The organism is Mycolicibacterium parafortuitum (assembly GCF_002086815.1).
GTDB classification, from domain to species: Bacteria; Actinomycetota; Actinomycetes; order Mycobacteriales; family Mycobacteriaceae; genus Mycobacterium; species Mycobacterium parafortuitum.
In genome coordinates, this window is the sequence record NZ_MVID01000011.1 from 56,058 (window position 1) to 113,554 (window position 57,497).

The 57,497-nt window shown below is 67.9% G+C and carries 51 protein-coding genes and 2 tRNA genes (2 of these 53 cut by a window edge); 33 read left to right on the forward strand and 20 right to left on the reverse strand.

Features of this window, described 5'->3' with window-relative positions; genetic code table 11:
• The 10 genes from BST38_RS14045 to BST38_RS14090 form a co-directional block, all read left to right on the forward strand.
• Positions 1-465 carry the 3' portion of a Zn-ribbon domain-containing OB-fold protein gene (locus BST38_RS14045; protein WP_083143942.1) on the forward strand. It extends 711 nt beyond the left edge of the window, so 465 of the gene's 1,176 nt are visible here — the last part of the coding sequence; its start codon lies beyond the left edge, outside the window; it ends in the stop codon at positions 463-465.
• Entirely contained in the window at positions 462-1,625 is a 1,164-nt protein-coding gene (locus BST38_RS14050) for a thiolase C-terminal domain-containing protein (RefSeq protein ID WP_083143943.1), read from the forward strand. The genes BST38_RS14045 and BST38_RS14050 overlap by 4 nt, the downstream gene beginning before the upstream one ends.
• The gene (locus tag BST38_RS14055) at positions 1,615-2,424 is read left to right on the forward strand and encodes an MlaE family ABC transporter permease (protein ID WP_083143944.1); all 810 of its coding nucleotides are present in this window, start codon (positions 1,615-1,617) and stop codon (positions 2,422-2,424) included. Before BST38_RS14050 ends, BST38_RS14055 begins: the two co-directional genes overlap by 11 nt.
• Positions 2,425-2,431: 7 nt before the next feature.
• A complete protein-coding gene (locus tag BST38_RS14060; protein ID WP_083143945.1) occupies positions 2,432-3,289 on the forward strand; it encodes an MlaE family ABC transporter permease in 858 nt (285 codons plus the stop codon).
• A gap of 103 nt (positions 3,290-3,392) precedes the next feature.
• Complete coding sequence (locus BST38_RS14065) at positions 3,393-4,583, forward strand: MCE family protein (protein WP_110781753.1); 1,191 nt, start codon at positions 3,393-3,395, stop codon at positions 4,581-4,583.
• Positions 4,580-5,605 (forward strand): MCE family protein, encoded by a 1,026-nt coding sequence (locus BST38_RS14070; protein WP_083143947.1) that lies wholly within the window; start codon positions 4,580-4,582, stop codon positions 5,603-5,605. The genes BST38_RS14065 and BST38_RS14070 overlap by 4 nt, the downstream gene beginning before the upstream one ends.
• Positions 5,606-6,709 carry an MCE family protein gene (locus tag BST38_RS14075; RefSeq protein WP_083143948.1) on the forward strand — a complete coding sequence of 368 codons (1,104 nt, stop codon included), beginning with the start codon at positions 5,606-5,608 and terminating at the stop codon, positions 6,707-6,709.
• A complete protein-coding gene (locus tag BST38_RS14080; RefSeq protein ID WP_083143949.1) occupies positions 6,693-8,192 on the forward strand; it encodes an MCE family protein in 1,500 nt (499 codons plus the stop codon). Before BST38_RS14075 ends, BST38_RS14080 begins: the two co-directional genes overlap by 17 nt.
• Entirely contained in the window at positions 8,189-9,511 is a 1,323-nt protein-coding gene (locus BST38_RS14085; RefSeq protein WP_083143950.1) for an MCE family protein, read from the forward strand. The genes BST38_RS14080 and BST38_RS14085 overlap by 4 nt, the downstream gene beginning before the upstream one ends.
• Positions 9,511-11,217, forward strand: a complete 1,707-nt coding sequence (locus BST38_RS14090) for an MCE family protein (RefSeq protein WP_083143951.1) — start codon at positions 9,511-9,513, stop codon at positions 11,215-11,217. The genes BST38_RS14085 and BST38_RS14090 overlap by 1 nt, the downstream gene beginning before the upstream one ends.
• Positions 11,218-11,287: 70 nt before the next feature.
• On the opposite strand, the gene BST38_RS14095 is transcribed toward BST38_RS14090, so the two are convergent.
• Positions 11,288-11,806 (reverse strand): Rv2253/PknI dimerization domain-containing protein, encoded by a 519-nt coding sequence (locus BST38_RS14095; RefSeq protein WP_083143952.1) that lies wholly within the window; start codon positions 11,804-11,806, stop codon positions 11,288-11,290.
• Between the two features lie 77 nt (positions 11,807-11,883).
• On the opposite strand from BST38_RS14095, the gene BST38_RS14100 reads away from it, so the two are divergent.
• Positions 11,884-12,309 carry a hypothetical protein gene (locus BST38_RS14100; protein WP_083143953.1) on the forward strand — a complete coding sequence of 142 codons (426 nt, stop codon included), beginning with the start codon at positions 11,884-11,886 and terminating at the stop codon, positions 12,307-12,309.
• A 7-nt stretch (positions 12,310-12,316) separates the two neighbouring features.
• On the opposite strand, the gene BST38_RS14105 is transcribed toward BST38_RS14100, so the two are convergent.
• On the reverse strand, positions 12,317-12,775 hold the full coding sequence (locus BST38_RS14105) for an Rv2576c family protein (RefSeq protein ID WP_083143954.1): 459 nt from the start codon (positions 12,773-12,775) through the stop codon (positions 12,317-12,319).
• Between the two features lie 53 nt (positions 12,776-12,828).
• Positions 12,829-14,109, reverse strand: a complete 1,281-nt coding sequence (locus BST38_RS14110; protein ID WP_083144034.1) for a cytochrome P450 — start codon at positions 14,107-14,109, stop codon at positions 12,829-12,831.
• Between the two features lie 160 nt (positions 14,110-14,269).
• Here BST38_RS14110 and BST38_RS14115 point away from each other — a divergent pair, with 160 nt between their 5' ends.
• Positions 14,270-14,896 (forward strand): TetR/AcrR family transcriptional regulator, encoded by a 627-nt coding sequence (locus BST38_RS14115; protein WP_083143955.1) that lies wholly within the window; start codon positions 14,270-14,272, stop codon positions 14,894-14,896.
• Positions 14,897-14,905: 9 nt separating this feature from the next.
• Here the strand turns inward: BST38_RS14115 and BST38_RS14120 are convergent, their stop codons facing one another.
• The 6 genes from BST38_RS14120 to BST38_RS14145 form a co-directional block, all read right to left on the reverse strand.
• Positions 14,906-15,202: a cytochrome C oxidase subunit IV family protein gene (locus BST38_RS14120; RefSeq protein ID WP_237160800.1), complete on the reverse strand. Its 297-nt coding sequence runs from the start codon at positions 15,200-15,202 to the stop codon at positions 14,906-14,908.
• A gap of 4 nt (positions 15,203-15,206) precedes the next feature.
• Entirely contained in the window at positions 15,207-15,728 is a 522-nt protein-coding gene (locus BST38_RS14125) for a cytochrome c oxidase subunit 3 (protein ID WP_083144036.1), read from the reverse strand.
• Between the two features lie 71 nt (positions 15,729-15,799).
• Positions 15,800-16,558 (reverse strand): hypothetical protein, encoded by a 759-nt coding sequence (locus BST38_RS14130; RefSeq protein WP_237160801.1) that lies wholly within the window; start codon positions 16,556-16,558, stop codon positions 15,800-15,802.
• Complete coding sequence (locus tag BST38_RS14135; RefSeq protein ID WP_083143956.1) at positions 16,555-17,298, reverse strand: hypothetical protein; 744 nt, start codon at positions 17,296-17,298, stop codon at positions 16,555-16,557. The genes BST38_RS14130 and BST38_RS14135 overlap by 4 nt, the downstream gene beginning before the upstream one ends.
• A gap of 91 nt (positions 17,299-17,389) precedes the next feature.
• Complete coding sequence (locus BST38_RS14140; RefSeq protein ID WP_083143957.1) at positions 17,390-18,544, reverse strand: thiolase family protein; 1,155 nt, start codon at positions 18,542-18,544, stop codon at positions 17,390-17,392.
• Between the two features lie 10 nt (positions 18,545-18,554).
• A complete protein-coding gene (locus tag BST38_RS14145; RefSeq protein WP_435404624.1) occupies positions 18,555-18,983 on the reverse strand; it encodes a Zn-ribbon domain-containing OB-fold protein in 429 nt (142 codons plus the stop codon).
• Between the two features lie 95 nt (positions 18,984-19,078).
• Between BST38_RS14145 and BST38_RS14150 the strand changes: the two genes are divergently transcribed.
• Positions 19,079-19,597 (forward strand): VOC family protein, encoded by a 519-nt coding sequence (locus BST38_RS14150; protein WP_083143959.1) that lies wholly within the window; start codon positions 19,079-19,081, stop codon positions 19,595-19,597.
• A 7-nt stretch (positions 19,598-19,604) separates the two neighbouring features.
• Here the strand turns inward: BST38_RS14150 and BST38_RS14155 are convergent, their stop codons facing one another.
• Positions 19,605-20,321: an enoyl-CoA hydratase/isomerase family protein gene (locus tag BST38_RS14155; RefSeq protein ID WP_083143960.1), complete on the reverse strand. Its 717-nt coding sequence runs from the start codon at positions 20,319-20,321 to the stop codon at positions 19,605-19,607.
• Between the two features lie 93 nt (positions 20,322-20,414).
• Here BST38_RS14155 and BST38_RS14160 point away from each other — a divergent pair, with 93 nt between their 5' ends.
• From BST38_RS14160 to BST38_RS14185, 6 genes are all read left to right on the forward strand, one after another.
• Positions 20,415-22,013 carry an AMP-binding protein gene (locus BST38_RS14160; RefSeq protein WP_083143961.1) on the forward strand — a complete coding sequence of 533 codons (1,599 nt, stop codon included), beginning with the start codon at positions 20,415-20,417 and terminating at the stop codon, positions 22,011-22,013.
• A gap of 35 nt (positions 22,014-22,048) precedes the next feature.
• Positions 22,049-23,239: an amidohydrolase family protein gene (locus tag BST38_RS14165; protein WP_083143962.1), complete on the forward strand. Its 1,191-nt coding sequence runs from the start codon at positions 22,049-22,051 to the stop codon at positions 23,237-23,239.
• Positions 23,240-23,285: 46 nt separating this feature from the next.
• The gene (locus tag BST38_RS14170; protein ID WP_083143963.1) at positions 23,286-24,779 is read left to right on the forward strand and encodes a FadD3 family acyl-CoA ligase; all 1,494 of its coding nucleotides are present in this window, start codon (positions 23,286-23,288) and stop codon (positions 24,777-24,779) included.
• A 149-nt stretch (positions 24,780-24,928) separates the two neighbouring features.
• Positions 24,929-25,837: an Rv1363c family protein gene (locus tag BST38_RS14175; protein WP_083143964.1), complete on the forward strand. Its 909-nt coding sequence runs from the start codon at positions 24,929-24,931 to the stop codon at positions 25,835-25,837.
• Positions 25,834-26,472, forward strand: coding sequence for a hypothetical protein (locus BST38_RS14180; protein ID WP_083143965.1), 639 nt, complete (start codon positions 25,834-25,836; stop codon positions 26,470-26,472). The genes BST38_RS14175 and BST38_RS14180 overlap by 4 nt, the downstream gene beginning before the upstream one ends.
• Before the next feature lie 20 nt (positions 26,473-26,492).
• Positions 26,493-27,143: an IspD/TarI family cytidylyltransferase gene (locus tag BST38_RS14185; protein WP_083143966.1), complete on the forward strand. Its 651-nt coding sequence runs from the start codon at positions 26,493-26,495 to the stop codon at positions 27,141-27,143.
• On the opposite strand, the gene BST38_RS14190 is transcribed toward BST38_RS14185, so the two are convergent.
• Together BST38_RS14190 and BST38_RS14195 are read right to left on the reverse strand one after the other, a co-directional pair.
• Positions 27,127-27,843 carry an IspD/TarI family cytidylyltransferase gene (locus tag BST38_RS14190; RefSeq protein ID WP_083143967.1) on the reverse strand — a complete coding sequence of 239 codons (717 nt, stop codon included), beginning with the start codon at positions 27,841-27,843 and terminating at the stop codon, positions 27,127-27,129. The two genes, BST38_RS14185 and BST38_RS14190, sit on opposite strands and share 17 nt — an antisense overlap.
• 29 nt (positions 27,844-27,872) lie before the next feature.
• Positions 27,873-29,126 carry an MFS transporter gene (locus BST38_RS14195; RefSeq protein WP_083143968.1) on the reverse strand — a complete coding sequence of 418 codons (1,254 nt, stop codon included), beginning with the start codon at positions 29,124-29,126 and terminating at the stop codon, positions 27,873-27,875.
• 339 nt (positions 29,127-29,465) lie between these two features.
• Here BST38_RS14195 and BST38_RS14200 point away from each other — a divergent pair, with 339 nt between their 5' ends.
• From BST38_RS14200 to BST38_RS14215, 4 genes are all read left to right on the forward strand, one after another.
• Complete coding sequence (locus BST38_RS14200; RefSeq protein WP_083143969.1) at positions 29,466-30,200, forward strand: MerR family transcriptional regulator; 735 nt, start codon at positions 29,466-29,468, stop codon at positions 30,198-30,200.
• Between the two features lie 820 nt (positions 30,201-31,020).
• Positions 31,021-40,275, forward strand: a complete 9,255-nt coding sequence (locus tag BST38_RS14205) for a type I polyketide synthase (RefSeq protein WP_083143970.1) — start codon at positions 31,021-31,023, stop codon at positions 40,273-40,275.
• Positions 40,276-40,297: 22 nt separating this feature from the next.
• A complete protein-coding gene (gene acpS / locus BST38_RS14210; protein ID WP_179964069.1) occupies positions 40,298-40,690 on the forward strand; it encodes a holo-ACP synthase AcpS in 393 nt (130 codons plus the stop codon).
• Between the two features lie 102 nt (positions 40,691-40,792).
• On the forward strand, positions 40,793-42,142 hold the full coding sequence (locus BST38_RS14215; protein WP_083143972.1) for a dipeptidase: 1,350 nt from the start codon (positions 40,793-40,795) through the stop codon (positions 42,140-42,142).
• Here the strand turns inward: BST38_RS14215 and bcp are convergent.
• Positions 42,119-42,592 (reverse strand): thioredoxin-dependent thiol peroxidase, encoded by a 474-nt coding sequence (gene bcp / locus BST38_RS14220; protein WP_083143973.1) that lies wholly within the window; start codon positions 42,590-42,592, stop codon positions 42,119-42,121. The genes BST38_RS14215 and bcp overlap by 24 nt on opposite strands.
• A 154-nt stretch (positions 42,593-42,746) precedes the next feature.
• Between bcp and BST38_RS14225 the strand changes: the two genes are divergently transcribed.
• The gene (locus BST38_RS14225; RefSeq protein ID WP_083144038.1) at positions 42,747-42,971 is read left to right on the forward strand and encodes a DUF3618 domain-containing protein; all 225 of its coding nucleotides are present in this window, start codon (positions 42,747-42,749) and stop codon (positions 42,969-42,971) included.
• Positions 42,972-43,521: 550 nt separating this feature from the next.
• Complete coding sequence (locus tag BST38_RS14230; RefSeq protein WP_083143974.1) at positions 43,522-43,893, forward strand: hypothetical protein; 372 nt, start codon at positions 43,522-43,524, stop codon at positions 43,891-43,893.
• Between the two features lie 48 nt (positions 43,894-43,941).
• Here BST38_RS14230 and BST38_RS14235 read toward each other — a convergent pair whose 3' ends face one another.
• The gene (locus BST38_RS14235; RefSeq protein WP_083143975.1) at positions 43,942-44,196 is read right to left on the reverse strand and encodes a hypothetical protein; all 255 of its coding nucleotides are present in this window, start codon (positions 44,194-44,196) and stop codon (positions 43,942-43,944) included.
• A gap of 405 nt (positions 44,197-44,601) precedes the next feature.
• Here BST38_RS14235 and BST38_RS14240 point away from each other — a divergent pair, with 405 nt between their 5' ends.
• A complete protein-coding gene (locus tag BST38_RS14240; RefSeq protein ID WP_083143976.1) occupies positions 44,602-47,259 on the forward strand; it encodes a S15 peptidase family protein in 2,658 nt (885 codons plus the stop codon).
• A gap of 71 nt (positions 47,260-47,330) precedes the next feature.
• Here the strand turns inward: BST38_RS14240 and BST38_RS14245 are convergent.
• Positions 47,331-47,406 (reverse strand) — tRNA-Lys (locus BST38_RS14245).
• A gap of 161 nt (positions 47,407-47,567) precedes the next feature.
• On the opposite strand from BST38_RS14245, the gene BST38_RS14250 reads away from it, so the two are divergent.
• Positions 47,568-48,788: a L,D-transpeptidase gene (locus BST38_RS14250; RefSeq protein WP_083143977.1), complete on the forward strand. Its 1,221-nt coding sequence runs from the start codon at positions 47,568-47,570 to the stop codon at positions 48,786-48,788.
• 53 nt (positions 48,789-48,841) lie between these two features.
• Here the strand turns inward: BST38_RS14250 and BST38_RS14255 are convergent.
• Together BST38_RS14255 and orn are read right to left on the reverse strand one after the other, a co-directional pair.
• Positions 48,842-48,914, reverse strand: a tRNA-His gene (locus BST38_RS14255).
• Positions 48,915-48,945: 31 nt separating this feature from the next.
• Positions 48,946-49,581: an oligoribonuclease gene (gene orn / locus BST38_RS14260; protein ID WP_083143978.1), complete on the reverse strand. Its 636-nt coding sequence runs from the start codon at positions 49,579-49,581 to the stop codon at positions 48,946-48,948.
• 81 nt (positions 49,582-49,662) lie between these two features.
• Between orn and BST38_RS14265 the strand changes: the two genes are divergently transcribed.
• Positions 49,663-51,267, forward strand: a complete 1,605-nt coding sequence (locus BST38_RS14265) for a helicase HerA-like domain-containing protein (protein WP_083143979.1) — start codon at positions 49,663-49,665, stop codon at positions 51,265-51,267.
• Positions 51,268-51,355: 88 nt separating this feature from the next.
• Here the strand turns inward: BST38_RS14265 and cmrA are convergent, their stop codons facing one another.
• The gene (cmrA, locus tag BST38_RS14270) at positions 51,356-52,162 is read right to left on the reverse strand and encodes a mycolate reductase (RefSeq protein ID WP_083143980.1); all 807 of its coding nucleotides are present in this window, start codon (positions 52,160-52,162) and stop codon (positions 51,356-51,358) included.
• Positions 52,163-52,187: 25 nt separating this feature from the next.
• Here cmrA and BST38_RS14275 point away from each other — a divergent pair, with 25 nt between their 5' ends.
• The gene (locus tag BST38_RS14275; RefSeq protein ID WP_083143981.1) at positions 52,188-53,501 is read left to right on the forward strand and encodes an MFS transporter; all 1,314 of its coding nucleotides are present in this window, start codon (positions 52,188-52,190) and stop codon (positions 53,499-53,501) included.
• A gap of 4 nt (positions 53,502-53,505) precedes the next feature.
• Here BST38_RS14275 and BST38_RS14280 read toward each other — a convergent pair whose 3' ends face one another.
• Complete coding sequence (locus BST38_RS14280; protein WP_083144040.1) at positions 53,506-54,291, reverse strand: hypothetical protein; 786 nt, start codon at positions 54,289-54,291, stop codon at positions 53,506-53,508.
• A gap of 136 nt (positions 54,292-54,427) precedes the next feature.
• Between BST38_RS14280 and BST38_RS14285 the strand changes: the two genes are divergently transcribed.
• The 3 genes from BST38_RS14285 (at position 54,428) to BST38_RS29355 (ending at position 56,739) form a co-directional block, all read left to right on the forward strand.
• A complete protein-coding gene (locus BST38_RS14285; protein WP_083144039.1) occupies positions 54,428-56,254 on the forward strand; it encodes an alpha/beta hydrolase family protein in 1,827 nt (608 codons plus the stop codon).
• Positions 56,255-56,343: 89 nt separating this feature from the next.
• The gene (locus BST38_RS14290) at positions 56,344-56,547 is read left to right on the forward strand and encodes a hypothetical protein (protein WP_083143982.1); all 204 of its coding nucleotides are present in this window, start codon (positions 56,344-56,346) and stop codon (positions 56,545-56,547) included.
• A 36-nt stretch (positions 56,548-56,583) separates the two neighbouring features.
• On the forward strand, positions 56,584-56,739 hold the full coding sequence (locus tag BST38_RS29355) for a zinc metallopeptidase (RefSeq protein ID WP_147261095.1): 156 nt from the start codon (positions 56,584-56,586) through the stop codon (positions 56,737-56,739).
• A 20-nt stretch (positions 56,740-56,759) separates the two neighbouring features.
• Here the strand turns inward: BST38_RS29355 and BST38_RS14295 are convergent, their stop codons facing one another.
• Positions 56,760-57,374, reverse strand: coding sequence for an SACE_7040 family transcriptional regulator (locus BST38_RS14295; protein ID WP_083143983.1), 615 nt, complete (start codon positions 57,372-57,374; stop codon positions 56,760-56,762).
• Positions 57,375-57,468: 94 nt separating this feature from the next.
• Between BST38_RS14295 and BST38_RS14300 the strand changes: the two genes are divergently transcribed.
• A protein-coding gene (locus tag BST38_RS14300) for a carboxyl transferase domain-containing protein (protein ID WP_083143984.1) crosses the window boundary here: on the forward strand, positions 57,469-57,497 show its beginning. The gene runs 1,522 nt beyond the window's last position; 29 of the gene's 1,551 nt are visible here — the first part of the coding sequence; it begins with the start codon at positions 57,469-57,471; its stop codon lies off the right edge, out of view.

Genomic DNA, 57,497 nt, shown 5'->3' on the forward strand with positions numbered 1-57,497 from the left:
CACCGGCGGGAGCCGCAGCCGCAGTCCCAACTTGACGGTGGCCAGGTGTCCGGCGCGGAGATCCCGATCTCGCTGGCCGCCTACGAGCGGGCGTTCGAGGCGAAAGTGCGTTGGGAGGCGGGGCGATTCGCCGGGTCCGGTGAGCTGGACTTTCCGCCGCGCTACCGGGTCAGCGACGACGGGGCGTTGGCCACCGATTACGAGCTTGTGCCGCTGCCACGCACCGGCACCGTCTACACCGAGACCACGGTGAACATCCCGGTGCCCGGGCTGCGCACGCCGTACTCGTTGGTCATCGTCGAGCTCGACGGTGTCGGGGTGCGTGCGCTGGTGAAGGTCACCGGCGCCACGCCGGGCGCCGTCGACATCGGGGACCGCGGCCGGCTGGCGTTGCGCCGGGTGGCAGTGCGCTCCGGGGTGCCCGACTACGGCTACGCGTTCGAGCCGGACCGGGGTGCGGCGTGAGGCGCGTCGCGATCGTCGGGGCGGGAATGACGCCGTTTGCCGAGCATTTCGCGCTGGGCATCAAAGATCTGCTGCCGATGGCTTTCTCGGAGTGTGCGGCCACCGTCGACAAGGGCCTGGCCAAAAGTGACCTGCAGGCCGCGTGGTTCGGTGCGATGGGCACCGCCGACGGATTCCCGTCCGGAATCCTCGCCGACACGCTGGGTCTGCCCGACCTGCCGGTCACGCGGATTGAGAACTCCTGCGCGACCGGTCATGACGCGATCCGCAACGCGTTGTTCGGGGTTGCTTCCGGCGCGTTCGACGTCGCTCTGGTCGTCGGTGCGGATAAGCTGCGCGACACCACATCCGCGGACATGCTCTGGGAGTGGGAGGCCATGGCACGCGATATGGCCTGGGATTTTCCCCTCGGCTTGGTCGCTCCCGCTGGATTCGCCTTACATGTTCGTCGATATCTCCACGAATCTCCGGCAACTGAAGAACACTTAGCCATGGTGGCGGTCAAGAACCACCGACACGGAGTGAACAACCCCAAAGCGCGGCTGCGCTTCGAGATCACGATGGAGCAGGCACTGAACGCACCAACGGTGGTGACCCCGTTCCGGATGTATGACTGCGCGCCGCAGAGTGACGGTGCCGCAGCGCTTGTGATCGCCGCGGAGGAGGTCGTGGATCGGTTCACCGACCGGCCGGTCTGGATCCGCGGCGTCGGGCTGGGGCTGGATTCGGTGATGCACCAGCACAAGCCGGACATGACTACGTTCCCGGCCACCACGAGGGCGGCGAAGCAGGCGTTTTCGATGGCGGGCCTGACCCCGTCGGACGTCGACGTCGCCGAGGTGCACGACTTCCTGACCGGTATCGAGCTGATGAGCTACGAGGACCTCGGCTTCGCCGAGAGGCTCGGTGGCTACAAACTTCTGGAGGCCGAGGTGACCAGCGTCGGAGGAGCCCTGCCGGTGAACCCCAGTGGCGGGCTCAAAGCCAAGGGGCATCCGCCGGGCGCGACCGGGGTGGCCCAGTGCGTCGAGTTGTTCGTCCAGCTGCGCGGCGAGGCGGTCAACCAGGTCGACGGCGCACGAATCGGACTGGCGCACACTATCGGCGGCCCGACGGCCGTCTCGGCGGTGACGCTGCTGGAGGGTCCCGATGGCGGTTAAAGGACCGGAACGGTGGACGACCGGGATCTCGCTTCCCAACGGTTTGTCGGGTGCGATGCAGGCCGTCGGCGGATTCTTCTCGATGGCGCTCGACGCGGTGCGCTATGTGTTCGTGCGGCCGTTCCAGTGGCGGGAGTTCCTGGAGCAGTGCTGGTTCGTGGCGAAGGTGTCGATGGCCCCGACGCTGCTGGTGGCGATCCCGTTCACCGTGCTGGTGTCGTTCACACTGAACATCCTGCTGCGGGAGCTCGGTGCGGCGGATCTGTCCGGGGCGGGCGCGGCGTTCGGCGCGGTCACCCAGGTCGGCCCGCTGGTGACGGTGCTGATCGTCGCCGGCGCGGGCGCGACGGCGATGTGCGCTGATCTGGGGTCGCGCACCATCCGGGAGGAGATCGACGCGATGGAGGTGCTGGGCATCAACCCGGTCCAGCGCCTCGTGACACCCAGGATGCTCGCCGCGGGGTTGGTCGCGCTGCTGCTCAACAGCCTGGTGGTGATCATCGGCATCCTCGGCGGCTACTTCTTCTCGGTGTTCGTCCAGGACGTGAACCCGGGTGCCTTCGCCGCGGGAATCACGCTGCTGACCGGCGTGCCCGAGGTGATCATCTCGTGCATCAAGGCCGCGCTGTTCGGTCTGATCGCAGGACTGGTGGCGTGCTATCGCGGGCTGACCATCACCGGCGGCGGCGCCAAGGCCGTCGGTAACGCGGTCAACGAAACGGTGGTGTACGCGTTCATGGCGCTGTTCGTGATCAACGTGGTCGTCACGGCCATCGGCATCCGGATGACGACGGGCTAGGAACGATATGGGTACTTCAGCAGTCATCCGGTCGCGGTTCCCGCGGCTCGTCGACCATCTGGGCCGGCCGATCTCACTGCTCGGCCGCCTCGGCGATCACGTGCTGTTCTACGGCCGCGCGATCGCGGGTGTGCCCCATGCGGCGGTGCACTTCCGCAAGGAGATCATCCGGTTGATCGCCGAGATCTCCATGGGTGCGGGCACGTTGGCGATGATCGGCGGCACCGTGGTGATCGTCGGCTTCTTGACCCTGGCCGCGGGCGGCACACTGGCGATCCAGGGTTACAGCTCGCTGGGCAACATCGGTATCGAAGCACTGACCGGATTCCTGGCCGCGTTCATCAACGTGCGCATCGCCGCACCAGTGGTCGCCGGGATCGGGCTGGCCGCGACGTTCGGTGCCGGGGTGACCGCGCAGTTGGGCGCGATGCGGATCAACGAGGAGATCGACGCGCTGGAGTCGATGGGGATCCGGCCGGTCGAATACCTGGTGTCGACACGCATCGTGGCCGGCATGGTCGCCATCACTCCGCTGTACTCGATCGCGGTGATCCTGTCGTTCGTGGCGTCGCAGTTCACCACCGTGGTGTTGTTCGGACAGTCCGGTGGACTCTACGACCACTACTTCGACACGTTCCTGAACCCGATCGACCTCCTGTGGTCGTTCCTGCAGGCCGTACTGATGGCGATCGCGATCCTGTTGGTGCACACCTACTTCGGCTACTTCGCCTCGGGTGGACCCTCGGGCGTGGGTGCCGCGGTCGGTAACGCGGTGCGCACCTCCCTGGTCGTTGTGGTGTCGGTGACACTGCTGGTGTCGCTGTCCATCTACGGTTCCAACGGCAACTTCAACCTGTCGGGCTAGGGGAGACGAGTTGAGTAGAAACCTGGGACCAGGCCCACTCCACCGGTCCGAAACGCAAAGCACCGCAGCACCGCTGGCGGCGTCCTCGGGACGCCACTTCGGGGTGTCGAACGCGGTACGGCCACTGGCCGGGCTCGGCCTGGTGGTGGCGCTGGTGCTCATCCTCGCGCTCGCGATCGGGTTGTTCGCCGGCAAGTTCACCGAAACCGTTCCGGTGACCGTGATCTCCGAGCGCGCCGGTCTGGTGATGAACCCCGACGCCAAGGTCAAGATGCGCGGCGTACAGGTCGGTTCGGTCAAATCGATCGACTACCGGCCGGACGGCACCGCGGCACTGCAGCTGAACATGGATCCCTCGCAGCTGCACCTGATCCCGGAGAACGTCAACGTCGACATCGCGTCGTCAACTGTGTTCGGGGCGAAGTTCGTCCAGCTCGAAGCACCTGAGAACCCGACCGGTCAACTGCGCGCGGGGCAGGTGCTGCGCGGTGAGCACATCACCGTCGAGATCAACACGGTGTTCCAGCAACTCGTGCGGGTGCTCGACGCGGTGGAACCGCAGAAGCTCAACGAGACGCTCGGTGCGCTGTCGCAGGCGTTCAGTGGTCGCGGCGAGAAGTTCGGTCAGACGCTGTCGAATTTCAACCAGTTGCTGGGCAAGCTCGAACCGAGCCTGCCCAACCTGGCCCATGACATCGAGGCCGCCGTCCCCACACTGGAGGCCTACGGCGATGCGGCACCCGATCTCGTCTCGACGATCGACAACTTCACGACGCTGGGCAATTCCATCGTCGACGAGCAGGACAACCTGGACCGGTTCCTGGTGAGCTCGATCGGGCTGGGCGAGATCGGCAACGAGGTGCTCGGTGAGAACCGGGAAGGACTGACCAGCGTCGCCAAGGTGCTCGTGCCGACCACCGAGTTACTCCACGATTACCGAAAGTCCCTGTGGTGCGGCATCGGTGGTCTGGTGCCGTTCGCGACGTCGCCGCCGCAGTTCTCCGGCGTCTTCGTTTCGGCCGGCCTGACACTGGGTGTGGAGCGCTACCGCTACCCGCGCGACCTCCCGAAGGTCGCCGCATCCAGCGGCGGACGCGACTACTGCACCGAGCTCGGCCTGCCCGAGATGCCCCCCGAGTTCGTGCCGCCGTTGATCGTCGGTGACGTCGGCTCGAATCCGGCGCAGTACGGCAACCAGGGCATCCTGCTGAACTCCGAAGGATTGAAGAACTGGCTGTTCGGCCCGCTGGACGGCCCGCCGCGCAACTCCGCACAGATCGGACAGCCCGGATGACGCGCTCGACGACGACGCTGATCAAGTTCACCGTCTTCGGCCTGGTGATGGCCGTGCTCACGGCCTTTCTGTTCCTGGTGTTCAGCGACACCAGAACAGGTGCGGCCAACGAGTATTCGGCCGTGTTCAACGATGCGTCGCGACTGAAGTCCGGCGACACGGTGCGCATCGCGGGCATCCGCGTCGGCACCGTCAAGGGCGTCGAGCTGCAGGCCGACCGCAGTGTGCTCGTCACGTTCGACGCCGACCGCAACACCAGGCTGACCACCGGCACCAACGCTGCGATCCGCTACCTGAACCTGGTCGGGGACCGATACCTGGAGCTCGTCGACACCCCCGACTCCAACCAGATTCTGCCCGCGGGAGCCCAGATCCCGAACGAGCGCACCGCGCCCGCACTGGATCTCGATGTACTGCTGGGCGGGCTGCGGCCCGTGATCCAGGGGCTCAATCCCAAGGACGTCAACGCGCTGACCTCGTCGCTGGTGCAGATCCTGCAGGGGCAGGGCGGAACGCTGGATTCGCTGTTCGCCAAGTCGTCGACGTTCACCACCGCGCTGGCCGACAACAGCCAGATCATCGAGTCCCTGATCGACGAGTTGCGGACCGTGCTGGACACGATCGCCAGGGACGGCGACGAATTCTCCGGTGCGATCGACAAACTGGACCAACTCGTCACCGGCCTGTCCGCCGATCGCGACCCGATCGGCACGGCGATCACCGCGCTGGACAAGGGCACCGCGTCGATCGCGGATCTGCTCAGCCGGGGCCGGGCGCCGCTGGGCAACACCATCGACGAGCTCAGTCGGCTGGCGCCGCTGGTCGACAACGACCTGGACCGGACAGACGCCACGCTGTCCCGCCTGCCGGAGGTCTACCGCAAGCTGGCCCGCGTCGGCTCGTACGGCGCGTGGTTCCCGTACTACATCTGCGGGATCTCGTTCCGCGCCAGCGACCTCGAAGGTCGCACCGTGGTCTTCCCCTGGATCAAGCAAGAAGAGGGAAGGTGTGTGGACGAGTAGATGCTGAAATACCGCGGATCCCAACTCGTCAGGGCCGGCTTCATCGGCGTTGTCCTGATCATCCTCGTCATCGCTGTCGGCCTGCAGCCCGAACGGTTGCTGTCCTGGGCGACGTCGGTGCGCTACCAGGCCCTGTTCACCGAAGCCGGCGGACTGACCGTCGGCAACGATGTCACCGTGTCCGGCATCAAAGTCGGCACCGTGTCCTCGATCGAACTCGACAACGGCGACGCCCTGGTCGGGTTCACCATCGACGGCAAGTACGCCTTGGGCTCGGACACCACCGCCCACATCCGCACCGGGACCCTGCTCGGTGAACGGGTTCTCGCCCTCGACTCCGACGGCAGCGGCACGCTGGACTCGCAGCAGGTCATCCCGACCACCAGAACGTCGTCGCCGTACTCGCTGACCGACGCGGTCGGCGAACTGACGGAGAACACCCGTGACACCGACACCGCCCAGCTCAACCAGTCACTCGACGTGCTGTCGCAGACGCTCGACCAGATCGCCCCGCGGCTCGGGCCGACGTTCGACGGGCTGTCACGGTTGTCGCAGTCGCTGAACAACCGCAACGAGAGCCTGTCCGAACTGCTGCGCACCGCCGGCGAGGTGACCGGGATCTTCGCCGACCGCAGCGAGCAGGTGAACACGCTGATCCTGAACGCCAACGATCTGGTCGCGGTGCTCAACGAGCGCAGGCGCCAGATCACCAGCCTGCTGGCCAACATCTCGACGGTGTCCCAACAGCTTTCGGCGGTGGTCGCCGACAACGAGGCCGAACTCTCGCCCGCGCTGGAGCGGATCAACAACGTCACGCGGATGCTCGAGCGCCACCGCGACGACCTGGCCAAGATGCTGCCGGGGGCGGCGAAGTACTACCTGACCCAGGGCGAGATCGTCTCCAACGGCGCGTATTACAACGCGCTGGTGCCGAACATCCAGCCCGCACAGCTGCTGCAGCCGTTCCTCGACTACGCATTCGGATTCCGCAACGGAGTCGACATCGGTCAACCGCCGGACAACGCGGGCCCACGCGCGCAGCTCCCGTTCCCTGTCAACAGCCTTCCGCAGCCTGGAGACCTCCCTGATGATGGCAACCCGTAAACGGGTGGTGGCCGGCACCGCGGTGCTGCTGGCCATCCTCCTCGTCGCCGGCGCGGTGTTCCTTGCCCGGCAGGTGTTCTTCGGGCCGACGACGATCACCGCGTACTTCCCGACCGCGACCGCGATCTACCCGGGGGACGAGGTGCGGGTGTCGGGTGTCGCGGTGGGCACGATCGACAAGATCGAACCCGAGGGCACGCAGACCAAGATGACGTTGAAGGTCGACCGGGGCGTACCGGTCCCCGCCGACGCGAAGGCCGTCATCGTCGCGCAGAACCTCGTCGCGGCCCGGTATGTGCAACTCACGCCGGCCTATCGGGACGGCAATGGGCCCACCATGGCCGACGGCGCCGTGATCCCCGAGGAACGCACTGCCGTTCCGGTCGAATGGGACGAGGTCAAGACCCAGCTGATGCGGCTGTCCGAGGAACTCGGCCCACAGGCCGGGGTGTCGGGCACCGCGATCTCACGGTTCGTCGACAGCGCCGCGAACGCGATGGACGGCAACGGCGAGAAACTCCGCGAAACGCTGCGGCAGCTCTCCGGTGCCGCCCGCATCTTCGCCGAGGGCAGCGGCAACATCGTCGACATCATCGAGAACCTGCAGATCTTCGTCACCGCGCTGCGCGACAGCAAGGACCAGATCGTGCTGTTCCAGAACCGCTTGGCGACGTTGACCAGCGTCATCAACGACAGCCGGTCGGACCTGGATTCCGCGCTGTCCGAACTGTCGGTGGCGATCGGGGAGGTCCAGCGCTTCGTCGCGGGCAGCCGGGAACAGACCACCGAGCAGATCCGCAGTCTCGGTCAGGTCGCCCAGATTCTCGCCGAGAACCGCACGGCGCTGGAGAACGTGCTGCACATCACCCCGAACGCGATCGCGAACTTCGAGAACATCTTCTACCCGAACGGCGGATCGGTGACCGGTGCGTTCGCGTTGTCGAACTTCTCGAATCCGGTGTGGTTCGTCTGCGGTCTGATCGGTGGCGTCGCGAACACGACCGCCCCGGAGACGGCGAAGCTGTGCGCGCAATACCTCGGTCCGGCACTGCGATTGCTGAACTTCGGCGGGCTGCCGTTCCCGATCAACCCGTACCTGCGCCCCGCGGTCAGCCCGGACCGGCTCATCTACACCGATCCGAAGCTGGCGCCCGGTGGGGCAGGACCGGGCGACCCGCCGGAGCCCCCGCCGACCGTGTCCGCCTACATCGGGTCGGGCGACGTCGCACCGCCACCCGGTTGGAACGCACCTCCCGGTCCGCCCGGGCTCTACCAGCCCGACCCGGACGCCCCCGCCACACCGTCGCCGGCGCTGTTCCCGGGTGCGCCGCTGCCGGGTCCGCCGCGAATCCTGTCGAACATCCCGCCCGCGGGTTCGGCGCCGGCAACCGTCGACGGGCTGCTGTTGCCGCCCACCCCCGCACCCGCCGGCCCCGCGCCGAACGGGCCTCTGCTGCCGGCAGAAGGGACGCCGCCGTCATGATCCGCAGTGTCAAATCGCTTGCCACGCTCGGCTGCGCCGCCGCCGTCACGCTGTCCGGGTGCTCGTTCCAGGGCGTCAACTCGCTGCCGCTGCCCGGTGCGGTCGGCCGCGGCGGGGACGCGGTGACCTACCACATCCAGGTCCCCAATGTGGCCACGCTGGAGTCGAATTCACCGGTGATGATCGACGACGTGGTCGTCGGCAGCGTCGGGAGGATGACGGTGCAGGACTGGCACGCCGACGTCGAGGTGTCGGTCAAGCCGGACGTCGTGATCCCCGCCAACGCGGTGGCCACGGTCGGGCAGACCAGCCTGCTCGGCTCGATGCACCTGTCGCTGAACCCGCCGCTGGGCGATGCCCCGAGCGGACGGTTGCAGCCCGGTGCGACGCTGCCGCTGAACTCGGCGTCGACGTATCCGACGACCGAGCAGACCCTGTCGTCGCTGTCGACCGTGGCCAACGGCGGAGGCCTCGGGCAGATCGGCGACATCATCCACAACATGAGCACCGGTCTCGCCGGACGCGAGGACGAGGCCCGGGAACTGTTGCAGCGCCTCGACAATTTCATCGGTGTGCTCGATGAGCAGCGGGACAACATCATCGCGACGATGACCCAACTGCGACGAGTCGCCGGGACCTTCGCCGGCCAGCAGCAGGTGATCGACCGCGCGCTGAAGGAGCTGCCGCCGGCCATCGACGTGCTGATCCGGGAACGGCCGCAGTTCACCACCGCGTTGCGGAAACTCGGCGAGTTCAGCGACACCGCCACCGGTGTGGTCAACGACGCCGGTGACGACCTGATCAAGGACCTGGAGAAGCTCGGCCCGGTACTCGGTGCACTCGCCGACGTCGGCCCCGACCTGAACCTGGCGCTGCTGTGGGCGACGGCGTTCCCGTACGGGCCGACCTTCGCCGACCGCATCACCCGCGGCGACTACATCAACCTGTACGCGACCTTCGACCTGACCTACCCGCGGTTGAAGAAGACGCTGCTGCTCGGTACCCGCTGGGGTGACGAGAACGCGAAACTGATTCCGGCGCCTGGGGATCCGTACTACCTGAACTACTCGTACGATCCGCTCAAGCTCGGTGTCGCGCCGCCGCCCGCGGAGGCGCTGCCGCCTCCGTCCGAGGCCGCGGCGGGTGCACCGGCGCTCCCGCCGATCACCGAGCCGCTGCTGCCGGTGACGCCGCCGCCTCCCGCGGCGCCGTGGCTGCCGCAGTCGCAACCGATCACCCCGGGCAACATCTTTGCCGGTCCCTATGCCAACGACGCCGTGCCGGCGGCAGTCGCGCCGACACCAGGAGGTGGGGGCTGATGCTGACCCGTTTTGTCCGCAACCAGCTGATCATCTTCACCATCGCGTCGATCGTCGGCGTCGCGGTGATGCTGTTCGCCTACATGCAGGTGCCCACGCTGCTCGGCATCGGGCGTCTCGCGGTGACCCTGGAACTGCCCGAATCCGGTGGGCTGTACCGCTTCAGCAACGTCACCTACCGCGGTGTCCAGGTCGGTAAGGTCACCGAGGTCCGGCTCACCGAGCACGGCGCCGAGGCGACCCTGTCGCTGGACACCTCGCCGGACATCCCGGTGGATCTGCGGGCCGAGGTGCGCAGTGTGTCGGCTGTCGGTGAGCAGTACGTGGATCTGCTGCCGCAGACCGACGAAGGACCGTTCCTGGAGAACGGATCGCGGATCCCGGCGTCACGCACGGTGGTGCCGCAGCAGGTGGGGCCGATGCTCGACCAGCTCAGCGCGATGGTCGACAGCCTGCCCAAGGACCGGATCCCGGATCTTCTCGACGAGACCTTCAAGGCGTTCAACGGTGCGGGTCCGGATTTCGGGTCGCTGCTCGATTCCGCGACCACGCTGGCGACCGACGCCAATGGTGTGTCGGACCAGATGCGCACCCTGATCGACGACAGTCGACCACTGCTGGATTCGCAGGCCGAGACCACCGACGCGATCCGCACCTGGGCGCGCAGCCTCAACGGCATCTCCGCGCAAGTGGTGCAGAACGATCCGCAGATCCGCGCGCTGCTCGAGCGCGGTCCCGGCTTCGCGCAGGAGGTGAGTTCGCTTCTGCAGGAGGTGAAGCCGACGCTGCCGATCCTGCTGGCCAACCTCACCACGGTGGGCCAGACGCTGCTGACCTACAACCCGGCACTGGAGCAGCTGTTGGTGTTGTTCCCCGGAATCATCGCCGCGCAGCAGTCGTTCGGTCTGCCGCAGAACAACCCGACAGGTCTGCCGGCAGGCGACTTCGCGTTGACGATCGGCGATCCCAATCCGTGTTCGGTCGGCTTCCTTCCGCCATCGCAGTGGCGCAACCCGGAGGACGAAACCGTCATCGACACCCCGGACGGCCTGTATTGCAAACTGCCGCAGGACAGTCCGCTGAACGTTCGCGGCGCACGCAACTATCCCTGCATCGAGCATCCCGGGAAGCGCGCTCCCACAGTCGAACTCTGCAACGACCCTCGTGGGTTCGTGCCGCTGGCGATGCGTAACCATCTCACCGGTCCGTACCCGTTCGACCCGAGCCTTGTCGCACAGGGTATTCCGATCGACGACCGGGTCGAGGGTGAGGACCGTATCCACGCGCCGCTGCAGGGCACTCCGCTGCCGCCGGGTGCGGTGCGCGGCGGGACGCCGCCGGTGTCCGAGCCGGGAACACCGGCGTTCCCGGTCGGCCCTCCCGGACCGCCGGTGCCTGGTGTGGCGCCGGCACCGCCGCAACCGTTGTTCGCCCCGCCGGCCCCACCGCCGGCCCCACCGCCGGCCCCGCTGCCGCCCGGTCAGGGCCCGCTGCTGCCCAACCAGGCCGTCCCCGCGCCCCAGGGCGCGACGCCCGTCGCCCCGAGCGCATTCGGTGGCGGCGCATCCGGAGGGCCGAGCATCGCGTCGGCGACCTACGACCCGCAGACCGGGCAGTACCTGACCGCCGACGGCGGATTACACCAGATCAGCACTGTCACAGCGGGTTCAGCGCCGAAGTCGTGGAAGGACCTGTTGCCGATGTGACGGCACGGCGCTGGACGCCGAGACCGCATTCCGACGCTGCTGGAATGCGATCTCGGCGCAGAGTGCCCCTCTAGGAGATCTTGTCCATCCGAACCGGCAGCTCGATCACCTTCGCCAGGTTCACACCGCACGCGCCGCTGTCGCTCTTGGTGATGTTGCGACCATTGAAGGTGGTGATGTCACGAGTCTTCGAGCGCGCGGTCACCGGGTCCCACCCGACCAGAATGAACTTCTGGTAGCCGGTCGCGAAAGTTCCGTTCGGGCAAGGCATCCAGTTCGGGACGACGTGCTCGACGAACCAATATGCGTCCAGCCGGGCGGTTCCCGTCCAGCCGAGGCTGCTCTTGACTTCGCCGAAACACTCGATAGGGCTCACACACTTGGTGTTCACCGTCCATGTCTCCAGAACCGACTGTTCCTTGATCTTCACGCCGTTGGTCCGGGCCCACGCGCCGTCGGAGTACACGCTCCAGGTGCCGGTGATGTCGACGCCCCAATCCTCGGCGTGCGCCGACGGTGCGACGCCGACGCTTCCGAGTACCGCCATGGCTGTCGCTGCGATACCACTGACCACCCGTGTTACGCGCATGGCTCCAGCCTATCGCCGCCGCCAGTTGTGCTCTCCAAAAGCGAGAATTTCGTTCCGCCGCATGGGAAAATGTGCGGATGCGATCCCTCGTCGCAGCGCTTGCTGCTCTGGCCGCCCCGGCAGTCCTGACGGCAGCGCCGGCAACGGCGGCCCCGCCGCCACCGCCTCCCGGCGGGGAGTGCAACTACCCCAATTGCACGCCCGGTATCCAGCCGAATGTGGTGCTGGGCTCCTACTGCTCCAACACCACGTATTACGTGTTCGGCGTGACGGATTGGGGTCGGCTGGTGTTCTGCGGATCGCCGCGGCGGTACGAGCCGCGGTGGTTCCGCTCGCCGGAGATGCACGGCGTCAAGAACGTCGGAGATCTGTGCCCGGCGCTCGACGGCGAGGTGGCCCAGGCGCCGGACGGGTTGTTCCTGACCTGCATCGCCAAGGACAACCGGTCCTACTGGGAGCGTGGCGACGCCTCCGTCGGCGGCGGGAACCCGCCGCCGCAGTAGCCGGCGGCTACCAGGGGCGCTGCGAGCAGAGCGCTCCGCGCAGGCCGGAATCGGTGGCGACGACGACATCGTCGACTCGTAACTCGCACACGAAGCCGGGCGCGGCCAGGTCGGCCGTTTGAGCCGTGGGCAGACCCACCACGACCATCGACCACTGTGCGGGATCGGCCAGCCAGGTCTCGAACACCCACGGCTTGTCGGGTCCGAGATTGGCCTCCTGGTTCGGCGTGTAGAGATACGGATTATGGCTGTACTCGGCCCAGTTCGGCGGATCCTTCTCGCGGTAGTAGATCTCGGCGTTCGCGATGTCCTGGCTGGCGCCCACCGTGTACTTGATGTGGTGCAACGGCGGAGGCGGCGGTGGTGCGGGCTGGGCGGCAGCGCTGCCGGCGCCCAGGACGGCGCTCGTCGAGAGCAGGCCCGCCACCGGGGCAGCCAGAAGCGTAAGCGTCTTGCGGAACACCATTTTTCGAGTTTAGAACGACACTACGGCCACCGGGCGCGAATCGCTTGCGCCGCCTAACGAATCGGAGTGAAGGTGATGTTGACGTCGGTCAGGCCGCGCAGGATGAACGTCGGCTCGTAGTTGTACGTCCGGTTTCCGGGCGGTCCGTGCAGCTCCTCGTCGATGGCGATGTCGCCCATGCGGTCCAGGATGCGTTCGATCGACACCCGGCCCTCCACGCGGGCCAGCGGGCCGCCCGGGCACGAGTGCACGCCGCGGCCGAACGCGATGTGCTCGCGGACGTTCTTGCGGTCCAGGTCGAAATCGTGCGGATTGTCGAACCGGTTCGGATCGCGGTTGACCGCGCCGGGGCAGATCATCAGCGTGGTGCCGGCGGGGACGTCGATGTCGCCGATCTTGGTGTTCTTCTTGGCCAGCCGGAACTGGCTCTTGACCGGTGCGTCCATCCGCAGCGCTTCCTCGACGAAGACCGGGATGCGGGTACGGTCGCGGCGCAGCCGCTCCTGGATCTCCGGATGGTCGCCGAGCACCCGCATCGACGCCGACAGCAGCTTGGTCGTGGTCTCCTGGCCCGCCGCGAACAGGAACGTCGCCGAGCGCACCACCTCGATGACCGGCGGCGTGGAGCCGTCCGGGTACTTCGCCGTCGCCAGCGCGGTGAGCACGTCGTCGCGGGGGTCCTTGCGCCGGTCCTCCAGGTACTTGATGAACTTCTCGTCCAACCACTCCAGGGGGTTGGCGCCGACCAGGTCGCTGTGGTCGAGCGAACCGACGTTGGCGCCCGGGCGCGGCGCACCCAGCACGGTGCGGAACTCCTCGTGATCCTCTTCGGGCACCCCGAGCATATCGGCGATCACCAAGAGCGAGAACGGCTTTGCGTAGGCCGTGAGGAACTCGCAGCGGCCGGCGTCGATGAAGTCGTCGAGCACCTCGTCGGCGAGGCGCCACATGAAGTCCTCGTTCTCCTTAAGCCGGCTCGGCGTCAGCAGCCGGTTGAGCAGCGAACGGGCGTAGGTGTGGTCGGGCGGATCCATCGTGACCATGTGTTCGAACATCGGCATCTGTGACCGATGCTCGGTGATCTGGTCGGTGATGTCGTCACCTTCGGGGGTGAACGGCAGCGGCGGGAACGGCCCGGCGACCGCGATGCACGACGAGTACGTATCCGAGTCCTTCAGCACGACGGCCGCCTCGTCGTAGCCGGTGACGGCCAGCACGCCGTAGTTCGGCTCCCGGGTCACCGGGCACTTGCTGCGCAGGTGGTCGAAGTACGGGTGCGGGTCCGGTACCAGGGACGGATCGGTGAAGTAGTCGATCGTGTCGAAGTCGGTCATGTCCATGGCCTCCCGGGGCTGGCGGGTCGTTCGTGCGGTGTGTTGCGCAAAAGGTTTCCAAATGCTGAGCACCTGCTTAGCATGCGGTAAGAGTTAGGGTCAAGGATCTCGGGTATCCCGCGAGTCAGCGGGAGAGCGCAGAACGGGAATGGGAGTCAGCATGGCAGCGCCGCGGCGGATCGGGGCCCCGGATGCGAAAAATCGCGTCGTGCTGCTCGACGCCGCCGAGCAACTGCTCATCGAGGAGGGCTACGCCGCGGTGACGTCGCGCCGCGTGGCGGACCGGGCCGGCCTCAAACCGCAACTGGTCCACTACTACTTCCGCACGATGGAGGATCTGTTCCTCGCCGTGTTCCACCGCCGGGCAGAGGAAGGGCTGGCGGTGCTGTCCACTGCGCTGCAGTCCCCGCAACCGCTGTGGGCGCTCTGGCGGTTCAGCACGGCACCGGAGGCCACCAGGCTGACGATGGAGTTCATGGGGCTGGCCAACCACCGCAAGGCGCTGCGCGCCGAGATCGTCTACTACGCCGAGCGGTTCCGCCAGGAACAGAATCGCGCCATCGCCGAGGCGTTGCAGCGCTACGGCATGGCGTCGGAGGAGGTTCCGCCGGTGGTCTGGACGGTGTTCGCCACGAGTGTGTCCCAGGCGCTGGTGATGGAGCGTGCACTCGGGATGGACACCGGGCACGCGGAGACCTTCGCGTTCTGCGAGAGCTGGATCCGGCGCCTGGAGGGCGACCCGTTGCCGGAGCCGGGCGACGGCGACGCGTCCGGGGCGGCCACCTAGCAGCGTTCGTCACCACAGGTAGATCGCCAGCACCGCGAGCCACAGAGTGACGAGCCACCCATCGGTGCTGCGCCGCAACCACACCGGGGCGCTGCGTACCTCCATGAACCAGCGGATGATCACGCGGCATTTGACGAAGCCCAGCACGATCACCGCGACGGTGATCGGTACGCTCGGATCGGCCTGACCGCCGGAGTGACCCGGTGCCAACCACCACCCGATCACGGTGATCGCCGAAAGGGCAAGCCAGGCAACGGTGATCGACCGGGTCTCAGACCTGGCCGGCACGGTTTCGGGCGTGGTCACCACATCACCTCATCACGTACAGCAGGCCGAAGATGACGACCCACAGCAGGTCCACCATGTGCCAGTACACGGCGCTGGACTCCACCATCGACATGCGGCGCTTGCGCGGATTGCGCAACTCCCGCACCGTGATCCCCAGGATCAGCAGCCCCAGCGACACGTGGAACAGGTGCACGCCGGTGAGCATGTAATAGAACATGAAGAACTCACCGCTGCCCATCGTGTGGCCCTGGGCCACCTTCGACCACCACTCGACGGCCTTGATCACGATGAACACCACGCCGCACGCGCCGCCGAAGTACGTCAGCCGCAGCGCGGCCGCGATGTCTCCGCCACGCGCGGCGAGCACGCTGCGCGCCACGAACCATGAACTGGTCAGCAGCACAAGGGTGTTGAACGCTCCGATGTCGAGGTTCAGATGCTGCTGGGCGGCGAGGAACTCCGCGGGCGCCATGGCGCGATGCACCATGAAGATCACGAAGTACGAAGCGAAGATGATCAGGTCGCCGAGCACCATGACCCACATCGCGCCGTCACCGGGCAGGTGGATGCGAGCGCCCTTGTGGCCGGGCTTCGGCGGCGTCTGCACGGTCTCGGTCACGGCAGCGGCGCCTGATCGGCCGGTTGCTCCTGATTGGCCTTCTTCAGGAGCGCGATGACGCAACACAGCCAGAAGCCGAAGATCGCCGTCCCGGTCCAGAACGACATCGAACCGTTCCACGCGAACGGGCCCGCGGGGGCCACGAAGACCGGGATCGCCAGGACTTCGGTGACGATCTGCCACACCGTCACATAGGCCAACCACTTCGGGAAAATCTGGTTGCGGTCGTAGAGGATCGCGATCGCGAGCCCGAAATAGGCAGCGGTGAAACAGCCCAGCGATCCGACGTAGGACAGGCAACCGAGGTCGTACAGCAGCGCCAGCACCTCGGGATCGCGGTCCGGACGGAACGTCGCGGTCAGGAAGCAGAACGCCACCAGCAGACAGCCCGGCAGCGCGCCGACGGCCATCCCGCCCATGTACACATAGGCCATCACCGAACCCGACGTCATGCGCTTCATGTGATAGACGACGATCCCGTTGGCCACGCCCGCGCCGCCCACGATCAGGATCAGGATGCCGAACCCGATCTGGATCGTCAGGTTGTGCGCGGCGAAGAACTCCACCTTCTGGGCGGTCGTGACATCGGGCCGGGGCGGGGGCATGGTCCTGGCGAGCGCGAAGAAGATCACGCCGAACGCGGTGTAGAACGCCGGCACGATCGAGAACACGATCCAGATGTCGCGTTTGCTCGCCACCGCCGGTCCCGCAGCGGCAGGCGGCGCACCGGGCTGCGGTGAGGCGACCGTGCTCATCGAGCCACCTGTTCCTGCACCGCCTGCCGGTGAAGCGTGGTGCGCAGCACGACGAACATCACCGCGACGAACACCGCGAACGCGACAAAGCGCAGCCAGAACGAGATCTCACCGTCCCAGGCGAGCGGGCCCGTGCGGAACACCGCGGCCGCTGCCGCCGGTGCCATCGCGATCCCGGTGAGAACCGCGAAATGCCCTACCCAGCGCGGGAATACGGGGTTGGACCCGGTGTCGAGATATACGGCCAGCCCCAGCAGGAGATTCTGTGCGACGAGCATGCCCACCGGTGCGACCAGCGTGATCCACGCCAGATCGTTGAGCAGAAGCAGCAGTTCGGGGTTGCGGTCGGGGCGGAACGCCGCGACGAGATAGAAGATGTCGGCGAGTGCGAACAGGGTGGCGCCGCTGACCGCGGCGGTCAGGTAGCAGTACGCCAGCGCGTGGCTCTGCGTCGCCATCCGCTTCATCTGGACGACGATCACCATGAAGAACGGCAGCAGCATGATCGCGCACAGGTTGTAGGTGATCATGCTGAACCGGATCATCGCGGTGTTGTCGGCATAGAAGCCGGCGACTTCGTCGGCGGACATCTGGGGTGACATCGGCGGCAGGAAGCCGGGAAACGCCACGAACGCGATCAGCAGCACGACGCCGAAGACCGGCGCCGTCCACAGCGCGATCAGTTGGGTCTTGATGTTGGCCGTCCGCGGCAGATCTTCGGCTTCGGCGAGAATCTGCATCCGCTGCCCCCTCACAGAAAAGTAGCCGACCGGCTACTTCTCCCGAGAGTAGCCGATCGGCAACCGAACCTGAAGGGGTGGCGCGGATCTGTCAGAGCGACAGGATCGTCGCCGATGCGGTGCCCGGTGCGCCGTAGACCTGCGCCAACCCGACGCGCGGCGCCCCGGGTACCTGGCGCTCGCCGGCTTCGCCGCGCAGCTGCCGCACCAGCTCGTGGACCTGACGCAGCCCGGACGCGCCGATCGGCTCACCGTTGGCGATCAACCCACCGTCGGTGTTGACCGGGATGCTGCCGCCGATCTCGGTGGCCCCGTCGGCCAGCAGCTTCTCCTGCTCGCCGTCGGCACACAGACCGGTCTCGGCCATGTGGATGACTTCGGCGCCGGCGTCGGTGTCCTGCAGCTGGGCGATGTCGACGTCCTCGGGGCCGATGCCCGCTGCCTCGTATGCCGCCTTGGCCGCGTAGACGGTCGGGGACGGGTCCTCGTCCAGCGGCGCCGACGTCGCGTGCACCTCGTAGGCGCCGTAGGTGCGGGTGCGGATCTCGCTGGCCCGCACGTACACCGGCTTGTCGGTGTACCTGTGGGCGATGTCGGCGCGGCACATGATGACCGCCGCGGCGCCTTCGTCGGGTGCGCAGAACATGTACTGCCGCAGCGGGTAGTTCAGCACCGGCGACGCCATGATCTCCTCGACGGAGATCTCCTTGCGGCGGAACGCATTCGGGTTCTTCTCGCCGTTGCGGAAGTTCTTGTTGGCCACCCGCGCCAACGTCTCCTCGGAGATGTTGTGCTTGTGGATGTAGTGGTTGGCCTTCATGCCGAAGAACTTGGTGGTGACGAACTGGCCGTTCTCCGCGTACCACTGTGGCAGCGCGAGTTTGGCCGGGTCGTCGGTGAACGCGCCCCGGGGGTGCTTGTCCAGTCCGATCGCGATCCCGATGTCGTACTTGCCCAGGCGGATCGTGTCGGCGGTCTGCTGGATCGCCGAGGCCGCGGTGGCGCACGCGTTGAACACGTTGGTGAACGTGATGCCCGTCAGGCCGACCAGTCGGGTCACCGCGTCAGGGTTGGACACCTCGTAGCTGCCGCCGAAACCGAACTGGATGTCCTTCCAGTCCAGGCCGGCATCGGTCAGCGCGAACTGGATGGCCTCGGCGCCCATCTCCATCGCCGTCTTGTCGAACCGGCCGAACGGATGCAGTCCGACGCCGATGATCGCGACGTCGTTGGCTGAACTCGTCATGTTCGGCTCCTCAGTTCTCGACGGGCTGGAAGGCGAAGGTGACGACCTCGGTCCCGTCCTCGTCCTTGGTGAACGGGATCATGGTCAGCTCGACCGACTGGCCGAATTCCAGCTTGGCCGGGTCGTTCTCGGTGAGGCGGCCCTCGACGCGGATGGTGTCGTCCAGTTGGACGAGGCCGACCCCGAACGGTACGAAATCCTTTCCGGTCGGGCCCTTGTACGGCGCACCGGGCGGGAAGCCCTGCGTCGTCCAGGCGACCAGCGTGCCGCGCCGGGGGAGCAGCACGTCGGACATCTCGCCGCCACTGCACTTCGGGCAGCGCTGCTGCACCGGGAAGGTGGTGGCACCGCAGCCGGCGCAGGTGCTGCCGATGAGCTGCGGATCTGAGTTCGGCCAGGTGGAGATTTCGGGCGCCAACGCCCGCTGCGTGCTAGACACGGATTGACCATAATCGGAAATGGCGTTCTCGTCCAGAGAGAACAACATCGGGGAACTCCCGTATCCGGCGCCCGATCGCCTGTTACCGTGCCGGCGTGAAGCCTCCCGGGGTCATTCGTCAGATCGGCTACGTCGTCACCGATTTGGATCGCGCGCTGGACAGCTGGGTGGCCCTGGGTGTCGGGCCGTGGTTCGTGATCCGCAATCTCGGGCAGCGAGTGACCTATCGCGGCCGGCCGTGCGAGATCACGCTGTCACTGGCGCTGGCCAACAGCGGGGACATGCAGGTCGAGGTCATCTGCCAGCACGATGACACCCCGAGCGTGTTCACCGAGTTCCTCGCCGCCCGCGGCCCTGGGTTTCATCAGTTGGCCTATTGGACAGAGGATTTCGAATCCACCATGACCGGTATGGCCGAGACCGGATGGCCGGTGGTGTGGTCGGGTGGTGAGGATGTCGGCACGCGGTTCGCGTACCTGGAACCGTCCGGTGGCCCGGCGTCCGTCATCGAGATCATGGAGCTGACCGACGCCACCGCGGGGATGGCGACGTTCCTGCGCGACGCGGCGGCGTCGTGGGACGGCACGGACCCGATCCGGGAGCTATCCGTCTGACCGGGCGTCACTTGCCCTTGTTCATCACCTTGTCGGCGGCCGCCCAGTGTTCGTCGGCCACCCACAGTTGCGCGAACGCGGCGACCGCTTCCGTCGTGGACGCTCCGCGCATCACTCGCTTGACCTGACCCGCCGGGCGCTTGGCCAGCAACCGGGCGGTCAGGCGCCACTGCTCGTCGAAACTGGCCCGCGGAATCACCTGGTCGATCAGCCCGATGTGCTCCGCGTCGGTGGCCGCCAGGATCCGTCCGGTGCCGGCCAGCAGCAGCGCCCTGCTGTAGCCGACGAGTTCCACCAGGCGCTCGGCCCCGCCCCACGCGGGCATGATCTCCAGCGCCACCTGGTTGAAGCCGATCTTGATGTCGTCGGCGGCCAGCCGGATGTCGGCGGACACCGCGAATTCGGCCCCGCCGCCCAGGGCGTGGCCGTTGAGCGCGGCCACCGTCGGGCCTGGGAACCCGGCGATGCGGTCACAGATCGAGCGCATCCGGAACGACATCGCACCCGCCTGTTCGACGGTGCGCAGGGCGCTCAGTTCCTTGAGGTCGCCGCCGGAGACGAACGCCTTGTCGCCCGCACCGGTCAACGCCAGCGCCGACGCTCCCCGGGCGCCGTCGAGAGCCTCGTCGAGTTGGTCCATCGTCTCGAGTGAGATCGCGTTGCGTGCGTGCGGCCGGTCGATCGTGATGATCGCCAGGCCGTCGTCGATCTCCAGCTCGACCATCCGGGCATTCTCCCTCTACGGTATTGGCATTCTCGCAGGCGGAGAATAGCATCGCCTCGCATCTCCTTGCCGACGGGAAGGTGGCTCCGCGCCATGCGAAGGATCCCTGCAGAGCTCATCGAACGATACGAGCGCGAGGGCTATTGGACCCGCGAGACCCTTGGGGACATGTTGGCCGATGGGCTCAAGAAGAGTCCGGACGCCGGCTTCTACGTGCACTCGGCCGTGCGACCGTATTCGGGCACCTTCGGCGCGGTCGAGCACGACGCGCGGCGGTTGGCCGCCGGCCTGCGGGAGCGCGGCGTCGGGGCCGGTGACGTCGTCGCCCTGCAGCTGCCGAACTGGCGGGAGGCGGCGGTGACGTTCTGGGCCTCGGCGTTCCTCGGTGCCGTCGTGGTGCCGATCGTGCACTTCTACGGCCGCAAGGAACTCGCGCACATTCTGGCGACCGCGACACCGCGGGTGTTCGTGACCACCGAGGAGTTCGGACGGCTGCGCTATCAGCCCGACCTGTGCGCCGAGGTGCCGATCGTCGCCCTGGTCGGCGGAGAACACGAGTCCTCGGGTCACGTGCACGCGTTCGAGGATCTGCTCGCGGTCGAACCGATGCAGGGCACGGTCGCCGCCGACCCCGCCGCACCGGCGCTGATCGCGTTCACCTCGGGCACCACCCGGGATCCGAAGGGTGTTATCCACAGCCACCAGACACTGAGCTTCGAGACCCGCCAACTGCTGGAGAACTACCCGCCGGACCGCGGTCGGCAACTGACCGCGACCCCGGTGGGGCACTTCATCGGAATGCTCGGGGCATTCCTGATCCCGGTGCTCGAGGGTGCGCCGATCGATCTGTGCGATGTGTGGGATCCCGGGCGCGTGCTGGCGCTCATCGAGCGCGACGGGGTGTCGGTCGGCGGTGGGCCGCCGTACTTCGTGACCAGCCTGCTCGACCATCCCGACTGCAGGCCCGAACACCTGAGCCACTTCAAGACCGTCGGGCTGGGCGGATCCACGGTGCCGGCGGCGGTCACCCGTAGGTTGACCGACCTCGGCATGTTCGTGTTCCGGTCCTACGGCAGTACCGAGCATCCGTCGATCACCGGCTCGCGGCCCGACGCGCCAGAGGACAAGCGGTTGTTCACCGACGGTGACGCGCGTCCCGGTGTCGAGATCAAACTCGGTCCTGACGGCGAGATCTATAGCCGCGGACCGGATCTGTGCCTGGGCTACATCGACGACGAGCTCACCGCGCGGGCGTTCGACGACGACGGCTGGTACCGCACCGGCGACATCGGCGTGCTCGACGAGGACGGCTACCTGACGATCACCGACCGCAAGGCCGACGTGATCATCCGCGGCGGCGAGAACATCAGCGCCCTGGAGGTCGAGGAGGTGCTGTTGGCGATGCCCGCGGTCGCCGAGGCCGTCGTCGTCGCGGCGCCCGACGCACGGTTGGGGGAGCGCACCGCGGCGGTGCTGCGGATCCGCGACGGGCGCGAGATGCCGACGCTCGACGACGTGCGCGCCCACTTCAGAAGCGTCGGTGTCGCCACCCAGAAGTGGCCTGAGGAGTTGCACCGCGTGCCGACCGGAGAGGACTTCCCGCGGACCGCCAGCGGCAAGGTGCAGAAGTACGTGATCCGGCAACAAGTGGCCGAAAGCGCGCAACGGGACGTTGCGGCCCAACAAAAATGAGAATACGATTCTCGCGATAGGAAAAGGAGTCTTTCATGGGACAACTGTCGCACCGGGTTGAGATCCCGTTCCCGCTGTTCGATGCGGACAACCACCTCTATGAGCCGCCAGAGGCGATGACCAAGTACCTGCCCAAGGAGTACAAGGACATCGTCCAGTACGTCGAGATCAACGGGCGCACCAAGATCGCGCTGAACGGCCAGATCAGCAACTACATTCCGAACCCGACGTTCTCGGTGGTCGCCAAGCCGGGTGCCTGGGAGGAGTACTTCAAGTACGGCAACCCGGACGGTAAGAGCAAGCGCGAACTGTTCGGTGAGCCGATGAAGGCCATCCCGGCGTTCTTCGAGCCCGAGCCGCGCATCAAGGTGATGGACGAGCTCGGCGTCGACCGCAGCCTGATGTTCCCGACGCTGGCCAGCCTGATCGAGGAGCGGCTCTCCGACGATCCGGTCGCCATCCACGTGATCATCCACTCGCTGAACCAGTGGCTGGACGAGGTGTGGGGCTTCAACTACCAGAACCGCATCTTCACCACCCCGGTCATCACGCTGCCGATCGTCGAGAAGGCGATCGAGGAGCTTGAGTGGTGCGTCAAGCGCGGTGCCCGCGCGATCCTGATCCGGCCGGCTCCGGTGCCCGGTTTCCGCGGTCCGCGCTCGTTCGCGCTGCCCGAGTTCGACCCGTTCTGGGAGCGGGTCGTCCACCACGACATCTTCGTCGGTATGCACTCCTCCGACAGCGGCTACTCGCGCTACACCTCGGAGTGGGACGGCAAGGCGCAGGAGATGCTGCCCTTTCAGACCAATGCGATGTCGATCCTCAACGAATGGCGTCCGATCCAGGACGCGGTGGCGTCGTGGGTGATCCACGGTGCGCTGTTCCGGCACCCGAAGCTCAAGGTCGGCATCGTCGAGGCCGGCTCGAAGTGGATGTTCCCGCTGCTGGATTCGATGGCCGAGGTGTACAAGAAGGCTCCGGAGGCGTTCTTGGGCAACCCGATCGAGGAGATCAAGAACCGCATCTACGTCAGCCCGTTCTACGAGGAGGGCATCGACGACCTGATCAACCTGATCGGTGTGGACCAGGTGCTCTACGGCTCGGACTGGCCGCACCCGGAGGGCCTCGCGGAACCGACGCACTACGTCACCGCGCTCGAGCACCTCTCGGTCGAGGACCAGGCCAAGATCATGGGTGGAAACTTGGGACGTCTCGTCACGACGTGATGTACCAGGGCCGCGCGTTGCGACGATCAAGGGCGCCCCGCGCCCGATGAGAAGCAACGCAATCGAACGCTGGTCGACCCTCCCTGAGTTGGTCGCCAGCGCAGCGGACCGGTTCGGCGACGCGGAAGCGGTCGTCGACGGTCCGCTGCGCTTGTCCTTCGCCGAAGTGGGCGAGCGGATCAGTTGCGCCGCAGGAGCGTTCGCTGATCTCGGTATCGAGAAGGGGGACCGGGCCGCGATCTGGGCCCCCAACAGCGCCGAGTGGATCATCGCCGCGTTCGGGCTGCTGACCGCCGGTGGCGTGCTCGTCCCCGTCAACACCCGGTTCAAGGCCGACGAGGCGGCCGACATCATCAGCCGCAGCGGCGCGAAGGCTGTTCTGGTGCAGCAGGGTTTCCTCGGGGTCGACTACACGTTGCCTTCTTCGTGGTCTGGGCGGCGACCGCCCGTCATCGATCTGAAATCCGACTTCCTCTCCAGCGGAAGGCCTTTCAGCAGACCCGTCGACGGTGACGACATCTCCGACATCATCTTCACCTCCGGCACCACCGGGCGGCCCAAGGGTGTGATGATGAACCACCGCCAGAACCTGCGTCTCTACCAGGAGTGGTGCGACCTCGCCGATCTGCGCGAGGGCGACCGCTATCTGATGGTCAACCCGTACTTCCACACCTTCGGCTACAAGGCCGGGCTGATCGCGTCGTTCATCCGGGGCGCCACGATGCTGCCGGTTCCGGTGTTCGACGTCGACCGGGTGGTGGAACTCATTGCCGCCGAGCGCATCACAATGCTGCCCGGGCCGCCCACGCTCTATCACTCGTTGCTGTCCGTGCCGGACAAGTCCATGTTGTCGACGTTGCGCGCCGGGGTCACCGGGGCCGCCGACATCCCCGTCGAGTTGATCCGGCGGGTACACGAGGAGCTTCCGTTCCGGACGCTCGCGACGGGTTACGGGCTGACCGAGGCCGGGACGGTGACGCTGTCGCGCCCGGGGGATTCATTCGAGGACATCGCGACCACCGCGGGCGTCGCGTGCGACGGTGTCGAGATGCGCATCGCCGAGGACGGCGAGGTGCTGGTGCGCGGCTACACCGTGATGCAGGGCTATCTGGACGACCCTGCGGCCACCGCGGAGGCCATCGACGGCGAGGGCTGGTTGCACACCGGCGACCTCGGCACCGTCGACGACGCCGGGCGACTCCGCATCGTCGGTCGCAAGAAGGACATGTTCATCGTCGGCGGCTTCAACGCCTACCCGGCCGAGATCGAGGGTTTCCTGCTTGAGCATCCCGACGTGGCGCAGGCCGCCGTGATCGGAGTGCCCGACGAGCGGCTGGGTCAGGTGGGCAAGGCGTTCGTCGTGCCGAAGGTGGGGTCGGACGGACCCGCTGCCGGGCTGGACAAGGACGGTCTGATCGCCTGGTGCCGAGACCGAATGGCGGGTTTCAAGGTTCCGCGGTATGTAGAGTTCCTCGACGAGTTGCCGTTGAACGCCACCGGCAAGGTGATGAAGGACCGTCTGGAGGCCAGCCCGCGCTGAGCGCCCGCACAGCGTACGGGCAGTGTTTTCGCAGGCCGGCCTTTTGTCCGGACCTGCGGACCGGAGGTATCGTTAATGCGATACTCAAAAATGAAGAATGGCATTCTCATAGTGGTTTTCCGCGATGACCAGCAGACAAGGAGGTCGGTGTGCCGTCATTCAGGCGACGTGACACGGTGATCGACGCCGATCGCGGCGAAGAGTCGACCGTGGAACCTGAGCAGGCGGGCGACGCCGACCAGATCCGGGCATTGGCCGAGGAGGCCGAAGCCGAAGCTGCGGAGGCCGAAGCGATGGCCGCGGCTGCCCGGGCGCGCGCCCGCGCGGCACGTTTGCGCCGCCAGGCGCTCGACGCCGACGGTAAGCCGATCGACGCGCAGGAGACTGCCGCCACCGAGGACATCCAAGGCGCCGCCGCGGACACCCAGGACGCCGACGAGGTAGCCGACGGTGAGACCGTCGACATCGACGAGGCAGAGGCGACCACCGAAGCCCCCGAAGGCACCGAAGCCCCCGAAGGCACGGAAGCCGAGCCCGGCAAGGGTAAGCGGCGCCTGCCGCGACCGCGGTGGCAGTCGGTCGCGGTGGCGGTGATCCTCGCGATCGCCGTGCTGGGCACCGCCGCACTGCTGGCCGTCAGCGGCTACATGCGGCTGGAGCACCGCGACGCGGAGGCGCTCCACCAGCAGAACGCCGAGTACGCCGCGGCGGCCCGGCAGAGCGTCGTGACGTTGATGTCACTGGACTTCAACAACGCCGAAGGGGACGTCCAGCGCATCATCGACAACTCGACCGGCCAGTTCAAGGACGACTTCGAGGCCCAGGCGGCCGACTTCGTGAAGGTCGCCCAGGACTCCAAGGTCGTCACCGAGGTCACGGTGAACTCGACCGCCGTGGAGTCGATGACCGACGACACCGCCGAAGTACTCGTCGCGGCGTCATCGCGGGTCACCAACACCGCCGGGGCCAACCAGGAACCGCGAACCTGGCGGCTCCGAGTGAGCCTGGTGCGTGAGGACGACCAGATCAAGATGTCGAAAGTCGAGTTCGTGCCGTGAGCGACAAAGAGCCCACCACTGTCGAGGACACCACCGGCGATGGTGACGAGGCCACGGAAGCGGTATCCGAGGCCGCCGAAGTCACCGAATCCGAAGCGGTCGAGACGTCCGACGACGCGCCGGACACGAAGCCTGCGCGACGCAGCGCGCGCGTGCTCGTCGCGTCCGTCGTGGTCGCGCTGCTGATGCTCGGTGGATCCGCCGGGCTTGCTGCCTGGCTGTACTACAACGAGTACCGGCCGGACAAGGAAACCGATCCGGCCGCCGCGCAGGTCGCGCTCGAAGCGGCCAAGACCGGCACCATCGCGCTGCTGTCGTACTCGCCGGAGTCGCTCGACCAGGACTTCGCCAACGCGAAGTCGAAACTGACCGGGGACTTCCTGTCGTACTACACCCAGTTCACCGAACAGATCGTGGCGCCCGCGGCGAAGGAGAAGTCGGTCAAGACCGCCGCGTCGGTGGTCGGGTCCGGGGTCTCGCAGATCAGCGCCGACAGTGCTGAGGTGCTGGTGTTCATCAACCAGACCACCACGAGCAAGGAGAACCCCGACGGCGCGTTCGCCGCGAGCAGCGTCAAGGTGGGGCTGACGAAGGTCGACGGCAACTGGCTGATCGCATCGTTCGACCCGGTCTAGCGCAGATATCCTCGGACGCCGTGACGTTAACGGCGCTGGTCCCTGTCCCGGTCGAGCTGCAACGGCGGCCCGATGCGGTGTTCGCGCCGATCGCCGGACAGTCGGTACTCGCGCGGATCGTGCACACCCTCGCGTCGGTGGCCGATGTCGTGGTGGCGGTGGTTGAGCCGCTCGCACCGAAGGCGGCAGAAGCATTGGCGGGCATTCCGGCGGTGCGCGTCGTGACCGCCGCTTCACCGGGGCGGCGCGGGCAATGCATCGCCGCCGGACTGCAGGACATCGGCGACGGATCGGTGCTGCTGCACGACATCGCCTGGCCGCTGATCTCCGCGGACACCCTGGGGCGCGTCACCGCCGCGCTGCGGGACGGCGCCGGCGCCGTGCTGCCGGCGTGCGCGGTCACCGACAGCATCAAGGACGTGGACACCTCGGGGGCGGTCGCCGCGACCCTGGACCGGTCCGCGCTGCGGACGGTCCAGTACCCGCGCGGGTTCGACGCCGCGGTGCTGGCGCGACTGCTCGACACCGCGGGCGCAGACGATTTCGACGAACTCGGCGCGGTGCTGACCTCGGGGTCGGCGGTGACGGTGGTCGACGGTGACACCACCACATCGAGATTCGAATTGCCCGACGACGCAGACTATCTCGCCGCTGTCATCGCGAGCGGGTGAGCGGCTCCCGGTCGCTGAGCAGCCGTTCGGCGACGGCGACGTCACGCGCATAGGTGACCTTGAAGTTGGTCGCGTGCCCGGCGAACGTCCGCACCTGCACCGCGGTGTACCGCTCGATGCATGACGAGGTGTCGGTGCCCTCGAAGCCGTCGCGTTCGGCGCCGCGGTAGGCAGTCAACAGGTCGCGGGCGCGGAACGCCTGCGGGGTCTGCACCCGGACCAGCGCGGCCGGTTCGGGGACCGGGGACAGGCCGTCGTCGCCCGCACCGGCGAGGTTCGCGGCTGGCAGCGCGGGCAGCGCGCCGCCGTACCGGCGGGCCAGCGTGATGGCTTCGGTGAACATCGCGGGCGCGGCCAGCGGGCGGGCGGCGTCATGGATGGCCACCACGTCGACCGCGCCGGACTCGATGTCGTCGGACAGGTACCGCAACAGATTGGTCTCCGACGCATGCCGGGTGTCGCCGCCCTCGACGAATTCGACCGGTACATCGCCGAGTTCGCGGCGCACGGTGTCGCAGGCGAGGTCATGCTCGCCGCGGCGGAACACCAGGATCGTGCGGGTCACGTCGGGTATCCGGGCCAGCGTGTCCAGCGACCAGGTCACCATGCTGCGTCCGGCCAGCGGCAGATAGGCCTTGTTGCCGTCGGCGCCCACCCGGGTGCCCAGACCTGCGGCCAACACCACCCCGACCGCATGCATGCGCACGACCTTATCGCGGTCGCGCGGAGTCAGGTCTTGATGTCCTCCAGCAGGAACCTGTCGTCCTTCTCCAGCTGTCTGCGGGCTTTCCGCCGGGTGACGAGGATGCCGAGGACTGCCAGCGCCCACACCGCGTACTGCAGTGTCCACGCCTGCCGGAACGAGTCGAACGAGATGCCGCCCTGGGCCTCCATGACCATGCCCATCGCCTGCATCAGGATCAGCGACACAAGGAAGCCGCCCATGTTGACCATGCCCTGCGCGGTGCCCAGCGTGGCGCGGGTGTTGAACGTCCTGGCGAAATCGAAGCCGACCATCGACCCGGGCCCGCCGACCGAGATGACGGCGACGAGCACCACGAGCAGCCACAGCGGCGCCGGGCCGGACAGGCTCAGTACCACCGTCCACACCAGCGCATTGCTGCCGATGATGCCGAGCACGATCCAGGAGCGACGGTGTGGATAGCGCCCGGTGAAGACGCCGATCAGGATCCCGGATGCGATCGCGGTGGCGACCGACAGGCTCAGCAACGCTCCGGCCGCGCCTGCAGACAGGCCCTGGGCCACGGTGAGATAGGGCAGGCCCCACATCAGCGCGAAGATCGTGATGGAGAACTGGGTGCCCATATGGGTGAAGAAGCCCAGCCGCGTTCCTGGCCGCAACCACACCGTCTTGACGCTGGTCAGGGTTTCGCGAACCGACATCGCCTCGGCGGTCGCCGCGGATCCGTCCGGGGTGTTCTTCACGATCAGCAGGATCAGCACGAGCGACAGCGCGCCGAAGGCCGCGGCCGACGCGTAGGCCACCGACCAGCCCGCGGCGGACAGGATCGCGAGGAACGGCACGGCCGACAGCACCTGCCCGAGCTGCCCGACGATGCCGGTCAGCTGGGTGACGACGGGGATCTGCCGCGGCGCGAACCAGTGGGGGACCAGCCGCAGCACCGAGATGAAGGTGACGGCGTCGCCGAGGCCGACCACCGCGCGCGCCGCAACCGCGGCGGGCAGGGATTCGGTGAACGCCAACGCCAGCTGACCCGAGGCCATCAGCGTCGCTCCCGACACGATCAGCACCCGCGATCCGTACCGGTCGAGTAGCAGGCCCGCGGGCACCTGCGCGCAGGCGTAGACCACCACCTGCAGCACGACGAACATCGACAGCACGGTCGGTCCGGCGGAGAAACGTTCCGCGGCGGCCAGCCCGGAGACGCCGAGGGTGGTCCGGTCGAAGACGGCGACGATGTAGGCGAGTAGCCCGGTGGCCCAAACAATCCAGGGACGCACGTGTGGGCACCTTCTGTCGCATGACTTTGTCTTAATGTCCAGCCGACGGCCGGCAGGTTCTTCCATCGTCGCCGAGGAGGTGTACCCGGCGCCAATCGATTTCCTCACACACCGTGACGTCCGGCCGCCGTGCTGAGTGCCGGCGGTGTTGGCTGAAACCGCTCCGGGGCGAGCAAAAATTGACTCAAGATCAAGCATCGTTGCTGATGAGGGCGTCAATTTGCCCGACGGTTTCTTGCCGATGCGGGTGACCTGTGTCTTCGCTCGCGGTCGCTACAGTGGCGGAATGCAGCACCCCGGCGTGGCCCGATCGTCCCGACGCGGACGCGGAGCCGTGTGATGACGGAGTACCGGCTCGACGATCTTGCGCACGTGTCCGGAGTCAGCGCCAGGAACATCCGTGCGTATCGGGAGCGGGGTCTGCTCGATCCGCCGCGGCGGGCCGGGCGCACCGCGCTGTACGACGACCACCATCTGTCGCAGCTGCACGCGATCAGCCGACTCCTGGGCAAGGGCTACAGCTCGGCCCACATCGCGGAGTTCTTCGCGGCGGTGCGGCGGGGGTCTGACCTGGCCGACGAGCTCGGCCTGCGGCGTGACGTGCTCGCCCCGGCGGGGCGGACGTCTCGCCGCGGTCTGCCGCTCGACCTGGATGCGGGCAGGCCTGAAGTCTGCACCCTGGTCGAGTACGGCGTCGCCGAGGTGGTGGACGCGCGGCCGGTGATTCTCGATGACGCCGTCGCCGAGATCCTGCAGCGGTCCACGGACCCTCTGGGGTATGCGCGAACGCTGGCCCGCTTCCTGCCCTCGGCCGCCGGTCCGGTCGAGGCGCTGGCAGAGACGCTGGCCACGTGCCTCGATCAGCTGTACCGGGATCGCGTCGGGGACCGCGTTCCGCGGCCGCACGAACTGGCCGAGCTTCGCGGGATCGCTGAGGATTACCGGGCGCTCGCCGAGGCGGCCACGGCCGTCGGGTTACGGCTGGCGATGCGGCGTCATTTGGGCGCTTCCGGGGTGGGGCACGCCGCGGCGGCGCTGTTCGACGAACCGTGGCGGTCCTGTCGCGGAGCCTGAACGCCACAGTCGCCGCAACGCCCGCGGTGGCGGCCTCACACGCCGGCTCCGGCACGGGCTCCGGTCAGGAAGGGCGCCGGACACCCACCGCGCGGTGGGCCCGCAGGCGCGGGGCTTCCCGTCCGGGCGGTCGCCCTGCTGCGGAATGTGGTTCCTTGCCGCACAACCGCGCTCGCGGCGCTGGGCTCCCTCTGAGGGTGGGCGCCGCGGGCGGGGTAGGCCCGTTCAGCCCTCCGGCATCGCGCTCGAATCACCCGCTATCTGAGGCGCGGCGTCTCGGACAGTGGGATGGATCGGGCGGGGACTTACTCTCCAGTAGGAATTCTCAGCAAACTCGTATCCGGCAAGCGAAGCGGTGACAGGACAAGTTTTGCGATCGTGTCACGTCTGTCGACACGCCGGTGAAACAAACAGAGAACCGAGTTTCTCAGATAACGATTGTATAACAATACTGCCTTGAACTGCGCTTCTATCCTACTCAACCGTAACCACCCGCATGCAGGACGTTTGTCCCGGATAGTTCACCGCCGCCCGGAAACGCGCGTTACGCAACCTTGTGTTACCCACGCGTAGAACTCGCCAGTAACCATTTTGGGCGCAAAACTAGGGCAGTCTCTTATGACACTCTTAGTACGGCTGAATGACCGCCCGCGGCTCACGGACCGCGATGGACGCGCCTGGAGAGGGCCCGCGGGCGAGACCAGCCGGATTCGACGCCGAATCGCAAGGGCCCCAGCGGGTGCACAGGCAAGCACCCGACGAGCCGAAACAAGCCCCGCGACGAGCGACGTAGCGCGCAACACCGAGGAGAACACACGACGTGACGATCAACGACCAGCACCGTGCGACCACCAATTCCAACGGCCGGGCCGATCAGGGCTACGAACCGCTGACGGGAACGCACGCACTCGTCGATCGGCTGCATTCCGGTGAGCCCTACGCCGTCGCATTCGGCGGCCAGGGTGGCCCGTGGCTGGAGAACCTCGAAGAGCTGGTGAACTCCGCCGGCATCGAATCGGAGATCAGCCAGCTGGTCGCCGAGGCCGAACTCCTGCTGGAGCCGCTGGCCCGCGAGCTCGTCGTGGTGCGGCCGATCGGCTTCGAGCCGATGCGCTGGATCCGTGCGCTCGCCGCCGACGAGCCGCTGCCGTCCGCCAAGGACCTCACCACCGCCGCGATCTCCGGTCCCGGCATCCTGCTGACCCAGATGGCCGCCCAGCGGGCCATCAAGCGCCAGGGTCTCGACCTCGACGCGCACCCGCCGGTCGCCGTCGCGGGCCACTCCCAGGGCGTGACCGCCGTCGAGTCGCTCAAGGCCGGCGGCGCCCGTGACGTCGAGCTGCTGGCCATCGGTCAGCTGATCGGTGCGGCCGGGTCGCTGGTGTCACGCCGCTGCGGCATGGTCGGGCGCGGCGACAAGTCGCCGATGGTGTCGGTGCTCAACGTCGACCCCGCGCGCATCGCCGAACTGCTCGAGGAGTTCGCCCAGGACGTCCGGACGGTGCTGCCGCCGGCGTTGTCGATCCGCAACGGCCGGCGGTCCGTCGTGATCACCGGTACCCCGGAGCAGCTGGCCCGCTTCGAGCTCTACTGCGAGAAGATCACCGAGAAGGAAGAGGCCGAGCGCAAGAACAAGACGCGCGGCGGCGCGATCTTCCGCCCGGTCTTCAACCAGCTCAACGTGGAGGTCGGGTTCCACACCCCGCGTCTGGCTGCCGGCGTCGATCTCGTCAACGAATGGGCCGCGCGCACCGGGCTGGACCGCGAGCTCACCCAGCGGTTGACCGAGACGATCTTCGTCAACCCGGTCGACTGGGTCGCGGAGGTCGAGGAACTCGCCGCGACCGGCGCCAAGTGGATCATCGACCTCGGGCCCAGCGACACCGTCACCCGGTTGACCGCCCCGGTCATCCGCGGCCTCGGTATCGGCATCGTGCCCGCCGCCACCCGGTCCGGCCAGCGCAGCCTGTTCACCGTCGGCGCCGAGCCCGCCGTCGCGTCGGCCTGGTCGAGCTATGCGCCGAAGGCCGTCGCGCTGCCCGACGGTTCGGTCAAGGCCTCGACCAAGTTCACCCGGCTCACCGGCCGTTCGCCGATCCTGCTGGCCGGTATGACCCCCACCACGGTGGACGCGAAGATCGTCGCCGCCGCGGCCAACGCCGGCCACTGGGCCGAGCTCGCGGGCGGCGGCCAGGTCACCGAAGAGATCTTCGACGCCCGGATCGCCGAACTCACCCAGCTGCTCGAGCCGGGCCGCGCCATCCAGTTCAACTCGTTGTTCCTGGACCCGTACCTGTGGAAGCTGCAGGTCGGCGGCAAGCGCCTGGTGCAGAAGGCCCGCCAGTCCGGCGCACCCATCGACGGTGTCGTCGTCACCGCGGGCATCCCCGATCTCGAAGAGGCCGTCGAGCTGATCAAGGAGCTCAACGACGTCGGCATCAGCAACGTCGTGTTCAAGCCCGGCACGGTCGACCAGATCAAGTCGGTCATCAAGATCGCCGTCGAGGTGCCCGACCGCGACGTCATCGTCCACATCGAGGGCGGCCGCGCCGGCGGTCACCACTCGTGGGAGGACCTCGACGACCTGCTCATCAGCACCTACGGCGAGCTGCGCAAGTACTCGAACGTGACCATTTGCGTCGGCGGCGGCATCGGCACCCCGGAGCGGGCCGCCGAGTACCTGTCCGGTGAATGGGCCAAGGCCTACGGCTTCCCGGCGATGCCGGTCGACGGCATCCTGGTCGGCACCGCCGCGATGGCGACCAAGGAAGCCACCACCTCGCCTGCGGTCAAGCAGATGCTCGTCGAGACCACCGGCACCGACACCTGGGTCGGCGCGGGCAAGGCCATCAACGGCATGGCCAGCGGCCGCAGCCAGCTCGGGGCCGACATCCACGAGATCGACAACACCGCGTCGCGGTGCGGGCGCCTGCTCGACGAGGTCGCCGGTGACGCCGAGGCCGTGGCCGAGCGACGCGACGAGATCATCGCGGCGATGGCCGACACCGCCAAGCCGTACTTCGGCGACGTCGGTGACATGTCCTACCTGCAGTGGCTGCAGCGCTACGTCGAACTCGCCATCGGCGACGGGGACAGCACCGCCGACACCGCAGCCCCCGGCAGCCCGTGGCTGGCCGACACCTGGCGTGAGCGTTTCGAGGAGATGCTCACCCGCGCCGAGGCCCGCCTCAACGAGAAGGACTCCGGCCCGATCGAGTCGTTGTTCGTCGGCGACGGCGAGGTGCTGCTCGACCAGCCCACCGAGGCGATCGCCGCGCTGCTGGCCCGTTACCCCGACGCCGGCGCCGTCAAGCTGCACCCGGCCGACGTGCCGTTCTTCGTGACGCTGTGCAAGAAGCCCGGCAAACCGGTCAACTTCGTGCCGGTCATCGACAAGGACGTGCGCCGCTGGTGGCGCAGCGACTCGCTGTGGCAGGCCCACGACGCCCGCTACACCGCCGATCAGGTCTGCATCATTCCCGGCACCCAGGCCGTCGCCGGCATCACCCGCATGGACGAACCGGTCGGCGAACTGCTCGACCGCTTCGAGCAGGAGATCGTCGACCGTGTGCTGGCCGCCGGCGCCGAGCCGACGCCGGTGGTGTCGCGCCGCCAGGCCCGCGCCGACGTCAGCGGACCGCTGGCCGTGGTGCTCGATTCACCCGACGTGCTGTGGGCCGGCCGTACCGCGATCAACCCGGTGCACCGCATCGGCGCACCCGGTGAGTGGCAGGTCAACGACGTGCCCGGCAAGCCGAGCGCGACGCACCCGAACACCGGGGCGCGGCTGGAGCTGTCCGGGGACGGAAGCATCACGCTGAGCGTGCCGCTGTCCGACATCTGGATCGACATCCGCTTCACGCTGCCGTCGTCCACCGTCGACGGCGGCGCCCCGATCGTCACCGTCGAGGACGCCGCGAAGGCGATGCGTTCGGTGCTGGCGATCGCCGCCGGTGTCGACGGGCCCGACGCGCTGCCCCCGGTGCGCGACAACAGCGCGACGGTGACCGTCGAATGGGACCCGCAGAAGGTCGCCGACCACACCGGTGTCACCGCCACGTTCGGCGCCCCGCTGGCGCCGGGCCTGACCCTGGTGCCCGACGCGCTGGTCGGCCTGTGCTGGCCCGCGGTGTTCTCGGCGATCGGGTCGGCGGTCACCGACGACGGGTTCCCCGTCGTCGAGGGCCTGCTGAGCCTGGTTCACCTGGATCACGCCGCGCACCTGCTGGCCACGCTGCCCGCGGAGAAGTCCGAATTGACCGTCACCGCAACGGCTCTGCCCGCCACCGACACCGAGGTCGGCCGGGTCGTCCCGGTCGAGGTGAGCATTGCCGACGCCGACGGCACCGTCCTCGCGACCCTCGGGGAGCGGTTCGCGATCCGCGGCCGCACCGGTGCCGCCGAGCTGGCCGACCCGCTGCGGGCCGGCGGAGCCATCACCGACAACGCCACGGATACGCCGCGCCGCCGTCGCCGCGACGTCGTCGTCACCGCCCCGGTGGACATGAGTGCGTTCGCTGTGGTCTCCGGTGACCACAACCCGATCCACACCGACCGCACCGCGGCGCTTCTGGCCGGCCTGAAAACGCCCATCGTGCACGGCATGTGGCTGTCGGCCGCGGCGCAGCACGCCGTCACCGCCACCGACGGCCGGGCCACCCCGCCCGCGCGGCTGGTCGGCTGGACCTCCCGGTTCCTCGGGATGGTGCTGCCCGGTGACGAGATCGAATTCCGGGTCGACCGCGTCGGCATCGACCGCGGCGCCGAGATCGTCGAGGTCGCTGCCAAGGTCGGCGGCGAGCTGGTGATGGCCGCGACCGCGCAGCTGGCCGCGCCGAAGACCGTGTACGCGTTCCCGGGCCAGGGCATCCAGTCCAAGGGCATGGGCATGGAGGTGCGTGCCCGCTCGAAGGCCGCCCGCAAGGTGTGGGACACCGCGGACAAGTTCACCCGCGAGACGCTGGGCTTCTCGGTGCTGCACGTCGTGCGGGACAACCCGACCAGCCTGATCGCCTCGGGTGTGCACTACCACCACCCCGAGGGTGTGCTGTACCTGACGCAGTTCACCCAGGTCGCGATGGCGACGGTCGCCGCGGCGCAGGTCGCCGAGATGCGCGAGCAGGGTGCGTTCGTCGAGGGCGCGATCGCCTGCGGTCACTCCGTCGGCGAGTACACCGCGCTGGCGTGTGTGTCCAACGTGTACCCGCTCGAAGCGCTCCTTGAGGTGGTGTTCCACCGCGGTTCGAAGATGCACGACATCGTGCCGCGCGATGCGCAGGGCCGGTCGAACTACCGGCTGGCCGCGATCCGCCCGTCGCAGATCGATCTCGACGACGACGACGTCAAGGCCTTCGTCGCCGAGATCGAGGCTCGTACCGGAGAATTTCTTGAGATCGTGAACTTCAACCTGCGCGGTTCGCAGTACGCGATCGCCGGTACGGTCGCCGGGCTGGAAGCCTTGGAGGAAGAGGTCGAGCGGCGCCGCGAGATCTCCGGCGGCAAGCGCTCGTTCATCCTGGTGCCCGGCATCGACGTGCCGTTCCACTCCAGCGTGCTGCGGGTCGGTGTCGCCGACTTCCGGCGTGCGCTCGAACGGGTGATGCCCACCGATGCCGATCCGGAGCTGCTGATCGGCCGCTACATCCCGAACCTGGTGCCGCGGCCGTTCACCCTGGACCGCGACTTCATCGAGGAGATCCGGGAACTCGTTCCGGCCGAGCCGCTCGACGAGGTGCTCGCCGACTACGACACGTGGCGCAACGAGAAGCCGCGTGAGCTGATGCGCAAGATCGTCATCGAGCTGTTGGCCTGGCAGTTCGCCAGCCCGGTGCGGTGGATCGAGACGCAGGACCTGCTGTTCATCGAGGAGGCCGCGGGCGGTCTCGGTGTCGAGCGGTTCGTCGAGATCGGCGTCAAGAACGCGCCGACGGTCGCGGGCCTGGCCACCAACACGCTCAAGCTGCCGGAGTACTCGCACAACACCACCGAGGTGCTCAACGCCGAGCGTGACGCCGCGGTGCTGTTCGCCACCGACACCGATCCGGAACCGGACGACGAGCCGGCACCGGTCGCCGACGCGGCCCCGGCCGAGGCCGCGCCCGCCGCGGCGGAAGCGGCTCCCGCCCCGGCCGCCGCGCCGGCTGCGCCCAGCGGCGGACCCCGCCCGGACGACATCACGTTCGACGCGGCCGACGCCACGATGGCGCTCATCGCGCTGTCGGCGAAGATCCGCGTGGACCAGATCGAGGCGCTCGACTCCATCGAGTCGATCACCGACGGCGCGTCGTCGCGGCGCAACCAGATGCTGGTCGACCTCGGGTCGGAGCTGAACCTCGGCGCCATCGACGGTGCGGCCGAAGCTGACCTGGCCGGCCTGAAGGGACAGGTCACCAAGCTGGCCCGCACCTACAAGCCGTTCGGACCGGTGCTGTCCGACGCGATCAACGACCAGCTGCGCACGGTCCTCGGGCCGTCCGGCAAGCGTCCGGCCTACATCGCCGAACGGGTCAAGAAGACCTGGGAGCTCGGCGACGGCTGGGTCAAGCACGTCACCGCCGAGGTCGCGCTGGGCACCCGCGAAGGATCCAGCGTCCGCGGCGGAGCGCTCGGCGGTCTGCACGACGGAGCCCTGGCCGATGCGGCCGCGGTGGACAAGGTGATCGACGCGGCCGTGACCGCGGTCGGGGGCCGACTCGGGATTCCGGTGTCGCTGCCGTCAGCCGCCGGCGGTGGCGGCGGGGTCGTCGACTCGGCCGCGCTCGGCGAGTTCGCCGAGCAGGTCACCGGACGCAACGGCGTGCTCGCCAACGCGGCGCGCACGATCCTGGATCAGCTGGGATACGGCGCGGTGGCCTCCGCGCCCGAGCCGTCCGCCGACGCGGAACTGATCGACCTGGTCACCGCCGAGCTCGGCTCGGACTGGCCGCGTCTGGTGGCTCCGGCGTTCGACGGCCGCAAGGCGGTGCTGTTCGACGACCGGTGGGCCAGTGCGCGTGAGGATCTCGCCAAGATCTGGCTGACCGGCGAGGACGAGATCGAGGCCGACTGGGCCCGGCTGTCGGAGCGGTTCGAGGGGACCGGCCACGTCGTCGGCACCCAGGCCACCTACTGGCAGGGCAAGGCACTGGCCGCGGGCCTGAACATCCACGCGTCGCTGTACGCCCGCATCGCCGCGGGGGCGGAGAACCCCGGCAAGGGCCGCTACAGCGAAGAGGTCGCCGTCGTGACCGGCGCCTCGAAGGGATCGATAGCCGCATCGGTCGTCGCGCAACTGCTCGACGGTGGCGCCACGGTGGTGGCCACCACGTCCCGGCTCGACGACGCTCGACTGGCCTTCTACCGCAAGCTCTACCGCGACAACGCCCGCTTCGGCGCCAAGCTGTGGGTGCTGCCCGCGAACATGGCGGCCTACAGCGACATCGACGCACTCGTCGAGTGGGTCGGCACGGAACAGACCGAGAGCCTCGGGCCCAAGTCCATCCACCTCAAGGATGCGCTGACCCCGACGCTGCTGTTCCCGTTCGCCGCACCGCGCGTCGGTGGCGACCTGTCCGAGGCCGGAGCGCGCGCCGAGATGGAGATGAAGGTCCTGCTGTGGGCCGTCCAGCGGCTGATCGCCGGGCTGTCCCACATCGGTGCCGACCGCGACATCGCGGCCCGCCTGCACGTCGTGCTGCCCGGTTCACCGAACCGCGGCATGTTCGGCGGCGACGGCGCCTACGGCGAGTCCAAGGCTGCCCTGGATGCGGTCGTGTCGCGCTGGAAGGCCGAGACGTCGTGGGCGCAGCGAGTCAGCCTGGCGCACGCGCTGATCGGCTGGACCCGCGGCACCGGGCTGATGGGCCACAACGACGTCATCGTCGACGGCGTCGAGGCTGCCGGTGTGCAGACCTACTCCACCGACGAGATGGCGAGCATGCTGCTGGCCCTGTGTGACGTCGACACCAAGGTCGCCGCCGCCCAGGAGCCGGTGCAGGCCGACCTGACCGGTGGACTGGCCGACGTGGAGCTGGATATGGCCGAACTGGCCGCCAAGGCCAGGGAAGCCGCGACCGAGGCGCCCGCCGAGGCCGAGGACGAGGAGGCCGGCGATCACCTGATCGCGGCGCTGCCGTCCCCGCCGCGGCCCACCGTCCCGGCACCCGCGCCGGAGTGGGCCGACCTCGACGTCGACCCGGCCGACCTGGTGGTCATCGTCGGTGGCGCCGAACTCGGCCCGTACGGCTCGTCGCGCACCCGGTTCGAGATGGAGGTCGACAACGAGCTGTCGGCGGCCGGTGTCCTCGAGCTGGCCTGGACCACCGGTCTGATCAAGTGGGAGGACGATCCGCAACCGGGTTGGTACGACACCGAATCCGGCGATCTCGTCGACGAGGCGGACCTGGTCGAGCGCTACCACGACGCGGTCGTGGAACGGGTCGGCATCCGTGAGTTCGTCGGGGACGGCGCGATCGATCCCGATCACTCGGCACCGCTGCTGGTGTCGGTGTTCCTGGACAAGGACTTCTCGTTCGTGGTGTCGTCGGAGGCCGACGCGCGCGCGTTCGTGCAGTTCGACCCGGAGCACACGGTGATCAGCCCGGTGCCCGACAGCTCCGACTGGACGGTCACCCGCAAGGCGGGCACCGAGATTCGGGTGCCCCGCAAGGCGAAGCTGTCCCGCACCGTCGGCGCGCAGATCCCGACCGGGTTCGACCCGCAGGTCTGGGGTGTGACCCCGGACATGGCGAATTCCATTGACCGCGTTGCGTTGTGGAATCTCGTCGCGACGGTGGACGCGTTCCTGTCCGCAGGCTTCTCGCCGACCGAACTGATGCGCTGGGTGCACCCGAGCCTGGTCGCCAGCACGCAGGGCACCGGCATGGGTGGTCTGACCTCGATGCAGACGATGTTCCACGGCAACCTGCTGGACAAGAACAAGCCGAACGACATCCTGCAGGAGACGCTGCCGAACGTCGTTGCCGCGCATGTGATCCAGAGCTACGTGGGCAGCTACGGATCGATGATCCACCCGGTCGGCGCGTGCGCCACCGCGGCGGTGTCGCTGGAGGAGGGTGTCGACAAGATCCGGTTGGGCAAGGCCGAGCTCGTCGTCACCGGCGGCTACGACGACCTGACGCTGGAGGCCGTGATCGGCTTCGGAGACATGGCCGCCACCGCCGACACCGAGGTGATGCGCGCCAAGGGCATCAGCGATTCCCGGTTCTCCCGCGCCAACGACCGGCGCAGGCTGGGCTTCGTCGAGGCCCAGGGCGGCGGCACGATCCTGCTGGCCCGCGGCGATCTCGCGGTGCGGATGGGTCTGCCGGTGCTGGCCGTGGTCGCGTACGCGCAGTCCTATGCCGACGGCGTGCACACCTCGATCCCGGCTCCGGGGCTCGGCGCGCTCGGCGCCGGTCGCGGCGGCAGGGAGTCGGCGCTGGCCAAGTCGCTCAACAAGCTGGGCGTCGGGGCCGACGACATCGCGGTGATCTCCAAGCACGACACGTCGACGCTGGCCAACGATCCCAACGAGCAGGAGCTGCACGAGCGGCTCGCCGACTCGCTGGGTCGTTCCCCGGGTGCGCCGCTGTTCATCGTCAGCCAGAAGAGCCTGACCGGGCACGCCAAGGGCGGCGCGGCGGTCTTCCAGACGATGGGTATGTGCCAGATCCTGCGCGACGGCGTGATCCCGCCGAACCGCAGCCTGGACTGCGTCGACGAGGAGCTGGCGACGTCCGCGCACTTCGTGTGGCCGCGTGAGACTCTGCGGATGGGCGAGAAGTACCCGCTGAAGGCGGGTCTGATCACCAGCCTCGGGTTCGGTCACGTGTCGGGTCTGATCGCGCTGGTGCATCCGCAGGCGTTCCTGGCCACCCTGACCCCGGAGCAGCAGGCGGACTACGCCGCGCGTGCCCAGGAGCGGGAGCTGGCCGGAAAGCGCAGGCTCGCATCGGCGATCGCCGGTGGGCGCCCGATGTACGAGCGGCCCGAGGGGCGGCGCTTCGACCACGAGGCGCCCGAGAAGGTCCAGGAGGCCGGCATGCTGCTCGACGCGGCATCGCGGCTCGCCGAGGACGGCGTGTATCGGCGATGAACCGTGAGATAGCGTGCTGCCCGTGGGCATCGTTGGGATAGGCATCGACCTCGTCTCCATTCCGGAGTTCGCCGAGCAGGTGGATCGCCCGGGCACGGTGTTCGCCGAGACGTTCACGCCGGGGGAGCGGCGCGACGCCGCCGACAAGAGTTCGTCGGCGGCGCGCCACCTCGCGGCGCGGTGGGCGGCCAAGGAGGCGGTGATCAAGGCCTGGTCGGGGTCGCGGTTCTCCAAGCGGCCGGTACTTCCTGAGGCGATCCACCGCGACATCGAGGTGATCACCGACATGTGGGGCCGCCCCCGGGTCCGGCTGTCCGGGGCGGTGGCCGAACACCTCAAAGAGGTGACGATCCACCTGTCGCTGACCCACGAGGCCGACACCGCCGCGGCGGTCGCCGTCCTCGAAGAGCGCTAACGCCTTTTCCCGCGAGCGTGCGTGTCTGCGGCGGACACGCCGATCAAATCCCGGACTTTGCGCACGCTCGCCGGGCCCGGACAGGCGACTAACGTGGTCGCCATGAGCGATCTCGTGCAACGCGTCCGCGACGTCCTGCCGTCGGTGCGCGCCGACCTCGAAGACCTGGTGCGCATCCAGTCCGTGTGGGCGGATCCCGACCGCCGTCCCGAGGTGCACCGGTGCGCCGAAGCGGTGTCGAAGTTGTTGTCCGAGGCCGGATTCGACGACGTCACGATCGTCGCCGAGGGCGGCGCCCCAGCCGTCATCGCCCGGCATCCCGCGCCGGAGGGTGCGCCGACGGTGCTGCTGTACGCCCACCACGACGTGCAGCCCGAAGGCGACCCCACCCAGTGGCGCAGCGCCCCGTTCGAGCCGACCGAACGTGACGGCCGGCTGTACGGTCGCGGCACCGCCGATGACAAGGCCGGTATCGCAACGCATCTCGCCGCGTTCCGGGCGCACGGCGGCAATCCGCCGGTCGGGGTGACCGTCTTCGTCGAGGGGGAGGAGGAGTCCGGCTCGCCGTCGCTGAGCGGGCTGCTCGCCAAGCACCGCGACGCGCTGGCCGCCGATGTCATCGTGATCGCCGACTCCGACAACTGGAGCACCGCGATCCCGTCGCTGACGGTGTCGCTGCGTGGTCTGGCCGACTGTGTGGTCGAGGTCGCCACGCTCGACCACGGCCTGCACTCGGGGATGTGGGGCGGGGTGGTGCCCGACGCGCTGTCGGTTCTGGTGCGCCTGCTCGCCTCGCTGCACGACGACGACGGCGACGTCGCCGTCGAGGGCCTGCACGTCGCCGACGCTCCCGAGGTCGACTACACGCCCGAGCGGGTGCGGGCCGACACCGGCGTCCTCGACGGGGTGCACGAGATCGGCTCCGGCTCAGCGACACAACGGCTTTGGGCCAAGCCGGCGATCACCGTCATCGGCATCGACACCACCCCCATCGCGAAGGCGTCCAACACGCTGATCCCGCGCGCCCGCGCCAAGATCAGCATGCGGGTGGCCCCCGGCGGCGACGCCGCCGAGCACCTCGCGGCGCTGACCCGGCACCTGGAGAGCCATGCGCCGTGGGGTGCGCAGGTGACCGTCACCCCCGGAGATCTCGGCGAACCGTACGCCATCGACGCCGACGGCCCCGTCTACGACGCCGCGCGCAGCGCGTTTCGGCAGGCGTGGGGCCACGACGCCGTCGACACCGGTGTCGGCGGATCGATCCCGTTCATCGCCGAGTTCGCGGGGACCTTCCCCGATGCCAAGATCCTGGTGACCGGGGTCGAGGACCCCGACACCCAGGCGCACAGCATCAACGAGAGCCTGCACCTGGGCGTGCTGGAACGCGCGGCGACCGCCGAGGCGCTGCTGCTCGCCCGGCTCGGTGAACTACACGGACAGGTCGCGCCGTAGTTTGGCGACATGGCCGGTGGCGCGGACGTTGTACTGCGCCACCTCGATGTTGCCGTTCTCGTCGACGAGGAACGTGGAACGGATGACGCCCTGAACGGTCTTGCCGTACATCGTCTTCTCGCCGAAGGCGCCCCACGCTTCGAGGACCTTCTTGTCCGGATCGGACAGCAGCGGGAACGTCAGCCCCTCGGCGTCGCGGAATTTCGCGAGCTTCGCCGGCTTGTCCGGCGAGATCCCGACGACGTCGAGACCGGCGTCGTTGAGCTCGGCGAGGCTGTCCCGGAAGTCGCAGGCCTGCTTGGTGCAGCCCGGCGTCGACGCGGCCGGATAGAAGTACACGATGACCTTGCGACCCTTGTAGTCGGACAGCTTGACCGTGTTGCCGTCGGCGTCGGGGAGGCTGAACGCGGGAGCTTTGTCGCCGACCTCGAGACGTGGGGTTTGCGGCATCGGTGTGTCATCCCTCCAAGCAGGTCCCGGAACGGGTGCGGTGGTTCGGTCGACCGGGGCGCTGCGTGGCGGCCCGGCTCAACTAGGGTAGTTCGACAGAGCTGTAGGCAGGGGCGCGGCCGGCGCGCTGGTGCTGGAGGCATTGGAGGAACACGTGGCGGACCGGGATCCCGACACCATCAAGGCTGAGATCGATCAGGCGCGCGAGCAGCTGGCGATCACGGTCGACTCCCTCGCCGAGCGGGCCAATCCGCGTCGGGTGGCCGACGACGTCAAAGCCGGGGTGATCCGCTTCGTGTCGAAGCCGCCGGTGGCGATCTCCCTGGCCGGGGCCGGCGTGCTGTTGCTCGTGCTGACGATCCGCCGTATCCGGCAGTGAACGGTTGATCAGCGCCTGAAGCTGGACCAGAACCAGTCGGTGATCGAGAATCCGGGGGGGTTGGCCACACGGCCGATCCGGCTGCAGTTCAGTACCGCCACGGGCGTTTGCACAACGCGGCGGTGAACGGCGTCCTCTCCGCCGGCACGTGTGGCCATCGGATCGACCGGGCTCGACATCAGCAAATTCCTCGATTCCTGCTCTTAAGCCTCTCGCGGCGATCGCTCACGGCGTTCAGCTAACGGAACCATAACACCACTCGCAGGCTTTCAGCAGCACAATCCCCATAGGGCGATGTGAACCGCGATGCGCCGTTACTCCTTGTACCCGACGCGCGTCCTGCGTATTGTTACCGGCGTGTGACATCTAGCACAGAAATTGGGCCCCGCGTCCAGGCCGGCGAAGTTTGACGGTGGCGCCGATTTCCTGTGCCAGGCGGGCGTTGCCGGCTGCGAGTCCCGCGGGGCCGGGAAGGGTATCGCCGGATCGGGCGGCCGAGTCCTCTACGCTGACGCTGATACAAGACGAGCTACAGAGAAGGAGACGCCACATGGCGTGGTTTCTCGCCCTGCAGGGCCCCGCGCAGCCGAGCCACCAGGCTTCGGTCTACGAACTGCAGGACACGACTGACGTCGACACGCTGGCGCAAGAACTCGTCAGCGCGGTGACGCTCGACCGGGTCGTCCCGATCCCGGCGATGCTGCCGCAGAACACCAAGAAGCGGCAGAAGGTCACGCTGTACATCCGGCCGGCCGCATGGGGGCTGTGGACGTTCTACGAGTTGTCCGAGGACGACAAGCGTCAGCTGATGATGGAGAACCCCTTGGTGCAGGCGTTGCAGCAGCATCAACAGCAGCAGCACGGCGCCGCGGGCCAGATCAACCCGTTGCTGGGCCAGCCCGGCGCGGGACCCCGCCGCTAGGCCATCGCAGGCCGTCCCGTGCCCAGCGGGCACGGGACGGGTGGATCGCTACTGCGTGTCGGAGTTGAACAGGTACCAGAGACCGTCTTCGCCCTCGCGGCAAAGGAAGTACGGATACTGGGCGTCCTCTTCGGGGTTGGACAGCGCGATATGAGGGCCGTCGGCCAAACAGGCGTCCTGGGTCTGGAAGGTCACCGGTGCGCCGTTGGCGTCGACGACCCTGACTTCCTCCGCGTTCGCGACGCCGGCTCCGGCGATCGCGCCGGCGGCACAAGCGGCGGCGACAAGCAGCTTCTTCATCATTGTTCCCCTGGGTATGTAGGTGGCAGCGCCCTCTCTGATGAGTCGATATGCCTGGTGCGCTGGGCAACAATGTAGGCCTCTGATCGGCCACCACCGCTGGTTTCCGCAAATATTGACGACTGGTCTCTAGATATCTTCGCAGCTCATTACGTTTTGAAACGGATATAGGGATTGCCGCGGCTGCCGAACTTCGGCGCTGCCGACGGGTTCAGGCGCCGGAGGTCGGGGGGTGGATTCTCCTCGTCATCTGCATGAAAGACATTGATCGGCAATCGATTTCGGCGTTCTCGTGCCGTGGCGCATGGGGCGGGATGCTATGGCAAGGTATCTCGCGATTTGCCCATCCGCAGCGCCGGGCCGGGGCTATAGTTTGCTGCGTTGTCGACCGTCTGAGCAGGGGTAACGATGAACGCAGCTAGGTATATCGGCCGGGTGGGGGGCCTCGCGGTCGCTTTCGGGGTCGGCACTGCCGTCCTCGGTGGCTACGGTGTGGCCGTCGCCAAGCCTGCGGCAGACGGTGCGGATTCCACGGTGTCGGCCCCGAGTTCCCGCGGCGCCGAGACGACTTCCGTCGATTCCGGTGACAAGACGTCGACGGGTGCGAAACCCACGTCCGGCTCCCGTGATGACACCGACGCTGCCGATGACGGTGCCGAAGACGCCGTAGACGACGACGCAGCCATCGAGGACCCAGCCGACGAGGACCCAGCCGACGAGGACCCCGCCATCGAGGACCCAGCCGACGAATCCGCCGCCGCCGATACATCCCGCAAGCCCGCCAAGGCGCGCGACGCCGCGCCGGGGCGAGAGTCCTCGTCCACCGACACCGATACCGACACCGCCGAGACGACGACGCCGTCGGCCGGGGACACCGCCGCCGAGCCCGCCGGCTCGACCGACGAGGTCGCCGACGTCGCGCCGGCAGACCGCACTGCCCAGGCCCTGAAGTGGCTGTCCAGCCCGGCAGCCGTCGCGGGACGCACGGCGTCCCCGACCGCGACGCAGACCGCCACCACCGCGGTGTCGAACCCCTGGGCGGCGCTCATCGACAGCATCTTCAAGCCGTTCGCCGGGGGAGGCCCGGCCGGGCTGCCCGCGGATTCACCGCTGTCCTGGGCCGCCGCCGCGGCGGCGCGGCGAGAGGCGCTTTTCGCCGGCCCCATCGTCGTCGACTCGACCACCATGGCGTTCGACGACGGTGTGATCTACGGGTCGATCAACGCGACCGCCACCAACGGACGTCAGCTGTTCTATACAGTCCTCGGCTCGTCGCCGGAGGGCGGTAAGACCACGCTCCTCAGCGCCGCCGGCGGGTTCACGTTCCTACCGGATCTGGCCGTGGTGAATGCCGGCGGTACCGACACCTTCAGAGTGATGGTCAGCCAGGAAAGCGCGCTGATGGTCCTTCTCAGTCGGATTCCGCTACTCGGCGACCTCGTCGACCCGATCGTGCTCAAGCTGCAGCAGACCCCGATCCTCGGTGCGGTCCTGCAACCGATCATCGGTTACCGCGTGATCACGTCGGTCACGGTCGACACGGGCGAACTGATCCCGGAGAACGTGCCCTTCGCGTTCACGACGAAGGTGGCGTCGTTCGACGGCACGAAGATCAGCGTCAACTTCTTCCCGGCCGCCGGGCTGCAGAACGGGCAGGACGCCGAGACCATCTTCAACGGTCCGGGGCTGGGCAGCGCCGGTTACACCGACCCGACCGCGTTGATCTCGCTGGCGAATCTGATACCCGGGATCAAGACGCTGCGCGACGGCGGCTACAACGTGGTGACCTGGGATCCCCGCGGCGAGTACGACTCCGGCGGGACCCTGCAGCTCGACAGCCCGTTCTTCGAGGGGCGTGACGTCCAGGCGTTGATCTCCTGGGCCTCCACCCTGCCGGGAGTCAAGACGACCGCGCCGGGCGATCCGGTGATGGGCATGGTCGGCGGCTCCTACGGCGGCGGAATCCAGCTGGTGACCGCAGGCATCGACAAGCGGGTCGAGGCCATCGTCCCGGTGATCGCATGGAACTCGCTGACCATGGCGCTCTATCCCGAGAAGGCGTTCAAGTCCGGCTGGGCGACCCTGCTCGGGCTGGACCTGCTGATTGCCGGCGCGAAGATCAACGCGCAGATCTATCCGGCGATCATCCTCGGCGATCTGCTCGGGTTCATCACCGAGGTCCAGCAGGCCATCATCGAGAGCAGTGGCCCGACAGTGCTGGTCAACAACATCACCGCGCCGACGCTGTTGATCCAGGGCACCGTCGACGGATTGTTCACGCTCCGACAGGCATTCACCAATGCCGCGATGCTCGGCGCGAATGGTGTTCCGGTGGACATGATCTGGGCCTGCGGTGGACACGGCATCTGCCTGAACCCGCCGAACGACAACCAGGCGACGCATCTGGTGAACGCGACGATGGACTGGCTCGACCGGTACGTGCGCGGCAACGAACTGGTGCCGACGGGACCCCGCTTCGAGTGGTACGACCAGAACGGTGACTACCACGCCTCAGAGGTGATGCCGACGGAGTCAGGGTTCTACGGCGAGCCGTTCGTCGCGCAGAGTGGCGGCGGATTCCTGCCGATCATTCCGATCGGCGGATCCGGCCCCCAGACCCAGCCGCCCACACCGTGGTTGCTGTCGCCGGCAACGGCGTCCAAAGCGTCGCTGGCGCTGAACATGAAGATCGCCCCGCCCGAGGGTGCTCAGTTCGTCGGTGCTCCACAGGTCACGCTGACCTACGAGGGGCTGGGCACCGCCACGCACATCTACGGTCAGATCGTCGACGACGCCTCCGGCCTGGTGCTGGGCAACCTGGTCACCGCGATCCCGGTGACGCTCGACGGCAGGAGCCGGAGCGTGACGTTCGATCTGGAGCAGATCGCCTACACGGCGGGCGCCGGGGACACGCTCACGTTGCAACTGACCGGGTTCGCCACCCCGTATCTGGATCTGACCCAGATCGGCTTCATCGACGTCCAGGGCGTGACGCTGTCGTTGCCGACGGTGTCGACCGCCGAACCGGTGGCCCGCGAACTGGCCGTTGAGGTGGTCGCGGCGTAGCCGGGTGTAGACGATTGCCGGGGAAACCTCCCCGAAGCCAGCAAAGGCCCTGTGGATACAGGGCCTTTGTGTGGTGCGCCGTCAGGGTTTCGAACCCCGGACCCGCTGATTAAGAGTCAGCTGCTCTACCAACTGAGCTAACGGCGCGCGTGTGAGACAATAACAGGCCCGCGGCGTAAGACGGAAATCCGCACGTCCGCGCGTTTTCGGAGCCGACATCGCAGTCGTGCCCCAACCCCGAAACTGACCGTAGAATTGGCGGCACTGGTTCGCGGGCAAACAGCCATGATGTGAGGTGGAGCGGAAGTATGTGGCAGGTCAACACGGCGAGCCGTGCGCGTGCGAGACGGTCCTGGTGGGTGGCCGTTGCGTTGGTTCCCGCGCTTGTGCTGGGCCTCAGCGCCTGCGCGGGGGGAACCGAAACCCCCAAACCTCAGGTGATCACGGACAAGGGCACCCCGTTCGGTGACCTGCTGGTCCCGAAACTGTCGTCGTCGGTCAAGGACGGTGCCGTCGGCGTGAGCGCCGGCGCGCCCGTGACGGTCAGCGCCGAAGACGGTGTTCTGGGCGCGGTGACGATGGTCAACGAGAACGGCAAGACGGTGGAGGGCAAGCTCTCCGAGGACGGCCTGACGTGGGAGACCGCCGAACCCCTCGGCTACAACAAGCGCTACACGCTCACCGCGCAGGCGCTGGGGCTCGGCGGGGTCGCGAGCCGGCAGATGACGTTCGAGACGCACAGCCCGGAAAACCTCACGATGCCTTACGTTTTGCCGAACGAGGGCGAGGTCGTCGGGGTGGGGCAGCCGGTCGCCATCCGGTTCGACGAGAACATCCCGAACCGGCTGGCCGCGCAACGCGCAATCACCGTCAAGACCGAGCCGCCCGTTGAGGGCGCGTTCTACTGGCTGAACAACCGTGAAGTCCGTTGGCGCCCAGCCAAGTACTGGAAGCCCGGCACCAAAGTCGAGGTCGAGGTCAACACCTACGGCGTCGACCTGGGCGACGGTCTTTTCGGTCAGGACAACGTGTCGACGAACTTCACCATCGGCGACGAGGTGATCAGCACCGTCGACGACGACACCAAGACGCTGACGGTGCGCCGCAACGGCGAGGTCGTCAAGACCATGCCGGTGTCGATGGGCAAGAACAGCACGCCCACCAACAACGGCGTCTACATCGTCGGTGACCGCAGGTCGCACATGATCATGGATTCGTCGACCTACGGCGTTCCGACCAACTCGCCCAACGGCTATCGCACCGAGGTCGACTGGGCCACCCAGATCTCCTACAGCGGCATCTACGTGCACGCGGCGCCCTGGTCGGTCGGCAGCCAGGGCGAGGCCAACGTCAGCCACGGCTGCATCAACGTCAGCACGAGCAACGGCCAGTGGTTCTACGACAACTCCAAGCGCGGCGACATCGTCGAGATCGTCAACACCGTCGGCTCGCCGTTGCCGGGCACCGACGGGCTGGGGGACTGGAACATCCCGTGGGAGCAGTGGAAGGCCGGCAACGCCAACGTGTGACGCCCGGACAGCAGAAACGCCGCCTACCGAAGTAGGCGGCGTTTCCCTTTCGGGGTGGCTGACGGGACTCGAACCCGCGACAGCCAGGATCACAACCTGGTGCTCTACCAACTGAACTACAGCCACCATCGCCGCTTCGGAAAGCGGCTTGGTCATATTAGCCGGTGGACCCCTCTGGAGCCGAATCGTCCTGCTTCGGGGAGCCCAGCTCGGCCGCGACGGCCGCGATGTCGCTGGTCGAGGGCCCGGGCGGCGCGACGAACGCGGTCTGGCGGTAGTAGCGCAGCTCGCGGATCGACTCGTGGATGTCGGCCAGCGCGCGGTGCGCGAGCCCCTTCTCCGGCTGCCCGAAGTAGATCCGCGGATACCAGCGGCGGCACAACTCCTTGATCGAGCTGACGTCGATCATCCGGTAGTGCAGGAAGTCGTCGAGCTTGGGCATGTCGCGGGCGATGAAGCCGCGGTCGGTCGCGATCGAGTTCCCCGCCAGCGGCGCCGTCTTGGCCTGCTTGACGTGCTCCCGGATGTAGGTCAGCACCATGTCCTCGGCGGTCGCGACGTCGACGGTGGACGCGCGCACCTCGTCGACGAGGCCCGACTTCGCGTGCATCTTGGCGACCACGTCGACCATCGAGGACAGCGCGGCGTCGTCGGCGTGGATGACCACGTCGAGGCCGTCGCCGAGGATGTTCAGCTCCGAATCGGTCACCAGTACCGCGATCTCGATGAGCAGGTCGGATTTCAGGTCCAGGCCCGTCATCTCGCAGTCGATCCACACCAGTTCGTCTCGCACAGCGCTCAACCCTAAGCCCACCGGCGCACATCGGCCCGCACACCCGCCTGACGCCGGTCCCGCCGCAGTAGGGTTCGACCCATGAGCACGCAGCCCTCCGGCACCCCCGCGCAGCAGATCGCCGCAGGTTATGCGGCCGAAGGCGCAGCGGTCGAGCTCGGCACCGTCGTCGTCGACGGCGTCTGCGACCCCGCCGCGCGGGTCCGGATTCCGCTGGCCACGCTGAACCGGCACGGGCTGGTGGCCGGTGCGACCGGGACGGGCAAGACGAAGTCGCTGCAGGTGCTCGCCGAACAGCTGTCGGCGGCCGGGGTGCCGGTGGTGATGGCCGACGTCAAGGGCGACCTGTCGGGCCTGTCCCGGCCCGGTGAACCCGGCGCCAAGGTGGCCGAGCGCGCCGCCGACACCGGCGACGACTGGGCCCCGGCGGCCTACCCCGTGGAGTTCCTGTCGCTGGGCACCTCGGGCATCGGGGTGCCGGTGCGCGCGACCATCACCAGCTTCGGGCCGATCCTGCTGTCAAAGGTGCTCGGGCTGAACCAGACTCAGGAATCGACGCTCGGGCTGATCTTCCACTGGGCCGATCAGCAGGGGCTACCGCTGCTGGACCTCAAGGACCTGCGCTCGGTCATCCAGTACCTGACCAGCGACGAGGGCAAGCCGCAGCTCAAGGCGCTCGGTGCGGTGTCGACGACGACGGCCGGGGTGATCCTGCGGGCACTGGTGAACCTGGAGGCCGAAGGCGCGGACACCTTCTTCGGCGAGCCGGAGCTCGAACCCGACGACCTGATGCGCGTCGACGCGTCCGGGCGTGGCGTCATCACGCTGCTGGAACTGGGCAGCCAGGCGGCCCGGCCGGTGCTGTTCTCGACGTTCCTGATGTGGGTGCTCGCCGATCTGTTCACCACGCTGCCCGAGGTCGGCGACGTCGACAAACCCAAGTTGGTTTTCGTGTTCGACGAGGCGCATCTGCTCTTCACCGACGCGTCGAAGGCGTTCCTCGACCAGGTCGAGCAGACCGTCAAACTCATCCGCTCCAAGGGTGTCGGTGTGCTGTTCTGCACCCAGCTGCCCGCAGACATCCCCAAAGAGGTCCTCAGCCAGCTCGGCGCGCGGATCCAGCACGCGCTGCGCGCGTTCACCCCCGACGATCAGAAGGCGCTGACCAAGACCGTCCGCACCTACCCGAAAACCGACGTGTACGACCTCGAATCGGCGCTGACGTCCCTGGGCACCGGCGAGGCGGTCGTGACCGTGCTCTCGGAGAGGGGTGCGCCGACGCCGGTGGCCTGGACCCGGATCCGCGCCCCGCGGTCGCTGATGGACACCATCGGGTCCGACGCGATCGCCGCGGCGGCCGAAGCCAGCCCGCTGCAGGCCGAGTACGGCCAGACGATCGACCGGGACTCGGCCTACGAACGGCTCGCGGCGCGACTGGCGCCGCCACCGCCGGTGGCCCAGCCGCCCGTCGCCCCTGCCCCGGCCGAACAACCCCCGGTGTACGTCCCGCCGCCGATCGACATCCCGCCGATGCCCGCACCCGCGTCGACTCCCGAACCCGGCTTCCTCGACCAGGTGATGGCCAACCCGGCGTTCAAGAGCGCGATGCGGTCGGCGGGAACGGTGATCGGGCGCGAGATCACGCGCAGCATCTTCGGCACGGGCCGGCGCAAGCGCCGCCGCTGACCTCGCGAGCGCTGACCGCCGAGATTGCTTCTGGGCAGCTCGCTACTCGAACTTCCGCTGCCGGAACGCAATTTCGGCGAGAGAGGGGTCAGTCGCCGCCGAGCTTCTTGTAGACCGCGCCGACGATCGGCGCGACGATCGCGCGCGGCGCATAGCCGCTGGCCGCCGACATCGCCTTCGACGTCACGCCGGGCACGACGCGCATCTTGTTGCGCTCCAACCCATCCAGCGACACCTTGGCGGTGTACTCGGTGTCGATCCACAGGAAGTCCGGGATCAATCTCTCGACGAGGGACTGCTCGTCGGGGTCGGGCAACTCGGTGCGCACCGGTCCCGGGGCGAGCACCGTGACGTGCACCCCGGACGATTTCACCTCGCCGCGCAGCGATTCGCTGAACGTGTTGGCGAAGGCCTTCGTCGCGGCGTAGGTCGCGTTGTTCGGAATCGGGGAGTTGCCCGCGGCGGACCCGGAGATCAGGATGCCGCCCGCGCCCCGCTCGACCATGCCGGGCAGCACGGCCAGTACCAGGTCGTGCACGCCGAGCACGTTGAGCTGCACCTGTTTCCGCTCCTCGGCCGGATCCAGCGAGGCGACCGCACCGAACGTCGCGGTGCCGGCGTTCGCGCACAGGATCGAGATATGGCGGGTGGCCAACTCTTCGCAGAACACGTCGCGCGCAGCCGGGTCGGCCAGGTCGACGGCGCGCACCTCCACGGTCACGCCGAAGTCGGCGCGCAGCCGCTCGGCGAGTGCGTTGAGCACCTCTTCGCGGCGGGCCGTGATGATCAGGTGGTGGCCACGGCGGGCGAGCTCGACGGCCAGCGCCTCACCGATGTTCTGCGAAGCGCCGGTGACGACGGCGCGAGCGTCCGCGCTGGGAGCGGGTACTGGCATGGGCCGGACTATATCGTGAGCGACCATGAGCCAGCTGCCGCCCACGACCGGTCCGCCCACCGATGCGGCACCGCGTTCGCGCGTGCTGGCCTGGGCGATGTGGGATTTCGGGGCGACGGCGATCAACGCGATCGTCATCACGTTCGTCTTCACCGTCTACCTGACCACCACCGTCGGCGACGACCTGCCGGGGGACACCAGCCCGGCGAGCTGGCTGGGCCGCGCGCTGGCGCTGGCGGGTCTGGTGGTGGCGCTGCTGGCCCCGGTCACCGGGGTGCTGGTCGACGCACCCTCGCGTCGCCGCCGCGCCCTCGCCGTGCTGACCGGGCTCGTGGTGCTGTTCACGGCCGCACTCAGCCTGATCCGCGACGACCATCGCTACCTGTGGCCGGGTCTGGTGGTGCTGGCGTGCACGGCCGCGTGCAGCGAGCTGGCCACGGTGCCCTACAACGCGATGCTGCGCGAACTGTCCACCCCGCAGACGTCGGGCCGCATCTCCGGCATCGGATTGGCGTTGGGCTACTTCGGTAGCGTGCTCGCGCTGCTGGTGGTCTATCTGGGTTTCATCTCCGGCGACGGCGACACCCGCGGACTGCTCGGGATACCCGTCGCCGACGGCCAGAACGTGCGCGCGGCGATGCTGCTGGTCGCCGCGTGGTTCGCGTTGTTCGCGCTTCCTCTGCTGATCTGGGCGCCGAGGAACGACTCGGCGCCCCCGCCGCGGGTCGGCTTCTTCGGTGCGTACCGGCGGCTGTGGACCGACGTCCGCGCCGAGTGGCGCCGCGACCGCAACCTCGTCTACTACCTGGGCGCCAGTGCCGTGTTCCGGGACGGGCTGACCGGGATCTTCACGTTCGGCGCCGTGCTCGGCGTCAACGTCTACGGGGTCTCGGAGGCCGACGTGCTGCTGTTCGGCGTCGCGGCGTGCGTCGTCGCGGCGCTCGGGGCGGTCGTGGGTGGGCGCTTCGACGACCGGGTGGGCTCCAAGACGGTGATCGTCGCGTCGCTGTCGGCGTTGATCGCGGTGGGTCTGACCCTGATGGCGGTGTCGGGACCGTTGGCGTTCTGGGTGTGTGGGCTGCTGCTGTGCCTGTTCATCGGCCCGACGCTGTCCTCGGCGCGCACCTTGATGATGCGGATGGCCGAACGCGGCAAGGAAGGCGTCACGTTCGGGCTGTACACCACGGCGGGTCGCGCCGCGACTTTCCTGGCGCCGTGGCTGTTTTCGTTGTTCATCGACGTATTCGACAGCTACCGCGCCGGGATGGGTGGCCTGGTGCTCGTCGTCGTGCTCGGGCTGGTGCTGTTCCTTCCGGTGCGCGCCCCGCACCGCATCTAGGGAACTACCCGGTCGACGTGCAGATGGTCAGGCCGACACCGGTGCTCAGGTCCATCTGCACACCGTTGACCGAGATCGAGCACGTCACCTCTCGGCCGACGTTGATGATGCTGATGCTGGCCGACGTCTCGCCCGGCTGCGGCAGCGCCACCTCCTTGCTCCACGGCAGCATCACGTTGAACTCGGTCTGCAGCAGCCCGCCGGTGTCGACGTAGGTCAGGTTGATGGCCCGGCCCTGGCCGTCGACGGTGTAGACGACGGAGTCGGTGGCCCCCCGCGTCGTGGGCGGTTTGAGCGGTGTCGTCGGGCCGGTCGGAAGCGTGGGCAGCGGCGCCACCGGGGTGGACGGCCTCGTGGTGGTGCGCGGCGCGCGGGTCGTGGGCGTCGGAGACGGGGTGCTCAGCGACGGCTCCGGTACCGACGGCAGCGGGGCCACCACCGTCTGCTGCCGCGAGCTGTTGACGATCACGAGCGCGATCACCAGACCGATGACCAGGACCACGGCGACGCCTGCGACGACCCACAGCCAGCGGGGTGACTTCGGGTCCTGCTGCGGCGGCTCGGCGCCGTAGCCCTGCGGGTTGGGGGGCGGGTACTGACCCGTCGCGTACGGGTCGTAGCCGTACGGCGGGTACGCGGGAAGGCGCTCGGTGGGTTGCGGAGCCTGCGCCGGCTGCTGATACGGCGGTCCGTACGGCGTCTGACTGGCGTAGGCAGGATCGGAGTATCCGGAGTACCCGGAGTTGCGGTCACCCCATTGATCGCTGCCGCGGTCAGGTGAATCTTTCATGCCCACCTCATGGCTGCGAGGGTACCTGTGCGGCCGCTCAGAGCCGTCGAGCACCGGCCGACCCGGCGGCGCCGGGGCCGACCGTGCACAATCGGGAACCGTGGCAGAACAGGTCCGCCGGATTTACGGCGCGTCGATGTCACCTGACGCCACCGCGTTCGCCCACCTCGTCGACGACGGCGGGTATCCCCGGGCGGTCCAGCGGTTCCTGCGCGGGTGGCGCGCGAGCTCGTCGCGCGACGTCGAGCTGCCCGTCGACGGCCCCGTCACCCGCGTACTGCACTCCGCCGACGGGCACTGGCTGGCCTGCCAGGTCGCGCCCGAAGGCAGTACCCGTAGCCAGATCTGGGTTGTCACAACGGATCCCGATGACCGCGCGGCCCGCCGGATCGACTATTGGCCGTCCGGGGTGGAGGGCACCGCGGAGCTGATCGGGTGGGACGGCACGCTCGTCGCGGCGATTCTGACCGGTGAGGACGGTGTCGGCAGCTCCTGCCTGATCGATCCCTCGGGTGGGCCGACCACCGTGCTGGACCGCCGCTCGGGTGGGCGCCTGGTCGACGCGTGGGCCGGTGCCTCGCTGGTGCGGGTCGGTCCGCGCGGCTACCGCGACCTGATCATGCTGCGTGGACTGGTCGAGACCGGGCTGCTGCCCTATGACCCAGGTTCCACCACCGACACCGGTGTGATCCTCGACGACCACCACCCCAGACGGCTGCGCACCGGCCCCGACGGGGAGCACTTCGCGCTGTACCAGCCCGCCAAGACCTACGACGTCAACAGCACCGAGGGCTACGTGCGGGCACTGATCCGCAGCGAGAACGGCGCCGAACACGCGCGGCTGCTCGAGGTGAGGGTGACCGCGGAGGGCGTCACCTACCAGGTGGTGGCCGAACGGCCGGGTTGCGAACTCGACGAGTTCACCGTCAGCGACGACCTGTCGACGGTGGCTCTGCTGTGGAACCTGCACGGCGCCAGCGAATTACAGATTCTCGAATACGCCGACGGGACGCTCTACGATCCGATCCCGCTGCCGGGCATGGTGGCCAGTGAGCTCAGCATCAGCGCCGGCGGGTCGATGCTGGCGCTGACCGTCGAAGGTCCGTCGAACCCGCCGACGGTGGAACTGGTCGATCCCCGCAGCCGGGAGTGGCAACTCGTCGACCGCGAACCCTCCAGCGGCCCGGTGTCGGCCGATCCGACCTTGGAGACCATCACCGCCCGCGACGGCATGACCTTCAGCGGATGGCTGTTCACGCCGCCCGACGGCGTCGAGACGATCGGCGCGATGCTGTTCCTGCACGGCGGACCCGAAGGGCAGGGCAGACCCGGGTACAACGAGTTCTTCCCGGCGCTGCTCCAGGAGGGAATCTGTGTCTTCCTGCCGAACGTGCGCGGCTCGGGGGGATTCGGCCGGTCCTTCATGCACGCCGACGACCGCGAGCGCCGGTTCGCCGCGATCGACGACGTCGCCGATGCGGTGCGGTTCCTGGTCGACGGTGGTCACGCGCCCGAGGGCAAGGTGGCGTGCTGCGGCTGGTCCTACGGTGGCTACCTGACCCAGGCCGCATTGGCGTTCCACCCCGACCACTTCGCCGCGGGCATCAGCATCTGTGGCATGAGCGACCTGAACACCTGGTACCGCAACACCGAACAATGGATCGCCGCGGCGGCCTATCCCAAGTACGGGCATCCGGTCAGCGACCAGGATCTGCTCGAACGGCTGTCCCCGCTGCCGCGCGCCGAGGCGATCACCGCGCCACTGCTGCTCGTGCACGGCCTCAACGACACCAACGTGCCGCCGAGCGAGTCGCAGCAGATGTGCGAAGCGCTGAGCGCGCTCGGACGCAAGGTCGAACTGCTGACCTTCGACGACGACGGCCACGAGATCGACAAACGGGAGAACCGCGCGGTGTTGCGGCGCGCGATGTGCGATTGGCTCACCGCGGCATTCGCTCGATGACCTGTCCGAGCTGAGGTTTACCGGAATTTTCCGCGGGGTAAAACCTTGCTGCGCGCCACTTCCGGGCGCGCAGACCAAGGAGGCACACAATGCGAGGAATTCTCGGGGTCATTGTGCTCGTCTGGTTGTTGATCGGCGTGTTCGCCGCGTATCAACGCGATTACTTCAGCGGTAGCGAAACGAATTGCGCCACAGCCGGAAGCATCGCATTGACCGTCGTGGCCGGGCCGCTGAACTATGCGGGCGTCAACCCGAAAGTCACCGAATGCAACGTCCCGCAACCCAGTCAGTAGAACGCTGATTGGCCGACCGGAAAGAAATGGACTGACATGATCGTCTTCGGAGCGATTCTGCTGCTTCTGGGATACCTGTTCAGCATGCCGATCCTGTTCTACATCGGCATCGTGCTGCTCGTCATCGGTGCGGTGTTCTGGATCCTGGGATCCGTTGGCCGCCCGGTCGCGGGTCGCAGAGCCTGGTATTAGCAGGCGGACTCACTCGACGCCTAGCTGTTTGCGGCCGAGGTCAGCGCCGCGACCGTCATCTCCCGTAAGACGGTGCGCGAGCTGGCCTCGGCCGTTTTCGTCGCTCCCGGCTTCATGCTGTGGGCTGTCGAGTTGAGCAGACCGAACGTTCCGTGGGCCATCACGCGAGCAGCGGTCTCGGTCAACAGGGGATCGCGCCGCTGCAACACGTCCACCCAGATCTCGACGTACTGCCGCTGTTTACGCCGCACCTGACGCTTCGCCACGGGCGGCAGGTTGCCCAGGTCGCGGTCCTGGATGCGGATCAGGTCGGACTCGTCGAGGGCGAAGTCCAGATGGAAGTCGATCAGGTTCTGCAGCGCCGAGTCCGCGTCGGCGGCGGCGTCGACCACTTCGGTCGCACCGGCCAGCAGTCGGGTGCTGATCCCCACCAGCAGCTCCGACAGCAGGGCCTCCTTGTTCGGGAAGTGCCGGTAGATCGCCGGGCCGCTGACCCCGGCAGCGGCGCCGATGTCCTCGAGCCGCACCGCCAGATAGCCGTGTTCGGCGAACAGCCGCTCGGCCGCGGCGACCAGCTGACCACGGCGATCGGACTTCGCCCTGCTGCGTGGCGAGGCCGCATCCGTGGAAGCCATGTGACGAACCTCCCGCCGATGGTAGACACCAACAGTTAATGATGATTAACATACCACTCGGTTAGTCGCCATTAACTATAAGGTGGGTTCAGCGATGGCAGCGCGGGCATCTCATCGCGACGA

What these genes read in the sequence shown, in the direction of transcription:
- cmrA (WP_083143980.1), bottom strand. Translation starts at nt 52,162, where the DNA reads ATGCCAGTACCCGCTCCCAGCGCGGACGCTCGCGCCGTCGTCACCGGC.
- BST38_RS14215 (WP_083143972.1), top strand. Translation starts at nt 40,793, where the DNA reads ATGAGCGATCTCGTGCAACGCGTCCGCGACGTCCTGCCGTCGGTGCGC.
- BST38_RS14275 (WP_083143981.1), top strand. Translation starts at nt 52,188, where the DNA reads ATGAGCCAGCTGCCGCCCACGACCGGTCCGCCCACCGATGCGGCACCG.
- BST38_RS29355 (WP_147261095.1), top strand. Translation starts at nt 56,584, where the DNA reads ATGATCGTCTTCGGAGCGATTCTGCTGCTTCTGGGATACCTGTTCAGC.
- BST38_RS14115 (WP_083143955.1), top strand. Translation starts at nt 14,270, where the DNA reads ATGGCAGCGCCGCGGCGGATCGGGGCCCCGGATGCGAAAAATCGCGTC.
- BST38_RS14285 (WP_083144039.1), top strand. Translation starts at nt 54,428, where the DNA reads ATGTCACCTGACGCCACCGCGTTCGCCCACCTCGTCGACGACGGCGGG.
- BST38_RS14125 (WP_083144036.1), bottom strand. Translation starts at nt 15,728, where the DNA reads ATGTGGGTCATGGTGCTCGGCGACCTGATCATCTTCGCTTCGTACTTC.
- BST38_RS14060 (WP_083143945.1), top strand. Translation starts at nt 2,432, where the DNA reads ATGGGTACTTCAGCAGTCATCCGGTCGCGGTTCCCGCGGCTCGTCGAC.
- BST38_RS14055 (WP_083143944.1), top strand. Translation starts at nt 1,615, where the DNA reads ATGGCGGTTAAAGGACCGGAACGGTGGACGACCGGGATCTCGCTTCCC.
- BST38_RS14290 (WP_083143982.1), top strand. Translation starts at nt 56,344, where the DNA reads ATGCGAGGAATTCTCGGGGTCATTGTGCTCGTCTGGTTGTTGATCGGC.
- BST38_RS14080 (WP_083143949.1), top strand. Translation starts at nt 6,693, where the DNA reads ATGATGGCAACCCGTAAACGGGTGGTGGCCGGCACCGCGGTGCTGCTG.
- BST38_RS14235 (WP_083143975.1), bottom strand. Translation starts at nt 44,196, where the DNA reads ATGATGAAGAAGCTGCTTGTCGCCGCCGCTTGTGCCGCCGGCGCGATC.
- BST38_RS14095 (WP_083143952.1), bottom strand. Translation starts at nt 11,806, where the DNA reads ATGCGCGTAACACGGGTGGTCAGTGGTATCGCAGCGACAGCCATGGCG.
- BST38_RS14280 (WP_083144040.1), bottom strand. Translation starts at nt 54,291, where the DNA reads ATGAAAGATTCACCTGACCGCGGCAGCGATCAATGGGGTGACCGCAAC.
- BST38_RS14085 (WP_083143950.1), top strand. Translation starts at nt 8,189, where the DNA reads ATGATCCGCAGTGTCAAATCGCTTGCCACGCTCGGCTGCGCCGCCGCC.
- BST38_RS14160 (WP_083143961.1), top strand. Translation starts at nt 20,415, where the DNA reads ATGCGAAGGATCCCTGCAGAGCTCATCGAACGATACGAGCGCGAGGGC.
- BST38_RS14075 (WP_083143948.1), top strand. Translation starts at nt 5,606, where the DNA reads ATGCTGAAATACCGCGGATCCCAACTCGTCAGGGCCGGCTTCATCGGC.
- BST38_RS14170 (WP_083143963.1), top strand. Translation starts at nt 23,286, where the DNA reads ATGAGAAGCAACGCAATCGAACGCTGGTCGACCCTCCCTGAGTTGGTC.
- BST38_RS14110 (WP_083144034.1), bottom strand. Translation starts at nt 14,109, where the DNA reads ATGACCGACTTCGACACGATCGACTACTTCACCGATCCGTCCCTGGTA.
- BST38_RS14140 (WP_083143957.1), bottom strand. Translation starts at nt 18,544, where the DNA reads ATGACGAGTTCAGCCAACGACGTCGCGATCATCGGCGTCGGACTGCAT.
- BST38_RS14130 (WP_237160801.1), bottom strand. Translation starts at nt 16,558, where the DNA reads ATGAGCACGGTCGCCTCACCGCAGCCCGGTGCGCCGCCTGCCGCTGCG.
- BST38_RS14070 (WP_083143947.1), top strand. Translation starts at nt 4,580, where the DNA reads ATGACGCGCTCGACGACGACGCTGATCAAGTTCACCGTCTTCGGCCTG.
- BST38_RS14265 (WP_083143979.1), top strand. Translation starts at nt 49,663, where the DNA reads ATGAGCACGCAGCCCTCCGGCACCCCCGCGCAGCAGATCGCCGCAGGT.
- bcp (WP_083143973.1), bottom strand. Translation starts at nt 42,592, where the DNA reads ATGCCGCAAACCCCACGTCTCGAGGTCGGCGACAAAGCTCCCGCGTTC.
- BST38_RS14190 (WP_083143967.1), bottom strand. Translation starts at nt 27,843, where the DNA reads ATGCATGCGGTCGGGGTGGTGTTGGCCGCAGGTCTGGGCACCCGGGTG.
- BST38_RS14250 (WP_083143977.1), top strand. Translation starts at nt 47,568, where the DNA reads ATGTGGCAGGTCAACACGGCGAGCCGTGCGCGTGCGAGACGGTCCTGG.
- BST38_RS14200 (WP_083143969.1), top strand. Translation starts at nt 29,466, where the DNA reads ATGACGGAGTACCGGCTCGACGATCTTGCGCACGTGTCCGGAGTCAGC.
- BST38_RS14165 (WP_083143962.1), top strand. Translation starts at nt 22,049, where the DNA reads ATGGGACAACTGTCGCACCGGGTTGAGATCCCGTTCCCGCTGTTCGAT.
- BST38_RS14100 (WP_083143953.1), top strand. Translation starts at nt 11,884, where the DNA reads ATGCGATCCCTCGTCGCAGCGCTTGCTGCTCTGGCCGCCCCGGCAGTC.
- BST38_RS14105 (WP_083143954.1), bottom strand. Translation starts at nt 12,775, where the DNA reads ATGGTGTTCCGCAAGACGCTTACGCTTCTGGCTGCCCCGGTGGCGGGC.
- BST38_RS14090 (WP_083143951.1), top strand. Translation starts at nt 9,511, where the DNA reads ATGCTGACCCGTTTTGTCCGCAACCAGCTGATCATCTTCACCATCGCG.
- BST38_RS14135 (WP_083143956.1), bottom strand. Translation starts at nt 17,298, where the DNA reads ATGCAGATTCTCGCCGAAGCCGAAGATCTGCCGCGGACGGCCAACATC.
- BST38_RS14155 (WP_083143960.1), bottom strand. Translation starts at nt 20,321, where the DNA reads ATGGTCGAGCTGGAGATCGACGACGGCCTGGCGATCATCACGATCGAC.
- BST38_RS14295 (WP_083143983.1), bottom strand. Translation starts at nt 57,374, where the DNA reads ATGGCTTCCACGGATGCGGCCTCGCCACGCAGCAGGGCGAAGTCCGAT.
- BST38_RS14240 (WP_083143976.1), top strand. Translation starts at nt 44,602, where the DNA reads ATGAACGCAGCTAGGTATATCGGCCGGGTGGGGGGCCTCGCGGTCGCT.
- BST38_RS14230 (WP_083143974.1), top strand. Translation starts at nt 43,522, where the DNA reads ATGGCGTGGTTTCTCGCCCTGCAGGGCCCCGCGCAGCCGAGCCACCAG.